50 protein-coding genes and 1 pseudogene (1 of these 51 running past the window's edge) are annotated in these 55,871 nt (G+C 70.7%); 29 read left to right on the forward strand and 22 right to left on the reverse strand.

From position 1 onward, the window contains the following. Positions 1 to 400: 400 nt before the first annotated feature. Genes ABZT49_RS11600 through ABZT49_RS11615 form a run of 4 tightly spaced genes read right to left on the reverse strand, consistent with a single transcriptional unit; the run spans position 401 to position 3,894 of the window. Positions 401 to 1,228, reverse strand: a complete 828-nt coding sequence (locus ABZT49_RS11600; protein WP_355286220.1) for an ABC transporter substrate-binding protein — start codon at positions 1,226 to 1,228, stop codon at positions 401 to 403. A 33-nt stretch (positions 1,229 to 1,261) separates the two neighbouring features. After that, positions 1,262 to 2,032 carry an amino acid ABC transporter ATP-binding protein gene (locus tag ABZT49_RS11605; RefSeq protein WP_355286221.1) on the reverse strand — a complete coding sequence of 257 codons (771 nt, stop codon included), beginning with the start codon at positions 2,030 to 2,032 and terminating at the stop codon, positions 1,262 to 1,264. Beyond that, positions 2,029 to 2,886, reverse strand: coding sequence for an amino acid ABC transporter permease (locus tag ABZT49_RS11610; RefSeq protein ID WP_355286222.1), 858 nt, complete (start codon positions 2,884 to 2,886; stop codon positions 2,029 to 2,031). Before ABZT49_RS11610 ends, ABZT49_RS11605 begins: the two co-directional genes overlap by 4 nt. Before the next feature lie 48 nt (positions 2,887 to 2,934). Beyond that, positions 2,935 to 3,894 (reverse strand): N-carbamoyl-D-amino-acid hydrolase, encoded by a 960-nt coding sequence (locus tag ABZT49_RS11615; protein ID WP_355286223.1) that lies wholly within the window; start codon positions 3,892 to 3,894, stop codon positions 2,935 to 2,937. 145 nt (positions 3,895 to 4,039) lie between these two features. On the opposite strand from ABZT49_RS11615, the gene ABZT49_RS11620 reads away from it, so the two are divergent. After that, on the forward strand, positions 4,040 to 4,924 hold the full coding sequence (locus ABZT49_RS11620) for a LysR family transcriptional regulator (protein ID WP_355286224.1): 885 nt from the start codon (positions 4,040 to 4,042) through the stop codon (positions 4,922 to 4,924). A gap of 355 nt (positions 4,925 to 5,279) precedes the next feature. Here the strand turns inward: ABZT49_RS11620 and ABZT49_RS11625 are convergent, their stop codons facing one another. Then, entirely contained in the window at positions 5,280 to 6,122 is an 843-nt protein-coding gene (locus ABZT49_RS11625; RefSeq protein WP_355286225.1) for a helix-turn-helix domain-containing protein, read from the reverse strand. A gap of 90 nt (positions 6,123 to 6,212) precedes the next feature. Between ABZT49_RS11625 and ABZT49_RS11630 the strand changes: the two genes are divergently transcribed. From ABZT49_RS11630 to ABZT49_RS11665, 8 genes are all read left to right on the forward strand, one after another. Then, positions 6,213 to 7,370 carry an acyl-CoA dehydrogenase family protein gene (locus tag ABZT49_RS11630; protein ID WP_355286226.1) on the forward strand — a complete coding sequence of 386 codons (1,158 nt, stop codon included), beginning with the start codon at positions 6,213 to 6,215 and terminating at the stop codon, positions 7,368 to 7,370. Then, the gene (locus ABZT49_RS11635; RefSeq protein ID WP_355286227.1) at positions 7,367 to 8,992 is read left to right on the forward strand and encodes an AMP-binding protein; all 1,626 of its coding nucleotides are present in this window, start codon (positions 7,367 to 7,369) and stop codon (positions 8,990 to 8,992) included. The genes ABZT49_RS11630 and ABZT49_RS11635 overlap by 4 nt, the downstream gene beginning before the upstream one ends. A gap of 205 nt (positions 8,993 to 9,197) precedes the next feature. Next, positions 9,198 to 10,448 carry an ABC transporter substrate-binding protein gene (locus ABZT49_RS11640; RefSeq protein WP_355286228.1) on the forward strand — a complete coding sequence of 417 codons (1,251 nt, stop codon included), beginning with the start codon at positions 9,198 to 9,200 and terminating at the stop codon, positions 10,446 to 10,448. Next, entirely contained in the window at positions 10,445 to 11,350 is a 906-nt protein-coding gene (locus ABZT49_RS11645) for a DUF1932 domain-containing protein (RefSeq protein ID WP_355286229.1), read from the forward strand. Before ABZT49_RS11640 ends, ABZT49_RS11645 begins: the two co-directional genes overlap by 4 nt. Further along, the gene (locus ABZT49_RS11650) at positions 11,343 to 12,467 is read left to right on the forward strand and encodes an Ldh family oxidoreductase (RefSeq protein WP_355286230.1); all 1,125 of its coding nucleotides are present in this window, start codon (positions 11,343 to 11,345) and stop codon (positions 12,465 to 12,467) included. Before ABZT49_RS11645 ends, ABZT49_RS11650 begins: the two co-directional genes overlap by 8 nt. A 3-nt stretch (positions 12,468 to 12,470) precedes the next feature. Further along, complete coding sequence (locus ABZT49_RS11655; RefSeq protein WP_355286231.1) at positions 12,471 to 13,376, forward strand: amidohydrolase family protein; 906 nt, start codon at positions 12,471 to 12,473, stop codon at positions 13,374 to 13,376. Positions 13,377 to 13,736: 360 nt separating this feature from the next. Then, positions 13,737 to 14,054, forward strand: a complete 318-nt coding sequence (locus ABZT49_RS11660; protein WP_355286232.1) for a HigA family addiction module antitoxin — start codon at positions 13,737 to 13,739, stop codon at positions 14,052 to 14,054. Positions 14,055 to 14,082: 28 nt separating this feature from the next. After that, the gene (locus ABZT49_RS11665) at positions 14,083 to 15,042 is read left to right on the forward strand and encodes a LysR substrate-binding domain-containing protein (protein WP_355286233.1); all 960 of its coding nucleotides are present in this window, start codon (positions 14,083 to 14,085) and stop codon (positions 15,040 to 15,042) included. On the opposite strand, the gene ABZT49_RS11670 is transcribed toward ABZT49_RS11665, so the two are convergent. Next, positions 15,029 to 15,637 carry a thiamine pyrophosphate-dependent enzyme gene (locus ABZT49_RS11670; RefSeq protein ID WP_355286234.1) on the reverse strand — a complete coding sequence of 203 codons (609 nt, stop codon included), beginning with the start codon at positions 15,635 to 15,637 and terminating at the stop codon, positions 15,029 to 15,031. The genes ABZT49_RS11665 and ABZT49_RS11670 overlap by 14 nt on opposite strands. Positions 15,638 to 15,654: 17 nt before the next feature. Then, positions 15,655 to 16,197 (reverse strand): thiamine pyrophosphate-binding protein, encoded by a 543-nt coding sequence (locus ABZT49_RS11675; RefSeq protein ID WP_355286235.1) that lies wholly within the window; start codon positions 16,195 to 16,197, stop codon positions 15,655 to 15,657. A gap of 234 nt (positions 16,198 to 16,431) precedes the next feature. On the opposite strand from ABZT49_RS11675, the gene ABZT49_RS11680 reads away from it, so the two are divergent. Together ABZT49_RS11680 and ABZT49_RS11685 are read left to right on the forward strand one after the other, a co-directional pair. Further along, positions 16,432 to 17,331, forward strand: a complete 900-nt coding sequence (locus ABZT49_RS11680; protein ID WP_355286236.1) for an NAD(P)-binding domain-containing protein — start codon at positions 16,432 to 16,434, stop codon at positions 17,329 to 17,331. A 69-nt stretch (positions 17,332 to 17,400) separates the two neighbouring features. Then, positions 17,401 to 18,633 (forward strand): ABC transporter substrate-binding protein, encoded by a 1,233-nt coding sequence (locus ABZT49_RS11685; protein WP_355286237.1) that lies wholly within the window; start codon positions 17,401 to 17,403, stop codon positions 18,631 to 18,633. A 34-nt stretch (positions 18,634 to 18,667) separates the two neighbouring features. On the opposite strand, the gene ABZT49_RS11690 is transcribed toward ABZT49_RS11685, so the two are convergent. From ABZT49_RS11690 to ABZT49_RS11715, 6 genes are all read right to left on the reverse strand, one after another. Further along, positions 18,668 to 19,042 carry a VOC family protein gene (locus ABZT49_RS11690; protein WP_355286238.1) on the reverse strand — a complete coding sequence of 125 codons (375 nt, stop codon included), beginning with the start codon at positions 19,040 to 19,042 and terminating at the stop codon, positions 18,668 to 18,670. Between the two features lie 308 nt (positions 19,043 to 19,350). Then, complete coding sequence (locus ABZT49_RS11695) at positions 19,351 to 19,803, reverse strand: type II 3-dehydroquinate dehydratase (RefSeq protein ID WP_355286239.1); 453 nt, start codon at positions 19,801 to 19,803, stop codon at positions 19,351 to 19,353. Positions 19,804 to 19,840: 37 nt separating this feature from the next. Beyond that, positions 19,841 to 20,599, reverse strand: coding sequence for an amino acid ABC transporter ATP-binding protein (locus ABZT49_RS11700; RefSeq protein WP_407943490.1), 759 nt, complete (start codon positions 20,597 to 20,599; stop codon positions 19,841 to 19,843). Between the two features lie 16 nt (positions 20,600 to 20,615). Then, the gene (locus ABZT49_RS11705) at positions 20,616 to 21,449 is read right to left on the reverse strand and encodes a transporter substrate-binding domain-containing protein (RefSeq protein ID WP_355286241.1); all 834 of its coding nucleotides are present in this window, start codon (positions 21,447 to 21,449) and stop codon (positions 20,616 to 20,618) included. 34 nt (positions 21,450 to 21,483) lie between these two features. Further along, on the reverse strand, positions 21,484 to 22,125 hold the full coding sequence (locus ABZT49_RS11710) for an amino acid ABC transporter permease (protein ID WP_355286242.1): 642 nt from the start codon (positions 22,123 to 22,125) through the stop codon (positions 21,484 to 21,486). A gap of 10 nt (positions 22,126 to 22,135) precedes the next feature. After that, positions 22,136 to 22,804, reverse strand: coding sequence for an amino acid ABC transporter permease (locus ABZT49_RS11715; RefSeq protein ID WP_355286243.1), 669 nt, complete (start codon positions 22,802 to 22,804; stop codon positions 22,136 to 22,138). Between the two features lie 166 nt (positions 22,805 to 22,970). Between ABZT49_RS11715 and ABZT49_RS11720 the strand changes: the two genes are divergently transcribed. Further along, positions 22,971 to 23,747, forward strand: coding sequence for a GntR family transcriptional regulator (locus tag ABZT49_RS11720; RefSeq protein ID WP_355286244.1), 777 nt, complete (start codon positions 22,971 to 22,973; stop codon positions 23,745 to 23,747). 164 nt (positions 23,748 to 23,911) lie between these two features. Here the strand turns inward: ABZT49_RS11720 and ABZT49_RS11725 are convergent, their stop codons facing one another. Continuing rightward, positions 23,912 to 24,889: an NAD(P)-dependent oxidoreductase gene (locus tag ABZT49_RS11725; RefSeq protein ID WP_355286245.1), complete on the reverse strand. Its 978-nt coding sequence runs from the start codon at positions 24,887 to 24,889 to the stop codon at positions 23,912 to 23,914. A 367-nt stretch (positions 24,890 to 25,256) separates the two neighbouring features. Here ABZT49_RS11725 and ABZT49_RS11730 point away from each other — a divergent pair, with 367 nt between their 5' ends. From ABZT49_RS11730 to ABZT49_RS11745, 4 genes are read left to right on the forward strand one after another with little or no spacing between them, the layout of a single operon-like run. Further along, positions 25,257 to 26,864, forward strand: coding sequence for an ABC transporter substrate-binding protein (locus ABZT49_RS11730; protein ID WP_355286246.1), 1,608 nt, complete (start codon positions 25,257 to 25,259; stop codon positions 26,862 to 26,864). A 31-nt stretch (positions 26,865 to 26,895) separates the two neighbouring features. After that, positions 26,896 to 28,305, forward strand: coding sequence for an amidase (locus tag ABZT49_RS11735; RefSeq protein ID WP_355286247.1), 1,410 nt, complete (start codon positions 26,896 to 26,898; stop codon positions 28,303 to 28,305). A 10-nt stretch (positions 28,306 to 28,315) separates the two neighbouring features. Beyond that, on the forward strand, positions 28,316 to 29,941 hold the full coding sequence (locus ABZT49_RS11740; protein ID WP_355286248.1) for an amidase: 1,626 nt from the start codon (positions 28,316 to 28,318) through the stop codon (positions 29,939 to 29,941). Next, positions 29,938 to 31,242, forward strand: a complete 1,305-nt coding sequence (locus tag ABZT49_RS11745) for an amidase (RefSeq protein WP_355286249.1) — start codon at positions 29,938 to 29,940, stop codon at positions 31,240 to 31,242. Before ABZT49_RS11740 ends, ABZT49_RS11745 begins: the two co-directional genes overlap by 4 nt. 7 nt (positions 31,243 to 31,249) lie before the next feature. Here ABZT49_RS11745 and ABZT49_RS11750 read toward each other — a convergent pair whose 3' ends face one another. Next, complete coding sequence (locus ABZT49_RS11750; RefSeq protein ID WP_355286250.1) at positions 31,250 to 31,939, reverse strand: isochorismatase family cysteine hydrolase; 690 nt, start codon at positions 31,937 to 31,939, stop codon at positions 31,250 to 31,252. Between the two features lie 58 nt (positions 31,940 to 31,997). Then, positions 31,998 to 32,708, reverse strand: coding sequence for a GntR family transcriptional regulator (locus ABZT49_RS11755; RefSeq protein ID WP_355286251.1), 711 nt, complete (start codon positions 32,706 to 32,708; stop codon positions 31,998 to 32,000). Between the two features lie 576 nt (positions 32,709 to 33,284). On the opposite strand from ABZT49_RS11755, the gene ABZT49_RS11760 reads away from it, so the two are divergent. From ABZT49_RS11760 to ABZT49_RS11785, 6 genes and pseudogenes are all read left to right on the forward strand, one after another. After that, on the forward strand, positions 33,285 to 34,391 hold the full coding sequence (locus ABZT49_RS11760; RefSeq protein WP_355286252.1) for a BMP family ABC transporter substrate-binding protein: 1,107 nt from the start codon (positions 33,285 to 33,287) through the stop codon (positions 34,389 to 34,391). Positions 34,392 to 34,685: 294 nt separating this feature from the next. After that, complete coding sequence (locus tag ABZT49_RS11765) at positions 34,686 to 35,825, forward strand: ABC transporter permease (RefSeq protein ID WP_355286253.1); 1,140 nt, start codon at positions 34,686 to 34,688, stop codon at positions 35,823 to 35,825. A 10-nt stretch (positions 35,826 to 35,835) separates the two neighbouring features. After that, positions 35,836 to 36,756, forward strand: a pseudogene (locus ABZT49_RS11770) (ABC transporter permease); the annotation flags it as partial. 19 nt (positions 36,757 to 36,775) lie between these two features. Continuing rightward, positions 36,776 to 37,804 (forward strand): formamidase, encoded by a 1,029-nt coding sequence (locus ABZT49_RS11775; protein ID WP_355286254.1) that lies wholly within the window; start codon positions 36,776 to 36,778, stop codon positions 37,802 to 37,804. Next, positions 37,801 to 38,505, forward strand: a complete 705-nt coding sequence (locus ABZT49_RS11780) for an isochorismatase family cysteine hydrolase (RefSeq protein ID WP_355286255.1) — start codon at positions 37,801 to 37,803, stop codon at positions 38,503 to 38,505. Before ABZT49_RS11775 ends, ABZT49_RS11780 begins: the two co-directional genes overlap by 4 nt. After that, complete coding sequence (locus ABZT49_RS11785) at positions 38,502 to 40,028, forward strand: ABC transporter ATP-binding protein (protein WP_355286256.1); 1,527 nt, start codon at positions 38,502 to 38,504, stop codon at positions 40,026 to 40,028. The genes ABZT49_RS11780 and ABZT49_RS11785 overlap by 4 nt, the downstream gene beginning before the upstream one ends. A 245-nt stretch (positions 40,029 to 40,273) precedes the next feature. Here the strand turns inward: ABZT49_RS11785 and ABZT49_RS11790 are convergent, their stop codons facing one another. Together ABZT49_RS11790 and ABZT49_RS11795 are read right to left on the reverse strand one after the other, a co-directional pair. Further along, complete coding sequence (locus ABZT49_RS11790; RefSeq protein ID WP_355286257.1) at positions 40,274 to 41,503, reverse strand: ABC transporter substrate-binding protein; 1,230 nt, start codon at positions 41,501 to 41,503, stop codon at positions 40,274 to 40,276. 275 nt (positions 41,504 to 41,778) lie between these two features. Continuing rightward, positions 41,779 to 43,062 (reverse strand): hydroxymethylglutaryl-CoA reductase, degradative, encoded by a 1,284-nt coding sequence (locus ABZT49_RS11795; RefSeq protein WP_355286258.1) that lies wholly within the window; start codon positions 43,060 to 43,062, stop codon positions 41,779 to 41,781. Positions 43,063 to 43,304: 242 nt separating this feature from the next. Between ABZT49_RS11795 and ABZT49_RS11800 the strand changes: the two genes are divergently transcribed. Next, positions 43,305 to 44,681 (forward strand): PLP-dependent aminotransferase family protein, encoded by a 1,377-nt coding sequence (locus ABZT49_RS11800; RefSeq protein ID WP_355286259.1) that lies wholly within the window; start codon positions 43,305 to 43,307, stop codon positions 44,679 to 44,681. A 297-nt stretch (positions 44,682 to 44,978) separates the two neighbouring features. Here the strand turns inward: ABZT49_RS11800 and ABZT49_RS11805 are convergent, their stop codons facing one another. From ABZT49_RS11805 to ABZT49_RS11820, 4 genes are all read right to left on the reverse strand, one after another. Next, on the reverse strand, positions 44,979 to 46,196 hold the full coding sequence (locus ABZT49_RS11805; protein ID WP_355286260.1) for a CoA transferase: 1,218 nt from the start codon (positions 46,194 to 46,196) through the stop codon (positions 44,979 to 44,981). Positions 46,197 to 46,347: 151 nt separating this feature from the next. Beyond that, complete coding sequence (locus tag ABZT49_RS11810) at positions 46,348 to 47,724, reverse strand: MFS transporter (RefSeq protein ID WP_355286261.1); 1,377 nt, start codon at positions 47,722 to 47,724, stop codon at positions 46,348 to 46,350. Positions 47,725 to 47,793: 69 nt separating this feature from the next. After that, positions 47,794 to 48,714 (reverse strand): hydroxymethylglutaryl-CoA lyase, encoded by a 921-nt coding sequence (locus ABZT49_RS11815; RefSeq protein WP_355286262.1) that lies wholly within the window; start codon positions 48,712 to 48,714, stop codon positions 47,794 to 47,796. Between the two features lie 258 nt (positions 48,715 to 48,972). Next, positions 48,973 to 50,214, reverse strand: a complete 1,242-nt coding sequence (locus tag ABZT49_RS11820) for a CoA transferase (RefSeq protein WP_355286263.1) — start codon at positions 50,212 to 50,214, stop codon at positions 48,973 to 48,975. A gap of 80 nt (positions 50,215 to 50,294) precedes the next feature. Between ABZT49_RS11820 and ABZT49_RS11825 the strand changes: the two genes are divergently transcribed. The 6 genes from ABZT49_RS11825 to ABZT49_RS11850 form a co-directional block, all read left to right on the forward strand. Next, complete coding sequence (locus ABZT49_RS11825; RefSeq protein ID WP_355286264.1) at positions 50,295 to 51,077, forward strand: GntR family transcriptional regulator; 783 nt, start codon at positions 50,295 to 50,297, stop codon at positions 51,075 to 51,077. Between the two features lie 400 nt (positions 51,078 to 51,477). Further along, positions 51,478 to 52,362 (forward strand): isocitrate lyase/PEP mutase family protein, encoded by an 885-nt coding sequence (locus ABZT49_RS11830; protein WP_355286265.1) that lies wholly within the window; start codon positions 51,478 to 51,480, stop codon positions 52,360 to 52,362. A gap of 5 nt (positions 52,363 to 52,367) precedes the next feature. After that, positions 52,368 to 53,765 (forward strand): 3-isopropylmalate dehydratase large subunit, encoded by a 1,398-nt coding sequence (gene leuC / locus ABZT49_RS11835; protein WP_355286266.1) that lies wholly within the window; start codon positions 52,368 to 52,370, stop codon positions 53,763 to 53,765. Next, complete coding sequence (gene leuD, locus ABZT49_RS11840; protein WP_355286267.1) at positions 53,766 to 54,377, forward strand: 3-isopropylmalate dehydratase small subunit; 612 nt, start codon at positions 53,766 to 53,768, stop codon at positions 54,375 to 54,377. Positions 54,378 to 54,423: 46 nt separating this feature from the next. Next, positions 54,424 to 55,407, forward strand: a complete 984-nt coding sequence (locus tag ABZT49_RS11845; RefSeq protein ID WP_355286268.1) for an ABC transporter substrate-binding protein — start codon at positions 54,424 to 54,426, stop codon at positions 55,405 to 55,407. Between the two features lie 10 nt (positions 55,408 to 55,417). Then, on the forward strand, positions 55,418 to 55,871 hold the 5' portion of the coding sequence (locus ABZT49_RS11850; RefSeq protein WP_355286269.1) for an ABC transporter ATP-binding protein. It continues 416 nt past the right edge of the window; the window shows 454 of its 870 coding nt (coding positions 1-454); the start codon lies at positions 55,418 to 55,420; its stop codon lies off the right edge, out of view.

The following is a 55,871-nucleotide window of genomic DNA, read 5'->3' on the forward strand; positions in this document are numbered from 1 at the left end:
GGTGAGCGGGATGCTGTCGAGGGCGGCGCGGTTCATGGGGGGTCTCGTGTGGGTGACTGGCTTCGCGGATTTCGGGAGCGCCAGCGTCGAGAGATTCGCGCTCTTCCCGTCACCCGTGCGGCAGCACTGTTCCGGGATAGAAGAGGCGCAGGATTTCTCCTCTCCCCGCGGGCGGGGAGAGGGCCGAGCCCTCGTTCAGAGGGCGCGGCAAGCGGAGGCGAAAGCCGGAGCGATGGTGAGGGGGTGGTGCCGAAAGAGCCTCACTCGGAGACACCCCCTCACCCTCGCCCTGCGGGCCCCCCGATCACCCGACAAGGGGTGATCGGGCCTCTCTCCCCGCACGCGGGGAGAGGAGCTTCGCGTCGTGTTCTGCAACGGACGTCCGATGATTATCGGCTGTTCACTTCGCCCCGTTGATTAGCGCCTTGTCGACGCCGTTCTCGGTGAGCTTCCACTTCTCCAGGAGCGCCTTGTAGGTCCCGTCGGCGATCAGCGCGTCGAGGGCGCCGGCCACGGCCTGCTGCAGGCCGGTCTCCTTCACGGGAATCGCGATGCCGGTGTACTGGAGCGCGATCGGGGTACCGAGGGGGAGATAGGTGTCGGGCTCTAGGCCCATCACGTAGGGCAGCGTCTCGTTGCCCTGCACGGCGGCGTCGATTCGGCCCTGCTTGAGCTGGGTGCGGGCATCGGCCGAGCCTTCGGTGCCGACGAACACCACCGGGTTGTCCTTGCAGTTCTGCTCGCTCCAGGCCGCGATCTCGCGTGGGAACGAGGTCCGTCGGCTCGCCCCGGCCTTCTTGCCACAGAGCGAGGCCATGCCGGTGAACTCAGGCGCGCGGGCCTTGCGAACGAAGAATTGCGGGCCGCTGCGCAGGTAGTCGACGAAGGTCGCGGTGTCGTGCCGGGTCGCGAGGTCGGTCATGCCGGACAGGATCGCGTCGACCCGGCCGGTCGCGAGCGCCGGCATCATCTGGTCGAAGCTGGTCTCCTGCCAGGCGAGCTTGACCCCGAGCTTCTTCGCCAGCGCGTCGCCGAGATCGACGTCGAAGCCGGTGAGCTGGCCGGTCTCGGGGTTCTTGAACTCCATCGGCGGATAGTTCGGCACGATCGCGACCTTGAGCGTGCCGCTCTTGACCACGTCGGGTGGCAGGGCGGCCTTCGGCGCGTCCTGCGCCGCGGCCACGGCGGTCGACAGGCTCATCACAACGGTCGCGATCAGGCGCTTCACCAAAACCTCCTCGTGCAGTCTCGAAAACGACTCTCAGCCGATCACCGCCGAGAGGAAGCTGCGGGTGCGGGCCTCGCGCGGCCCACCCAGGACCTCGGCCGGCGTGCCCGCCTCGACGATGCCGCCCTGGTCCATGTAGACGACGGTGTCGGCGACCTCGCGGGCGAAGCCCAGCTCGTGGGTGACGACCATCATGGTCATGCCGGAGTGCGCGAGCTCGCGCATCACCGCCAGCACCTCGCCGACGAGCTCGGGATCGAGGGCAGAGGTCGGCTCGTCGAACAGCATCAGCTGCGGCTTCATGGCGAGCGCCCGGGCGATGGCGACGCGCTGCTGCTGCCCGCCGGAGAGCTGGGCCGGATAGTTGCCCGCCTTCGCGGCGAGGCCGACCCGGGCGAGCAGAGCCACCGCCTCGTCCCGCACCTCCGCCGGCCGGCGGCCCTGGACCTGCACGGGGCCCTCGGTGACGTTCTCGAGCGCCGTCTTGTGCGGGAAGAGGTTGAAGCGCTGGAAAACCATGCCGGTCTTGAGGCGCTGGCGCGCCACCTCGCGCTCGCTCAAGGCGTGCAGCCGCCCGCCGGACTCGCGCATCCCCAACAATTCGCCGTCGAGCCAGATGCCGCCGGCATCGATCCGGGTGAGCTGGTTGACGCAGCGGAGCAACGTCGTCTTGCCCGAGCCCGAGGCGCCGATCAGGCACATCACCTCGCCGGCGCGCACGTCGAGCGAGACGTCGTCGAGCGCCTTGAAGGTCCCAAAACTCTTCGAGACGCGGCGGAACGTGACGAGGGGCCGGGCGCTCATCGGGTGATCCTCGCGGTGCCGCGGGCAAAGCGCCGCTCGAGCAGCATCTGCAGCGGCGTGAGGATCGAGACGATCAGCAGGTACCACAGGCCGGCGACGATCAGGAGCTCGATGACCCGGGAATTGGCGTAGTAGATGTTCTCGGCGGCGTGCAGCACCTCCGGATACTGGATCACGCTGGCGAGCGAGGTCGCCTTGACCAGGCCGATGAACTCGTTGCCGAGCGGCGGCAGCACTACCCGCATCGCCTGGGGCAGGATGATCCGGTAGAGCGCCTTGAGCCGGCCCATGCCGATCGCCTGCGCGGCCTCGTACTGCCCGGTATCGACCGAGAGCAGGCCGGCGCGCATCACCTCCGAGGTGTAGGCGCCCTGGTTGATGCCGAGGCCCAGGAGCGCGGCGAGGAACGGCGTTATCACCTCGACCGACTTTACCGACCACAGGCCCGGGATCCCGATCACCGGAAAGACCAGCGCCAGGTTGAACCACAGCAGCAATTGCAGGATCAGCGGCGTGCCGCGAAACAGCCAAGTGTAGCCGGCGGCTACCCCCTTCAGCACCGGGTTGGGCGAGAGCCGCATCACCGCGACGACGAGACCGAGCACGATGCCGAGGCTCATCGCCAGCACCGCCATCGTCAGGGTATTGACAATGCCGTGCAGGATCACCGGCACGGTGAGGAAGCGGCCGACGTAAGCCCACTCGATCTGGCCTTGCGCGAAGGCGCGCCCGACCAGCGCCAGGACGACGAGGATCAGGCCGGCGGCGAGCCAGCGGCCCCAATGGGTCCGCCGCGCGGTCGGCAGGCCGGTGAGATCGGGAAAACCCTCGGCGAGGGCGCGTCCGCTGCTCATGAGTCCCTCGTCATTGCTCACCCGCCCCGGGGAAAGGCCGTGCCAGGATCATGCCGCTTCGGGCGCCGGCGCCGGCTCGATCACGCCGGCCCGCTCGGTGATCGGCCCGTACTGAGCCGGCTGGCGGTGCTGGCCGAAATTGAACATCTTATCCTTGCCCTGACGGCAGCGGTCGAGGTCGCACGCGGCCACCACCACCTCGTCGCCGAGGGTCTGCGCCTGGGCGACGATGCGCCCGTCGGGATCGACGATGCAGGAGCCGCCGATCAGGCCCGAGCCGTCCTCGTCCCCGGCCTTCGCCACCGCGACCGCCCAGGTGGCGTTCATGTAGGCGTTAGCCTGGGCGACCAGCATCGAGTGGAAGGTGCGCAACGAGGCGTCCTCGCTCGTGCCGCCGTTGGGATCGTAGGCCGCCGAGTTGTAGCCGACGCAGATCAGCTCGACGCCCTGCAGGCCCAGCACCCGCCAGGCCTCGGGCCAGCGCCGGTCGTTGCAGATCATCATGCCGACGATCGCGCCTTGCCAGGCCTCGCCCGCCCGGAAGGCCGGGAAGCCGGTATTGCCGTAGGAGAAGTAGCGCTTCTCGAGCTGCTGGAACCGGGCGCCCGGCCGCGGCTCGACCGAGCCCGGCAGGTGGACCTTGCGGTAGCGCCCGAGGATCGATCCGTCCGGCTGCACCAGGATCGTGCTGTTGAAGCGCTCGCCCGACGACGTCAGCTCGGCGTAGCCAATGTTGAAGCCGACACCGAGTTCCCTCGCGCGATCGAAGAGCGGCTGGACCGCCGGGTTCGGCATCGCGCGTTCGAAATAATGGTCCAGCTCGTCGCCCTCCAGCAGCCAGCGCGGGAAGAACGTCGTGAAGGCGAGTTCGGGAAAGACCACCAGCGTCGCGCCGCGTCCCGCCGCCTCTTCGAGCAGGCGGATCAGCCGGTCGAGGGTGTGGGCGCGGGAATCGGCGCGCTGGGTCGGGCCCATCTGGGCCGCCGCGACGGTGACGATACGGGACATCATGACCTCTGAGTGGGCATCATGCTTGAATTATAGGCATTACGCTATATCGGCCCACCTCCATGCCCCAATCATGCACATCCCTTACGCCTCCACAATCCAGCGTCCTATGATAAATTAAGCCGAACTATAATGTGGAGTGATGATGAACCTGCGGCAGCTGGAGATCCTGCGGGCGGTGGTCCGGCACCGCACCACCCTGGCGGCAGCCGAGGAGCTGGCGGTGTCGCAGCCGGCGGTGAGCAACGCCCTCAAGGCGATGGAGGCGCAAGCCGGCTTCCCGCTGTTCGACCGCATCAACAACCGGCTGTTTCCGACCGCCGAGGCGATGACGCTCTACCGGGAGAGCGAGGCGATCTTCGCGCTCCACGCCAAGCTGGAGAACCGCCTGCGCGACCTGCGGGAGAACCGGCACGGCCACCTCGCCATCATGGCGACGCCGCCGCTGGCCTACGGCCTGCTGCCCCGGGCACTCGCGGCCTTCGTGCGGCAGCGGCCGCAGACACGGCTGTTCTTCGACGTGCGCCGCTACGAGGGCGTGATCGAGGGCGTGTCGGGCCGGGTGGCGGAGCTCGGCTTCGCGCTCGGCCTGTCGAACCATGTCGGCATCGCCCACGAGGTGGTGCACCGGGGCGAGATGGTCTGCGTCATGGCCCCCGACCATCCCTTGAGCCTGAAGCCGAGCGTCACCCCGGCGGACCTCGCCCGCCACCCGTTCATCGGGCTGGAACGCGGCACCCGCCTCGGCGAAGCCCTGCGCGACGCCTTCGCACGGGCCGGCGTGCCGTTCGACGCGACCGTGGAGGTGCGCTACTGCAACACCGCCTGCGTGCTGGCCGGCGCCGGCGTCGGCGTCGCGGTGGTCGACCCGTTCTCGCCCGCGCAGGGCGGCGCCCATCCGGTGGTGGTGCGCCCGTTCGAGCCGCGCACGCCGGTCGAGGCCTTCATGCTGTGGTCGGAGGCCGAGCCGCTGTCGCGCCTGGCGCGGGCCTTCCTGGCGGAGGTACGGGCGGCGCGGGCCGTGCCGTGATGGTGGTGGGAGCGGTGCGGACGGGTGGTCATGGGCCGCTCCCCCTTTGCCGGACGACCGCGAGTCAGTCTGACTAAACCGTCGATTTTATCCCACCCGCGACCTCATCCTGAGGTGCGAACGCAGTGAGCCTCGAAGGAGGCCTCCAGAAGTCTCCGCGATCTCTGGAGACCTCCTTCGAGGTCAGCCGATCGTCGATCGACTGACACCTCAGGATGAGGTTGTGGGTGGGAGAGGAAAAGTGTTTAGCAGTGCTGCCCGCTTACAAGTTAGATCGGCTCTTGGTGATGTGGGAAACGGGAGCGCCTGACGACGAACTGGCAAGCCGTCCTCGTCCCGCACGGATATCCCCGCCCTACCCCACCGCCCCGATCGGGATCGCGAAGCCGAGCCGGCGCGCGGCATCGTCCACCGCCTCCAGGATGGCCCGCTCGTCGCGGGCGATCAGGCTCGACAAGCCGCCGATCCCGAGGCCGCTGAGGCCCTGGCTCCCGGGGGAGGCCGGGACCGGAAGGCAGAGGATGCCGGCTCCGTGCGTCACCTGGCCGAGCGAGAGCGCGTAGCCGCGGGCCCGGATCGCGGCGACCGCATCGAGCAGTTCGGCATCGTCCGGCACGACAGGGGCATCGTTCCAGAGGTTGGCCAAAGCCGTGGCCCCGACGCCGGCCGCGCCGCGGGCCGCGACCCGCTCCCGCGTCTGCGCGGCGACGTGGAGGATGGCCGCGTCCGGCATCCGCGAGAGCAGCAGTTGGCCCATGCCTGAGCGCACCAGCGGCAGGCGGTCGCCGACCCGGATCTCCAGGCGCATCGGGTGCCGGCTCGGAATCACGTCGACGTAGCGCACGCAGAGGTCCGAGGGCACGCCGAGCAGGATCGTGTGCCCGGTGGCGGCGGCGACCGCGTCCATCAGGGCGCGCAGATCCGCCTCGGGGCCGGCGGGATCGACCCAGCGGCCGAGCGCCGACACCCGGCTGCTCGGCTTGACGCTGCGTCCGTCCGCCCCGAGCACCAGGTAGCCGTGATTCACCAGGCTCTGGACCAGGGTCGAGGTGCTCGATTGCGGGTAGTCGAGCCGGTCGGCCAGCTCCGACACCGTCACCGGACGCTGCACCGCGTCGCAATATTCCAGGATCTCCAGCGTTCGCATCGACGACTTGACGGTGACGCCAGCGGCCTTGGCGGTTCGGGTGCGGGGCAAGCGACTCTCCTATATCATCTATATGATATTATTAATCCGATTGACGATCAACAGCCGGCGAACTAGCGTCGTGGTCGGGAAGGAAACCTCATGGATACGGCACAGGGCTTCTGGCCCGCAGGTGCGGACGACGACCTCGTTCGCCGGCTGCGGGCGTTCGTCGCCGAGACCATCGTCCCGGCCGCCCACGAGATCGACGAGCGGGACCTCTACCCGACCGAGATCGTCCGGAATCTGGCCTCGCTCGGCTGCAACACGATCTGCCTGCCCACCCGCTACGGCGGCGGCGGCGCGCCCCACACGGCGGCGGCGGCGGTGTGCGAGGAGGTCGGCTACGGCAGCGCCGCGGTCGCGATCTCGCTCATCACCATCTTCCAGGCGCAGACGATCATCCGCCTGTTCGGCTCGGACAGCCTGAAGGACCGCTACCTGCCGCGTTTCGCGCAAGGGATGATCGCCTCCTACGCGCTGACCGAGGCCTCGCACGGCAGCGACATCCGCACGCTCGACACCAAGGCGCGCCGCGAGGGCGATGCCTGGATCCTCGACGGCGAGAAGTCCTTCATCACCTCGGGGTCGCAGGCCGAGTTCTTCGTCATTCTGGCCGAGACCGAGCGGGGGGTGTCGGCCTTCGCGGTGCCGCGCGAGAGCGCGGGCCTCTCGTCCTATATCGGGCGCAACTCGGCGACCTTCGGCCTGCGCAACGGTCCCCACGTCAACATCCGGCTCGACGGCGTGCGCCTGCCGCTCGACCACCTGATCGGCGAGGACGGCAAGGGCGTGCGCCAGGCCGTCACCACCCTCGACTACTCGCGGACTCTCGCTGCCGCGATCAGCATCGGCATCGCCCGCGCGGCCTTCGACGCGGCGCTCGCCCATACGCGGAGCCGGGTCGCCTTCGACCGGACGGTGATCGAGTTCCAGGGCATCCAGTGGTACTTCGCCGATATGCTGGCCCGCATCGACGCGGCCCGCCTGCTCGTCACCCGCGCGGCCGAGGCGCTCGACGCGCCCGACCATGGCGACGTCCTGCGCTATGCCAGCGCCGCCAAGCTCGTCGCGGCCGAGGTCGCGACCGAGGTGGCCTCCAAGGCCGTGCAGGTCTGCGGCGCCTACGGCACGATGGTCAACGCGCCGTTCAACCGGTTTTTTCGCGATGCCAAGACCTACGAGATCGGCGGCGGCTCGACGGAAGTGCTCCGGAACACGCTCGCCAAGTACATCGTCAAGCAGGCGGCCGCGTCGTGATCGCGGATCTCCTCGCCGCCCAGGCCGCGCGCCGGCCCGACGCGCCCTTCGCGGTCACGGCCGGGGGCCGGCACAGCTACGCGGAGGTCTGGAGCCTCGCGCGCCGCTTCGCCGCGCGCCTCGCGGGGGTCGGCATCCGGCCGGGCGACCACGTCGCGCTGATCGCCGGCAACTCGGTCGGCTACCTCGTCGCCTGGTTCGGCATCCAGGCGGCCGGGGCGGTTGCGGTCTGCCTCAACAACCAGGTGATGGGCGAGCGGATCGACTACCTGGTCGGCCAGTCGGACGCGACGCTCGTCGTCGCGGACGAGGCCTGGCTCGGCGCCCGGGCCGACGACCTGCGCGAGGGGCGCGCCGCCCTGCCCCGGCTGCGGATCCCGGCGGATGCGGATCTCGGCGCCGCCCTCGCCGACGCGCCCGAGGCCGAGCCGGCGGCCCGCGCGGCTGACGACCTCTGCACCATCCTCTACACATCCGGCACGACCGGGCTGCCGAAGGGCGTGATGTGCGCGCAAGCCGGCTACCTCGCCACCGGGCGCGAGACCGCCCGTATCCTCGATCTCTCCGAGGACGACCGGATCTTCGTCTACCTGCCGCTGTTCCACACCAACCCGCAGATGTACGCGCTGATGGGCGCCCTCACCGCCGGGGCGTCGCTGGCGATCGCGCCGCGCTTCTCGGCCAGCGCCTTCTTCGCGGAGGCGCGGCGGCTCGGGGCGACGGGCTGCACCTTCGTCGGGACCGTGCTCGCCATCCTGGCCGCCCGCTACGAGGCCCCGGAGCGCGACCACTCGTTACGCTTCGCGATCGGCGGCGGCACCACTCGGGCGCTCGCCGGGACGATCGAGGAGCGGTTCGGCATCAAGGTGCACGAACTCTACGGCATGACCGAGGTCGGCGGCTGGGTCTCGGGCTCGAACGCCGCCGATCACCGCCTCGGCTCGGCGGGCCGGGTGCGGCCCGACATGGAGGTGGCGATCGTCGATGCCGCCGACGAGCCGGTGCAACCCGGTGAGCGCGGCGAAATCGTGGTGCGTCCGCGGCGGCCGAACCTGATGCTGCTGGGCTACTACAACAAGCCCGAGGCGTTCGGCGCCGCCTGCCGCAATCTCTGGTTCCATACCGGCGATGTCGGCAGTTTCGATGCCGACGGCTTCCTGTATTTCCACGGCCGCACCAAGGAGATCATCCGCCGCGGCGGCGAGATGGTCGCTCCGCAGGAGCTTGAGACCGAGTTGCGCAAGCTGCCGGGCATCCTCGACTGCGCGGTCGTCGCCGTCCCGGACCCGATCATGGGCGACGAGATCAAGGCGGCGATCATCGCAGAGGACGGGTTCGACCTGGGCTGCCTGCGCCGCGACCTCGCCCGGGTGCTGCCGGCCTTCATGCTGCCGCGCTACGCCGAGCGGGTGGCCCACATCCCCCGGACCGAAACCGAGAAGATCATCCGGCGGGAGCTCGAGTATCTCGACCACCGGGTCGTGGATCTGAAGTCGAGCGCGGCAGGATCGGACACGTCATCCCAACCGCAACCTCGTCCCGAGAGCGTGCCCGAGCTCGCGACCGATCCTGCCACCCTCCTGGTCATCCCGGGGCCGCGCAGCGGAACCCGGGATCCATAACCGCCGACCGCTCAGGACGAGGCGGTACGCCAGCCGCCTCGGTCGTCACCGTCGGCGGTTATGGGTCCCGGGTTCTCGACTTCGTCGAGCCCCGGGATGACGCCGGGACTATGAGTCCTGAAGATCAAATAGAACAGATGTTGTTCCGACTAAAAAACAGTAAAAAACAAAATACTTCAAAACACCGATCGAGGGAGGATCACCCATGACCTTGACCAGGAGACGCTTCGCCGCGCTCGCCGGCGCGGCCTGCCTCGCCGGCGGCCAGTCCCGCGCGCAGGAATCCCGTGCTCAAGATTCCGGGGCCCAAGGCCGCGACGAGGTGGTCAGGCTCGGGGTCCTCACCGACATGACCGGGATCTTCGCCGATCTCACCGGCAACGGCTCGGTGGAGGCCGCCCGGATGGCGGTGGAGCGCTTCGGCGGCAGCGTCGGCGGCCGGCGGATCGAGGTGGTCTCGGCCGATCACCAGAACAAGGCCGACGTCGCCTCGGCGATCCTGCGCAAGTGGTACGACCAGGACGGCGTCGACGCGGTGTTCGACTTCGCGAACTCGGCCTGCGCTCTCGCGGCGGTGCCGATCACCCGCGAGCGCAACAAGGTGATGATCCCCTCGGGCGTCGGCACGACCGACCTCACCGGGCCGCAATGCTCGCCCAACACGATCCACTGGACCTGGGATTCCTACGGCAACGCCAACGCCCTGGTGAAGGGCGTGCTGGCGCAGGGCGGGAAACGGTGGTTCTTCATCACCGTCGACTACGCCTTCGGCACCAGCCTGGAGACCACCATCGCGGCCCTGGTCAAGGCGCAGGGCGGCACGGTGGCGGGCGCCGTCCGCCACCCGCTCGGCGCGCCCGATTTCAGCTCCTACCTCCTCACCGCGCAGGCCTCGGGCGCCGACGTCATCGTGCTGGCCAATGGCGGCGTCGACCTCTCGAACGCCGTCAAGCAGGCGCGGGAATTCGACATCACCACCAGCCGGTACAGAATCGTCGCGCCGCAATTCAACCTGGCGGTGGCGCACGCGGCAGGGCTGGCGAACACCCAAGGGATGCTCGCGGTCGGCAGCATGAACTGGACCGACACCGACACCACCCGGGCCTTCGCCACGGCGCTGGCGAAGCGCAACAACGGCATCCACCCGGACGCGCTCCAGGCCGGGGTGTATTCCTCGGTCCTGTTCTACCTCCAGGCGGTCCGGGAGGTCGGCTCGGCGAAGGACGGCCGCGCCCTCGTCGACTACCTGAAGTCGATCCCGATCGACGACCCGCTCCTCGGCAAGGGCCGCGTGCGGGCGGATGGCCGCTTCATCCACCCGGTGCAGCTCTACCGGATCAAGACCCCGGCCGAATCGACCGGGCCCTGGGACCTGTTCCAGACGCTCAGCTCGATCCCCGGCGACGAGGCGTTCCGCCCGCTCGACCAGGGCGGCTGCCCGCTGGTGCGGGCATGAGCGCCCCGCGCGAGACAGGAATCAGCGCGCTACGCAACGTTGCGGTGGTCGGGCTGGGCGAGGTCGGCACCGTCTTCGCCCGGGCGCTCACGGCGCGGGGCGTCGCGCTGGCGGTCGCCTCGCGAGACGGCCCGCGGGCCATGCGCGCGGCCGAGTCCCTCGGCCTGCCGCTGGTGCCGCCGGCGCAGGCCGTCTCGAGCGCCGACATCGTCCTGTTGACCGTCACCGGCGAGGCCCTGCCCGCGGTGGCCGCCGGGATCCTGCCGCACCTCGCGCCGGGCGCGCTCGTCGCCGACTGCACCGCCGCGGCGCCGCTCCAGGTCCGCGAGGTCGCCGGGCGCGTCGGCCCGGGCTTCGTCGACGTCGCCATCATGGGGGCGGTGAGCCTGCACGGGGCGGCGACGCCGCTCCTCGCCGCGGGGCCGCAAGCCCAGCGGCTGGCCGACCTCCTCAATCCCCTCGGCTTCCGGATCGAGGCCCGGCCGGCGGCGCGGGTCGGCGACGCCTCTGCGCTGAAGCTCCTGCGCAGCGTCTTCACCAAGGGCCTCGACGCCGTGGTCGTCGAGGCGATGCTGGGCGCCGAGCGACTCGGGCTGCGGGCCGACCTCGTCGGCCTGCTCGCCGATTACGACCGCGCGCCGCTCGCCGACCACATCGCCATGTACCTGCGCACCCATCCGACCCATGCCGGGCGCCGGATGGTCGAGATGGAGGAGGCGGCCGCCCAGCTCGACGCCCTCGGCGTGCCGGGCCTGACCACCCGCGCGGCGATCGCGCGCTACCGGCGCACCGTCGCGCTCGCGGGCGCCACGCCCCTGCCGGACGAAGGCCTCGACGCCGAATCCGGCATCGCGTGGCTCGCCCGCGCCGAGGCGGCCGACACGGAGGATGCGGATGCCTGATCAAGGACCGGGCGGCGAGCGCCCGACGCTCGTCACCGCAGAGGCCCTGCGCCACCAGATCGACCTGATCCTCGCGGCCTGGGACATGGCGCCCGACGACCGCGAGGCGGTCGCCGCGATGCTGGTCGAGACCGACCTGCGCGGGATCGAGTCGCACGGGGCCTCGATGCTGCCGCTCTACGACCGGATGCGGCGGGCCGGCGGCCTCAACCTGCGGCCGCGCCCCCACCTCGTGCGCGACGATGCGGCGACCGCCCTCCTCGACGCCGATGCGGGGCTCGGCCACCCGGCCGCGATCCGGGCCGTGACGCTAGCGGTCGACAAGGCGGAGCGGATGGGCGTCGGCGCCGTCGCGGTGCGCAACTCGCACCATTTCGGGGCCGCCGGCCTCTACGCCGAGATGGCGGCGCGGCGCGGCTGCATCGCCCTCGTCACCTCGTCGGCCCGCACCGTCGCGGTCATCCCGGAGGGCGGCGCGGCGCCGGTGCTCGGCACCAATCCGATCGCCTTCGCGGCGCCGGCGGCGGGGCGCGACCCGTTCCTCCTCGACATGTCGACCTCGGCGGTCGCGGCGAACAAGGTCAAGGTCTATTCCTACCACGACACGCCGCTCCCGGTCGGCTGGGTGGTGGACGGCGCAGGCCAACCCGTCACCGACCCGCATCGCGGCCTCGCGCTCTGCTTCGACGGCGAGGTCGGCGGGCTGATGCCCCTCGGCGGCGGGCGCGAGACCGGCAGCCACAAGGGCTACGGGCTCGCCGTGATGGCGCAGCTCCTCGGCAGCACGCTCGCCGGCGGCTCGTTCTCGCCGTTTCGCGCCCGCGAGGCCGGGCCGGGGGCGCCCGACAATATCGGCCACTTCTTCCTCGCCCTCAAACCCTCGGCGTTCCGCGATGGCGACGCCTTTCCGGACGAGGCGGCGGCGATCCTGGCGGCTCTGGAGGCGACACCGCCCGCCGATCCGGACCGGCCGGTCCTCGTCGCCGGGACGCCCGAGTTCCGGACCCGGGCCGCGCGGATTGCCGGCGGCATCCCGCTCAACGCCGCCTTCCTCGATGCCGTGCGCGGGGTCGCGGCCGGGGCGGGCGTTCCCTTCCTGCTCGCCGGAGGCGCGTGAGCCATGTTCCACTACGACGGCACCATCCGCGACTGCCTCGGGCCCCTTCCCGCGACCCGCCCGCGCCGGATCGCGGTCCCGGCCGGCGCCTGGGACACCCATGCCCACGTGATCGGATCCGCCCCCGATCATCCCCTCGTCCCGGACCGCCACTTCACCGCGCCGCCGGCCCCGGCCGAGGCCTTCCTCGCCATGCTCGACACCGTCGGGCTGACCTACGGCGTGCTGGTTCAGGTCAGCGTCCACGGCACCGACAACCGCCTGCTGGCGCAGGCCCTGCGCGCCCATCCCGACCGGCTGCGCGGCGTCGCGGTGATCGGCCCGGAGACGAGCGACCGGGAGATCGCTGACTTGAAGGATGCGGGCGTCACCGGAATCCGCCTGCTCGAGATCGTCGGCGGCGGCGTCGGCCTCGCGCAGCTGGAGCGGGTGGCCGACCGCTGCGCCGAGGTCGGCTGGCACATCCAGGTCGCCGCCAAGGGACCGTTCTACCCCGAGCTGGTCCCGCGGCTCTCCGCCCTGAAGGTGCCGTTCATGATCGATCACGCCGGCTGGTGCGCGGCGCCGGAGGGCGTGGACGCCCCCGCCTTCCAGGCGGTCTTGCGCCTCGTGCGCGAGACCGGCTGCCACGTGAAGCTGTCGGGCGCGTTCCGGCTGTCGGGAAAAACCTACCCGTTCGCCGACACGGCGCCGTTCATGCGCGCGCTCCTCGAGGCAGGGCCGCATCAGGTGGTGTTCGGCAGCGACTGGCCGCATGTCGGGCTCTACGACCCGGAGGCCCGGCCGGATGTCGGCATGCTCCTCGACCTCATCGCCGATTACGCGCCCGACCCGGCCGACCAGCACCGCATCCTGGTCGAGAATCCGGCCCGCTTCTACGGGCTTCCGCCAGGGGCTCGGGCGGGCTGATCGCGAGAACCGATACGAGGCGAGCCACTGACGCCTCATCGTAAGCCACGCCCTTTTCCGGACGACTGCAACGAAGTGAAAGGAAATCCGGGATCCAGCGCAAAAAGTCGCGAAGCGTCTGCTTGTCTGCGACGGTGCAGCATTCAGAGTCGCTTCGCGACACTTCTTATGCTGAATCCCGGAATTCCTTCCGCTGACGCTTCAGTCGCCCGGGAAAGGGTGAGATTCATGAGAACCCGCTGCGTGCGCGCCGCGACCAGCTATTGTTTACTGTCCGGCCCGGTTTCGCGCGGATAACTGTGCACGGCATGCAAGACCCGATGGTATTCGGCATGATCGCCGCACGAGAGGGGGGACGGCATGGCCATCGAGTTCGACACCGACGCGGTGCTCCCGCCGATGCATCCGGGAGAAGTCCTGCGCGGGGAGTTCCTGGAGCCGCTTAAGCTGTCGGCAGGCGCAGTCGCGCGGGCCTGCGTTGTGCCGCGCACGCGCATTGAACATGTCGCGGTGAGGGAGGTCGGGATCTCGACCGATACCGCCCTGCGGCTCGCGCGCTATCTCGGGATGCCGGCGGAATTCTGGCTCAACCTGCAGCGCGCCGACGAACTCGAGACGCTCGAGTGGGAGGTCGGCGCGGAGATCGCCCGGATCACGCCGCTGGACCGGGCGGCGTGAGCGCCGACCGGTCGACGGAACCCGACCCTTGGACCTTCGCACCCTCAGGACGTTCCACGCCATCGCCGAGCTCGGCAGCCTGAGCAAGGCGGCGGACCTCCTGCGCATCGGGCAGCCGGCGCTCAGCCGGCAGATGAAGCTGCTGGAGCACGAGCTGAAGGCCGAGCTGTTTGTCCGCAACGGGCGCGGCATGGTGCTGACGGGCGCGGGGCAATTGCTCCTGGAGCGCAGCCTCAGCCTCGTGCGCCAGATCGAGCAGGTGCGCGACGACCTGCAGTCGCTCGACCGGATGCCCTCGGGCAGCGTCGTGCTCGGGGTGGTGCCGACGGTGAGCGCGGTCCTGTCGGCGCGGGTCGCGCGCCGCGCCGTCGCCGAATTGCCGAACGTCGCGCTCCGGATCGTCGAGAGCTACGGTGGGCACCTCGTCGAATGGCTGCATCGCGGCCGGGTCGACCTGTCGATCATCTACGGCCCGGCGGTCGACCTGCATCTCGACGTCGAGACCCTCGGGCGCGACGAACTGGTGGCGGTCGGCCCGAAGGGCTCGGGGCTGGCCGAGCGCGCGCCCGTCGACCTCGCCTGGCTCATCGGCCAGAAGCTCGCGCTGCCGAGCCACTCGCATGGCTTGCGCCGCCTCGTCGAGAAGGCGGCGGCGCGCCGGAAGCTGGCGGTCGACGTGGTGGTCGAGGCCGATTCCTTCCGGGTCCTGACCAACATCGTCGAGGAGGGGATCGGCTACACCATCCTGCCGCCCTCGGCGATCCATGCCGAATTGCAGCAGGGCCGCCTCGAGAGCGCGACCTTCGCGGCGCCGGGCATCGCCCGCGAGGTCGTGCTAGCCTCGGCCACGGCGAAACCGGCCTCGATCGCCAGCGCCGCCGTGGCCGGTCTCGTGCGGACGGAGATCGCCGCGCTCGTGCGCGAGGGGCGCTGGCGCCTCGCGACCGCGTTCCAGGCCGGGCCCCGGGAGCGCCCTACGAGACCATAAAACCGAGATGCCCGCGCATCCGGTGCTTGAGGTAGACGCCGTCCCGCGGCGGCAGCGCTCGCTCCACGTGCCCGGAGGCGATCCGCACCCGCAGGAAGCGGGGCCCGCCGGAGGTGGCGAGAAGCTTCGGCCGGTAGGCCGCGAGCCCGGCCTCGTCGGCGATCTCGACAGCGTCCTCGATCCCGCTCGCCTGCGCGACCCGGTCGAGCCGGACGCCGAGGCCCGCATGGCTCCGCTGCATGCCGGTCTCGCCGTAATGGCCGTTGTCGAGGACGACGATCGTGAGGTTGCCCGGCGCCGCCACCGCGACCGTCATCAGGCCGCCCGCCCCCATGATCTGCTCGCCGTCGCCGGTCACGACCGCGACCGGCCGCGCCGGCTGCGCGAGCGCGAGCCCGAGGCCGACGAGGGCAGCCCCGCCCATCGCGCCCCAGAGGTAGAAGTTGCCGTCGTGGTCGCCCGCGTCGAAGACGTCGTAGGACGGCGAGCCGAGGCCGGTCACGACCAGGAGGTCGCGGCGCTCGGCGAGGAGGACCTTGACGGCCCGGCGGCGATCGAGCGTCCCGGAATCGTCCGACTTGCTCGTGTCCGACATGCGGTGATCTCCCCGGCTCATTTGCCCTCGACCCACTTCTTGCGCCCCAGCATGCGCTGGGAGATCAGAACGGCGACCTGCCGGTCGCCGTCGAAGGCGAGGTTCGCCGCGGCCTCCACCACCTCGCCCGCCTCCTCCGGCCGGTCGAGGCGCAGGAGCGTGACGCCCATCGTCTCGAGGGCCGCGGGCGTGCCGAGCCCCATCGGGATCTGCCACGGGTTGAACTCGGCCCACTCGCCGCGCATCGTCACCAGGGTCAGGAACGGGAACCGGCAGGTCGCGGGCAGCGACAGCATGTTGATGCAGTTGCCGACCCCGCTCGACTGCATCAGCAACACCGCGCGGTCCCCGCCGAGCCAGGCGCCGGCCGCGAGCGCGATCCCCTCCTCCTCGGTCGTCAGGACGGTGGTGCGCACCGCGGCGTCGTCGTGCAGCGCGCGGATCAACCGGGCATGCCCGGCATCCGGCACGTAGGAGGCCTGCGTCACCCCGGCTTCGCGCAAGGCGCGGTAGATCGCGAGCGGCCACTCCGCCGCGGCATCTTGTGAGGAAACGGTCATCGTCATCTCCGGCCGGCCCCCTCGCCGGGCCCCCGGCGGGGCGCGTCGCCCCGTCCCGGGCGACGGGCGGCTTTGCGTTCACCGGCTGAGATGTGCGCGCGGCAGCGCATCCCGCGCACTTTCATTCTCGGCATATCCGGTCTCACGGAATTCGAATTCGCTTAAGAACGCCGGAGCTTAAGATCACCTCCAAGACGCCCGCGACGAACGGGCCGGCAGAACGGGAGGACAGGCATGGAGATGGTGGGGTTCATCGGGCTCGGCCGCATGGGCCGGCCCATGGCGTCCAACCTCTGCCGCAAGGGCGTCCGGCTCGTCGTCAACGACGTGAACCCGGCCGCCATGCAGGAGCTCGAGAGCCTGCAGGCCCGCGCCGCGGCGAGCGCCGCCGAGGTGGCGGGACAGGCCGGGATCATCGTCACGATGCTGCCGAACTCGGCGGTGGTGCGCGAGGTGGTGGCCGGGCCCGGCGGCGTGCTGGCGCATGCAGCACCCGGCTCGCTCGTCATGGACATGAGCACGGTCTCGCCCGAGACCACGGACGAGCTCGCCGCGCTCGCGAAGAGCCGCGGCATCGGCTTCGTCGACGCGCCCGTCGGCCGCCTTGCGAGCCACGCCGATCGCGGCGAATCGCTGTTCATGGTCGGCGCCTCGGAGGCGGACTTCGCCCGGGTCAAGCCGCTTCTGGAGGGCATGGGCTCGACGATCTACCATTGCGGCCCGGTCGGCACGGGCACGCGCACGAAGCTCGTCAACAACTACCTCGCGGTGACCTCCTGCCAGCTCAACGCCGAAGCCTTGGGGCTGTCGCAGCGCCTCGGCCTCGACCTGGAGCGCACGCTGGAGGTTCTCTACGGCACCACGGCGGTCAACGGGCAGCTGAAGATCGCCTGGCCGAGCAAGGTGCTCGCCGGCGACATCGAGCCGGGCTTCACCATCGATCTTGCCCACAAGGACCTGACGCTCGTCAGCGAGGCCGCCCACGCCGCGCGGGTGCCGATGCCGATCCTGGCCGCCGCCCGCGAGGCGTTCTCGACCGCCCGCGCCCGCGGTTTCGGCTCGAAGGATTTCTCCGCGATGGTCGACGCCCTGTGCGACCTCGCCGGGATCGAGAAGCCGCGCCTGCGGCGCTGAGACGACGCCACACGAGCAAGGGACGCCGGCGGCCTCGACGCCGCACGGTCGATCCGGGAGGAGGACGCCATGGCACTCTCGCGGCGGGCCCTGATGGGCGGCGCCACCGCGCTCGCGGCCGCCTGGAGCGGCGGCGCCCGCGCACAAGGGACAGGTCTGCCGAGGATCAAGATCGGCGTGCTGTCGGATTTCTCCGGCATCTACACCGACCTGCTCGGGCCCGGCGGCGTCGCCTGCGTGCAGCAGGCGGTGGCGGATTTCGGCCCCGAGCAGCACGGCTTCTCCGTCGAGGTCGTGTTCGCCGATCACCAGAACAAGCCGGATGTCGGCTCAGGCATCGCCCGGCGCTGGTACGATTCCGAGGGCGTCGACATGGTGATCGGCCTGCCCAATTCCTCGGTCGCCCTGGCGCTCGCCTTCGTGACGGCCGAGCGCAACAAGGCCTGCATCGGCACCGCGGTCACCTCGATGGACTTCACCGGCGCGCAATGCACGCCGAACACCATCAACTGGACCTACGACGCCTACATGCTGGCGAAGGCGCTCGGCACCGAGACCGTGAAGGCCGGCGGGCGCAAATGGTACTTCATCACCACCGACAACGCCTTCGGCAACGCGATCCAGGGCGAGACCGCGGGCTTCGTGCAGCAGGCCGGCGGCACGGTTCTGGGCAATTCCCGCTACCCGATCGGCGCGACCGACTACTCGTCCTTCCTGATCGCCGCGCAGGGCAGCGGCGCCGACGTGCTGGGTCTCGCGCTCGGCGGCACCGACATGGTCAACTGCCTCAAGCAGGCGAGCGAGTTCGGCCTGCGCGACCGCATGCGGGTCGCCGCGCCGGTGATGTTCCTCAACGACATCAACGCGCTCGGCCTAACCCTGACGCAGGGGCTCCTGCACACCAACAGCTTCTACTGGGACGCCAATGACCGCACGCGCGCCTTCACGCAGCGCGTGCTGCCGCGGATGCAGGGCGCCTATCCGGGCATGGTCCATGCCGGCTGCTATGCCGGGACGCTCCACTACCTGAAGGCGGTCGCCGCCCTCGGGGCTACCGCCGCCAAGGCGAGCGGCGCTGCGACCATCGCCCGGATGAAGGCGATGCCGGCCGACGATGACGCCTTCGGCCGGACATTGGTCCGTCAGGACGGCCGCGCCCTGGTGCCGGCCTTCCTTCTCCAGGTAAAGACGCCCGCGGAGAGCCGGGCGCGCTGGGATTACTGCAAGGTGGTGACCGAGATCGCCGGCCCCGACGCGGCCAAGCCCCTGGCGCAGGGGGGGTGCCCGCTCGTGCGGACGTGAGGCCCGGCCGCACCGGCGATGGCGCGTCCTTGCTCTACCGCGTCGCCCGGGTCCGGGCGGTGAGCTTGTTGCCGTCCGGATCGCGCAGATAGGCGACGACGGATCCGTTCGGGCGCTCGGTGGGCGGGGTCTCGATCGCGGTCCCGCCATGGGCGGTGCCGGCCGCGTGCCAGGCGCGAACCTGGTCGGGGCTCGCCGCCGCGATCCCGATGGTCCCGCCATTGGCCGCGGTCGCCGGCTTGCCGTCGATCGGCGTCGTGATCATCAGGCGGCCGCCGTCGTGGGCGTAGATCAGCCGGCCCCTCTCATCCGTCTTGCCGGGCGAAGCCCCCAGCGCGGCGAAGGTCGCGTCGTAGAAGCGCCGGGACAGCGCGAGATCGTTGCTGCCGATCATGACATGCGTGAACATGCTGTCTCTCCGGGCGTGGACCGCGCGGGAGAACCTACGGCACGCTTCCGTCGCCGCAAGGCGCCGGCGATCTCAGGCCTTTTTGATGTGTGCGGACGGCGCTGCCAGGCTCTTCTCTATCCCACCCACGACCTCATCCTGAGGTGTCTGGCGATCGAAGATCGCGAGTGAAACGAGCCTCGAAGGAGGCTTCCAGGGATCGCGGGACTGCTGGAGCCCTCCTTCGAGGTCAGTCGATCTTCGATCGACCGACACCTCAGGATGAGGTCGCGGGCGGGATAGAATCAACCGATTGGTCAGGCAGTCGCTCAGACCCTGCGCTCGTCGAGGAGCAGGCGCATCGCGTCGAGCGCCAGCCCGTAGCCGCTCGGGCCGAGGCCGGCGATGACGGCGGTGGCGGTCCGCGAGACGAGCGAGCGGTGATAGATCTCCTCGCGCCGGTGGATGTTGGAGATGTGCAGCTCGATCTTCGGGCCGTCGAACATCTTGAGCGAGTCGAGGAGCGCGATCGAGGTGAAGCTGTAGCCGGCCGGGTTGATGATGATGCCCGCCGCCCGCCTGCGGGCCTCGTGCACGCTCTCGATGAGGGTGCCTTCGAGGTTGGTCTGGCGGAAGTCGATACCGAGGCCGTGCGTCGCGGCCCGCGCGCGACAGGCCGTCTCGATCTCGGCGAGCGTCGTGCGGCCGTAGATCTCGGGCTCGCGCTCGCCCAGCAGGTTGAGGTTCGGCCCGTTCAGGACGAAGATGATCGGCTCGCTCATGACACTTCTCTTCTCATCGCACCGGCCCTGTCGCGGGTCAGTGATGCGCCAGGATCTCGCCGAGGAACGTGCGGGCCCGCGGATGCTGCGGGGTGCGGAAGAAGGTCTCGGGATCGGTCTCTTCGAGGATCGCGCCGTCGGCCATGAAGATCACCCGGTCGGCGACCTGCCGGGCGAACCCCATCTCGTGGGTGACGCACACCATCGTCATGCCGTCGCGGGCGAGCCCGATCATGGTGTCGAGCACCTCCTTGACCATCTCCGGGTCGAGGGCCGAGGTCGGCTCGTCGAACAGCATGACCTTGGGCTCCATGCACAAGGCCCGGGCGATCGCGACGCGCTGCTGCTGGCCGCCCGAGAGCTGGGCCGGGTATTTCAGCGCCTGCTCGCCGATGCGGACCCGCTCGAGGTAGCGGCGCGCGATCGCCTCGGCCTCCGCCTTCTTCGTGCCGCGCACCCGCATCGGCGCCAGCGTGCAATTCTCCAGCACCGTCATGTGCGGGAAGAGGTTGAAGCTCTGGAACACCATGCCGACCTCGCGGCGCACCGCGTCGACGGCCCGGGCCGAATCGTCGAGAGCGATGCCGTCGACCACGATCCGGCCCTTCTGAATCGTCTCGAGGTGGTTGATGCAGCGGATGAGCGTCGACTTGCCCGAGCCGGAGGGGCCGCACAGGACGATCTTCTCGCCCCGGCGGACCTCCAGGGTCACGCCCTTGAGGGCGTGGAAGTCACCGTACCACTTGTCCACGCCGTGCATCGCGATGAGGGGGCCGGTCGCCGGGTTCGGTGACATGCTCATGTCCTGGCGCTCACGCGGCGGTGAAGGGAACGCCCTCGATGCTGTCCGGCATCGGCGGCTGCTCGGCCTTCATCCACTTGTCGGTGATCTTCTTCAGCTCGCCGTTCGCCTTGATCTTGTCGATGAAGGTGTTGATGAACGCGTTCATCTCCTTCTCGCCGAGGCGGGTGCAGGCGCCGTTATAGATGCTCGTGAAGGTGAGCTTCTGCTCGAACACACCCGGCTTCGCCTCGTCGAGGCGGCGGATGTAGAAGATGTTGCCGCCGACCGCCTGCGCCTGGCCGGAGATGACGGCCTGGATCGAGGCGGCATCGCCGTCGAGCCGCAGGATGTTGGTGCCGGGCGGCGCGTTGCGGGTCACCTCGGTGTCCTGGGCCGCGGCGCGGGCCACCGCGATGGTGAGCTTGCCCATGTCGGCATTGGTCTTCACCGCGACGGTCTTGGGCGCGAGCAGCACGATCTGGTTGGCGACGTAGGGCTTGGAGAACTGCACCGCCTTGGCGCGGTCGGGGAACATCGCCATCGTGGCGAACAGCACGTCGCAGCGGCCCGAGGTCAGGGCCGGGATGCGGTTCGCCACTTCGAGCGGCATGAACTGGACCGGCACGCCGAGTTCCTTGCCGAAGAGCTCGCCGATATCGGCGTCGATGCCCTCCTGCTTGCCCGCGCTGCTGACATAGCCCCAGGGCGGGTTGTCGCCCTGGATCCCGATGATGACGCGGCCCCGTTTCTTGATCTGGTCGGGCGTGACGGCGAGCGCCCGGCCGGTCATCAGGGCCGGCAGGGCGAGGGCGGCGCCCGCTCCGGCCATGAGGCTGCGGCGGCTGATGCTGTGGCGTTCCATGGTGTCCTCCCCTTCTTGATTCCGAGATCCGGCTTCAGCGCGTCGGCGCGGCGAGGCGCCGCTCCATCCAGGAGCCGTAGAGCGACAAGGGCCAGCAGAGCGCGAAATACATCGCCCCGACGATGCCGAAGACGAGCAGCGGCTTGAAGATCTGGTTCGAGACCATGTTGCCGGCCCGCGCCAGCTCGGTGAAGCCGACGATCGAGGCGAGCGACGTGCCCTTGATGAGCTGGACCAGGAACCCGATCGTCGCCGGCAGCGAGACGCGGAAGGCCTGGGGCAGGATCACGTCCCGCATGCGCGAGACGTAGCCGAGGCTGAGCGCCCGGGCCGCCTCCGACTGGCCGCGCGGCACGGCCTCGATTCCGCCGCGCCAGATGTCGCCGAGATAGGCGCTGGCATGCAGCGTGAAGCCCAGGGCAACCGCCTCCCAGGGGGCGAGGTCGAGCCCGACGAGGGCGAGGCCGAAATAGACCACGAAGAGCTGCATCAGCAGCGGCGTGCCCTGGAATACGCTGACATAGGCCGCCGTCGCGCGTTCCAGCATCGGCTTGCCGGAGGTGCGGGCGAGCGCCACGGCGAGGCCCGCGATGCCGCCGCCGACGAATCCGATCGCCGAGAGCGCGATCGTCCACTTCATGCCTTCGAGGAGGAACAGGAATTCGGGCCAGCCCATCGTCGCGCCCCTACTTGACGGGATAGCTGAAGTACCGGCGCGAGACGAGCCCGAAGGCGCGCATCATCAGCCAGGAGATCAGGAAGTACAGGACCGTGATCGTGCCGTAGACCTCGAAGCTGCGAAAGCTCTCGTTCTCGATCAGCTTGGCGACCGAGGTCAGCTCGTAGGCGGCGATCGCCGAGGCGATGCTGGTGGTCAGCGTCAGCATGACGAACTGGCCGGTCAGCGACGGGTAGACCGCCCGGAGCGCCGGGCGCAGGACGATGAAGCGGAAGACGTCGCGCTTGTGCAGCCCGAGGGCGTAGCCGGCCTCGACCTGGCCCTTGTGGATCGACTGCACGCCGCCGCGGATGATCTCGATCGCGTAGGCGCCGCCGTTCAGCCCGAGGGCGATGATCGCGGTCGGCGTCGGCGCGAGGCGGATGCCGATCAGCGGCAGGGCGAAGAACACGAAGTAGATCTGAACCAGGAACGGCGTGTTCCGGATCAGCTCGACGAAGGCGATCACCGCCCAGCGCAGCGGGCGCAGGGGCGACTCGCGCAGCACGACGCCGACGACGCCGATCACCAGGGCGATCGCCATTCCCGACACCGCGAGGAGCAGCGTGCCGGCGCAGCCCTTCAGGAGGTCGGGCAGGCCCGCGACGACCGGCCCGAAATCGAGCGTGTAATTCACCTGGTCGCTTCCCCCGGTGCGGCGCGCCCGTGGGCCCCGCCGCGTCCCGGAGCATCCTGGCCGCTTCCAGCCGGCGCTCCTATGATCGAAGGATTATGCGATCATCCAACGATAGGCAATCCCTCATACGTTGCGCCGCACGTCGTCCGGTGCCAAAGAGAGCGCCATGGGTGCTCCCTCAGACATCGCGGCCGGGGTCGCCGGCGAGACGGTCGGCGACGTCGTTCATGCCCGGATCCGGTCCGACATCCTGTTCGGCCAGCTCGCCCCGGGCGAGCGGCTGCGGCTCGACGAGGCGAGCCGGCGCTACGGCGTCAGCATCGGCACGATGCGCGAACTCCTGAACCGCCTCGCCTCCGAGGGGCTGGTCGTGGCGGAGGCGCAGCGCGGCTTCGAGGTCGCGCCGGCCTCGGCGACCGAGTTCCGGGAGATCGCCGCCCTGCGCCTGCTCCTCGAAGGGCACGCGCTGGCCCTCTCCTTCGCGGCGGGCGACCTCGACTGGGAGGCGCGGGTCGTGGCCGCCCACCACAAGCTCGCGGTCACCGAGCACCGCATGCTGACGGCGACCGACGCCGATCCGACCCTGGTCCGGCAATGCGACCGCGCCTTCCACCAGGCGCTGACCTCGGCCTGCGGCTCGCGCGTGCTGATGGAGACCCTCGGTTCCATCCACGACCGCTACCTGCGCTACCTCTCCCTCGCGGCCATCTTCCGCGGCGACCGCTCGATCCGGGAACACGCCGACCTGCTCGCCTGCGCGCTGGCGCGCGACGCCGAGCGGGCGGCTCGGATTCTGAAGGTCCACATCGACAGCTGCCTGGACTACGCGCTCGCCGACGGGCCGCCGGCCTGGGCGTCCGGGCCCGACGCAGCCGATCCCGCATCGCCGGCCCGGGACGTCTCCGCGCGCCCGAAGCCCGCCCGGACGACGCGGCGCCGCTGACCGGGATGAGAGCGCCTCGCGATCGCGAAGCGCTCTAGGTCATTGATTGTGCCGCATTTTCTTCGACGAACCGGTGTCCACTTCGTCGGAAAATGCTCCAGGTCATTGATTGTGCCGCATCGTCTTCGACGAACCGGTATTCACTTCGTCGGAAAATGCTCTCGTCACGGCCGGCGCGACCAGTGTTCCGCATTGACCGCACCCGCGGGCATCTCCCCCGCCAGGATGGCGCGCACCTGCGCCACCGTGTCGAAGGCCTGCGCCTCGATCGCCGGCGGCGTGAGGCCGCCGATATGCGGGGTGGCGATCACGCCGCCCAGGCGCGCGAGGTCGGGCGAGGGCATCTGGTCGGGCGCCCGCCCGACATCCATCGCCGCCCCGGCGATCCGGCCCTCTCGAAGCGCCGCGGCGAGGGCCGCCTCGTCGACGAGGTTGCCGCGCGAGAGGTTGATGAACACCGCGTGCGGCCGCATCCGCGCGAGCGCCCGGGCATCGATCAGATTCTCGGTCGCCTCGGTGGCGACCGCCAGGCACACGACGATGTCGGCCTCCGCCATCAGCGCCTCGAACGCGACCTGCCGGCCCTGGCCTGCCGGGACCGTGACATGGGGGTCGCAGATCAGCACCTCCATGCCGAGATGGCCGGCGATCGTCCCGAGGTTCCGGCCGATCGCCCCGTAGCCGATGATGCCGAGGCGGCTGCCGGCGAGCTGGCGCCCCATCCGCACCTCCGGCGCGCGACCGGCCTGGTAGTCGCGCGTCGCCCGCGAGATGCCCCGCGACAGGTCGACCATGAAGCCGAGGGCGAGTTCCGTGACCGAGGCGACGAAGCCGGGCGCGGCATGGGTCACCAGCACGCCGGCCCGGCTCGCCGCCGGAACGTCGATGGTGCGGATGTCGACGGCGCAGCGCAGGAACGCTCGCAGGTGCGGTAGCCGGGCGAAGATCTCAGCTTGGCCGGGGGTGAGCCGGTCGGAGACGACGAGGTCGACCTCCGCGGCGGCCGCGACGAGGGCGGCCGCGTCGAGCGGGTCGTCGCCCTCGTGGAGCACCACCTCGGCGAGGTCGCGCAAGGCGGCGAGGGCCCGGGGGCCGTAATACTGCGCGCGCATGTGCGGCGTGTGCGTCAGCAACAGCTTCATGTCGGCCTCTCCCGTAGCTGGACTGATCTAGGGCGGTCCCGAGGGAATCGCTCATCCCACGCTCGACCTCATCCTGAGGTGCGAACGGAGTGAGCCTCGAAGGAGACCGCCAGAAGTCTGTGAGGGAACTGGAGGCCTCCTTCGCGGCCGCTACGCGGCACCTCAGGATGAGGTCGCGAGTGAGATGGCAGACGCACCAGGACGGTGCGGCAGTGCCCATCCGGATAATATTCCTCCTCCGCATCCCTCCTGGCACGTGTGTTGCTCAAACGACCTCTCAAGAGACGACAAACCGGCGGGGCGAGTCCGGCCGGACGGGGGGACACGCCCAGGCGGGAATCGTCGTGGCGCCGGGCGAGGACACGGGATGCACAAGCGCGAATTTCTCAAGCTCGGCGCTGCCGCCGGCCTGTCGCTGGGCTTTGGCGCAGAGGCCCGCGCCCAGTCGCGGCCCGGGGTGCTGCGGGTCGCGATGACGGCAGGCGACATCCCGCTCACCACTGGCCAGCCGAGCCAGGGCGCCGAGGGCGTGCGCTTCATGGGCATCACGCTCTATGACGGCCTGACCCGCTGGGACCTCTCCCGCAGCGACCGGGCCGCCACCATCGTGCCGGGGCTGGCCGAGAGCTGGACGGTCGATCCGCAGGACAAGCGGATCTGGACCTTCAGGCTGCGCCCCGGCGTGCGCTTCCACGACGGCTCGGCCTTCACCGCCGACGCGGTGGTGTGGAACCTCGACAAGCTGCTCGACCGGTCATCGCCGCAATTCGACCTGCCGCAGGCGACGCAGGGCAGCCTCTATACCGGCGGCATCGCGCGCTGGCGCAAGATCGACGACGCGACCGTCGAGATCACCACGAAGGTGATCGACGCGGTCCTGCCCTACTCGCTGGCGAGCGTGTTCATGTCGAGCCCGGCGCGCTGGGAGGAGATGGACCGGGACTGGAACAAGGTGGCCCAGAAGCCCTCCGGCACCGGGCCGTGGAAGCTCGACAGCGTGCGGGCGCGGGAGCGGGCCGAACTCGTGCGCAACCCGGACCACTGGGACCGGACGCGGATCCCGAAATCCGATCGCCTGGTGCTGATCCCGATGCCGGACGTCAATTCGCGGGTCGCCGCGCTCCTGTCGGGCCAGGTCGATCTCGTCGAGGCGCCGCCGCCGGACGCGATCCCGCGCCTGCGCCAGTCGAAGATGAACATCGTCACCAACGTCTACCCGCATATCTGGCCCTACATGCTCAGCTTCGAGGAGGGCTCGCCCTTCCTCGACGTGCGGGTGCGTCGTGCGGCCAACATGGCGATCGACCGCGAGGGGCTGGTGAGCCTGCTCGGCGGTCTCGCGGCCCCGGCCAGGGGCATGATCGATCCGGGCCATCCCTGGTTCGGCAAGCCGAATCTCGACCTGAGCTACAACCCCGACCGTGCCCGGGCGCTGCTCGCCGAGGCGGGGTTCAGCCGGGACAAGCCGGTCAAGGCCCGGATCATCATCTCGCCGGCCGGCTCCGGGCAGATGCAGCCGCTGCCGATGAACGAGTTCATCAAGGAGAATTTGCAGGACGTCGGCATCGCGGTCGAGTTCGAGGTGATGGACTGGGAGACCCTGCGCACCCGCCGCCGCCTCGGCGCCGCCGCGCCGGAGAACAAGGGCCGGCACGGCATCAACAACTCCTTCGCCTACTGGGACCCGGATATCGGCCTGATCGGCCCGGCGAGCCGGTTCATGAAGGATTCGGGCTTCAACTGGGGCGACTACTACAACCCGAGGGCCGAGGAGCTGGCGAAGGCGGCCAAGCAGGAATTCGACCCTGCGGCGCAGAACGCGCTCCTCGGGCAACTCCACGAGGTGGTGGTGGAGGACGCGATGTGGATCTTCGTCGTCCACGACCTCAACCCGCGGGCGCTCGCGCCGAACGTGAAGGGCTTCGTCCAGGCTCAGAGCTGGCTGCAGGACCTCACCCCGGTGGTGGTCGCGTGACCGCCCTCCCCTCCTCCCGGCAGGCCACCGCATGACCGACGAACCTCTCTGGAGCCTCACCGTCGCCGAGGCGTCGCGGCGCGTCGGCCTGGGCGCGCTGTCTCCGGTCGATCTCGTCGAGGCCTTCCTCGAGCGGATCGCCGCGGTCGATGCCCGCATGCCGAGCTACGTCCTGGTCGATGCCGAAGGCGCCCGCGCGGCGGCCGGCATCGCGGCCGCGGAGCTGGCGGCGGGCCGGCGACGCGGGCCGCTGCACGGCCTGCCCTTCGCGGTGAAGGACAATTACGACGTCGCCGGCCTGCCGACGGTGGCCAATTCCCGCCTGCGCCTCGGCCACGTCGCGACCCGCGACGCCGGCCCGGTGGCGCGGCTGAAGGCGGCAGGCGCGATCTGCCTCGGCAAGCTCTCGACCTGGGAATACGGCACCGGCAACGGCGGCGAGTACGGCGACACGGTCTTTCCCACCACCCGCAACCCCTGGGACCTCGCGCGCTTCGCCGGCGGCTCCTCGATCGGCGCGGGCGCGGCGGTGGCGGCCGGCACCGCCCTCTTCGCGCTGGGCTCGGACACAACCGGCTCGGTGCGCCTGCCGGCGGCGGCCTGCGGGGTCGTCGGCGTCAAGGCGACGCCGGGACGGGTCAGCCGCCACGGCCTCCTGCCGAATTGCTGGTCGCTCGACATTCCCGGCCCCTTCACCTGGACGGTGGAGGATGCCGCGATCGTGCTCGCCGCCATCGCCGGCCACGACCCGGCCGACCCGGTGACCGAGGAGATGCCGGTGCCGGACTATCCCCGGTTCCTGGCCGGCGGCGTGGCGGGTCTCCGCATCGCCGCCGTGACCGATCCGGGCCCCGGCTTCCCAGGCCCCGACGCCGCGATGGCGGCGGCCCTTCACGCCGGCCTCGACGTGCTGCGAGGCCTGGGCGCGACGATCGTCGAGACCCGCCTGCCGGTGCCGGCGGAGGAATGCTTCAAACTCTCGCGCTTCATCGGCCCGCCGGAATCTGCCTCGATCCACGAGGCGGAGTACCGGACGGATGCCGCCCTCATGGGAACGGCGCTTCGCGACAAGATGCATGGCGGCACGCTGCAGCGGGCGGCCGACTACATCGCCGCCCAGCGCCAGCGCCGGGTGGTGGCCGACGGGATCGACGGCCTCCTCGCGGGCTTCGACGCGCTCGTGACCTTCGGCACCTTCCGGGTCGCGCCGCGGCTCGACCGGCAGGACGAGATGGTCGCCTTCACGGTCGAGACCGCGATGACGCCGTTCAACCTGTCGGGCCATCCGAGCCTCGTCCAGTGCACCGGCTTCACGCCCGAGGGGCTGCCTCTGGCCTGGCAGGTGGTCGGCCACCGGTTCGACGAGGCGACGATCCTGCGGGTCGCCGCCGCCTACGAGGCGGCCACGCCATGGCGCAAGGAGAGGGCCCCGGTCCGATGAGAGAGTCCCGATGAGCGAGCTCCACACCCTCTCCGTTGCCGAGGCCGGCCGGCTGATCGGCGCTCGGAAAATCTCGCCGGTCGAGCTCGTCGAGGCGATGCTCGCCCGCATCGCGGCGATCGACGGGCGCCTCAACAGCTACATCCTGGTGCTCGCCGAGCGGGCGCTCGGCACGGCGCGGACGGCCGAGGCCGAGATCATGGCCGGCGGCTGGCGCGGGCCGCTGCACGGCATCCCGTTCGGCATCAAGGACAATTACCACGTCGCCGGGCTTCCCACGACCGGCGGCTCGCGCCTGATGCAGGACGGCCCATCCCAAACGGAGACCGCGACCATCGTGGCGCGGCTCGAGCGGGCCGGCGCGATCCTGATGGGCAAGCTCAACACCTGGGAGTACGGCACCGGCGACGGGCAGGTCTATCACGACTTGCCGTATCCGGTGGCACGCAACCCCTGGAACCTCGCCCGATTCACCGGCGGCTCCTCGACCGGGGCGGGAGCGGCGGTCGCCGGCGGCACCGCTTTGTTCGCGCTCGGCTCCGACACCGGCGGGTCGATCCGCCTGCCGGCCGCCGCCTGCGGGCTGCAGGGGCTCAAGCCCACCTTCGGGCGCAACAGCCGCGCCGCCTGCCTGCCGAATTGCTGGTCGCTGGACCATACCGGCGCCCTGACCTGGAATGTGGAGGACCAGGCGATCGTGCTCGGCGCCACCGCCGGGTTCGATCCCCGCGACCCGTCGAGCGCGACCGCCCACGTGCCCGACTACCGCCAAGGCCTGCACGAGGGCGTGCGCGGCCTGGTGATCGGGATCGTCCGCGACCTCGACGGGGTCGACCCGGCGATCCGCGATGGGATCGAGGATGCGGGACGGCGGCTCGCGGAAGCGGGCGCGATCCTGCGCGAGGTGTCGCTGCCGGCGCCGCTTTCGACCTACCAGGCGGTCGCCTGGACCATCAACTGGGCCGAGTCGTTCTCGATCCACGAACAGGATTTCCTCGCCCGGCGCGGGCGGATGGGGCGGGCGCTGCGGACCAAGATGGGGGCCGGCTTCTGCGTCCGGGCGGTCGATTACCTCGCGGCGCTCCGCGAGCGGCGGCGGCTGGCGCTCGCCACCGACGCGCTGGTGCGCTCGGTCGATGCCCTGCTGCTGCCCGGCGCCTTTCACGTCGCCCCGAGCCTGCGCGAGCCGGACACCGTGCCGGCCTTCACCCGCGACACCGCCTGCTCGGTGTTCAACCTCAGCGGCCACCCGGCCCTGTCGCTCTGCACCGGCTTCGACGCCGGCGGCCTGCCGCTCAACGCCCAGATCGTCGGCCGCCACTTCGACGAGGCGACGGTGCTGCGGGTGGCGCAGGCCTACGAGGCGGCCACGCCCTGGCGCGCCCGCAAACCCGACCCCGCCCCGCACGCCCCGGAGCCGATCATGCCCGACACGACCCCGCCGCCCGTCTCGCCGGAGCACCTCGCCGAGGCGGAGCGCTACGCGATCCGCTACGGCCTCGACGGTCTCGCGCCCGCGGAGGTGGCGGAGCTCGCCCTCCTCCTCGACAAGACGGCGGCGGCCGGCCTCGCGATCCCGCGCCAGCCCTCGAAGGAGGACGAGCCCGCCCACGTGTTCCGGGTGCCCCTGCGATGAGCGAGCCCTGCTTCCTCACCGCCGCCGCGGCGTCGCGCGCCATCGCCGAGGGGCGGCTGACGAGCGAGGCCCTGGTGCGCTCCTGCCTGGAGCGGATCGAGGCCCGCGATCCCGCCGTGAAGGCCTGGCTGCATCTCGACCCCCGCGCCGCCCTCAACGCCGCGCGCGAGGCCGACAAGCGACCGCGGTCGAGCCCGCTGCACGGGCTGCCCTTCGGCGTGAAAGACATGATCGACACCGCCGACATGCCGACGACCCACAATTCGGCGAACTGGCAGGGCTACCGCCCGGCGAAGGACGCGGCCTGCATCGGCGTGGTGCGGGCGCTCGGCGCGGTGATCCTCGGCAAGACCGACACGGTCGAGTTCGCCGCCGCCGGCCGCCGGGCGGCGACGCGCCATCCGATGAACCCGGCCCACAGCCCGGGCGGCTCCTCCTCGGGCTCGGCGGCGGCGGTCGCTGATCACCAGGTGCCGCTGGCCTTCGGCACCCAGACCGGCGGCTCGCTGATCCGCCCGGCCTCGTTCAACGGCCTCTACGCGCTCAAGCCGACCTGGGGGACGGTGAGCCGCGAGGGGGCGAAGATCTACGCCAACTCCCTCGACACGATCGGCTGGTACGGCCGCTCGGTCGCCGACCTCGCCCTCGTCGCCGAGGCCTATCGGCTCGACGGGATCGGGGAGGCACCCGTCCCCGAGCCGCGGGCGCTCCGGATCGGCCTGTGCCGCACGCCGTCCTGGTCGCGGATCGAGCCTGGCGGCGAGACGGCCTTCGCGACCGCCGCCGAGCGGCTGACCCGGGCCGGCGTCGCCGTCGAGGAGATCGTCCTGCCGGACGCCTTCGGCGGGCTGTTCGAGGCGCAGGAGACGATCATGTTCGGCGAGGGCCGGGCCGCCTTCCTCGACGAGTTCCTGATCCAGGGATCGCGCCTCGGTCAGGACTTCGTCGACCGGGCCGAGAACGCCAAGGGCATCACGCCGGCACAGATGGTCGCCGCCCACGACCTCGCGGCCGCGTGCCGGCGCGCCCTGCCGGAGCTGTTTTCCGGCTTCGACGCAGTGCTGGCGCCGGCGAGCCCCGGGGAGGCGCCGGTGGGGTTGCAGAATACCGGCGACCACGTCTTCAACGCGCTATGGACGTTGCTGCACGGGCCCTGCGTGAGCATTCCCTGCACCCGGGGGCCCGCCGGGCTGCCGGTCGGCATCCAGCTCGTCGGCCCCCGCTACGCCGACGCGCGGCTCCTCGCGGTCGCCGCCGCCCTCAGCTCCGTGATCGACGCGGAATCGGCCCCGCCACGGTGAGCCGGATTCAGCCCCCGCTTTCCGCGGGGGCGAGGACCGGGAGCACGGCCTCGCTTGCCGCCACCCAACCGAAGATGCCGCCCTGCGCGACGATCATCGCGAGGCCGGCCGCGTGGAAGGCCGGGATGTAGGAGCCGCAGGCATCCGACACGACGAGGCAGCGATAGCCGCGGTCGTTGGCCTCGCGCACCGTGGTGTGGACGCAGACCTCGGTGGTGACCCCGCAGACGATCAGGCTGGCGATGCCGCGCTCGGCCAGCACCGTCCCGAGATCGGTGGCGTAGAACGCGCCCTTGCCGGGCTTGTCGATCACGACCTCGCCCGGGGCGGGCGCGAGGTCCGGGACGATGCCGTGGCCGGCCTCGCCGCGGATCAGGATCCGCCCCATCGGACCGGGCGCGCCGATCCGGACGCTCGGCGCGCCGCGCTCAACCTTGGCGGGCGGCGCGTCGGAGAGGTCCGGGGCGTGGCCCTCCCGGGTATGGACGACGAGGAGCCCCGCCGCCCGCGCCGCCGCGAGCAGCGCCCGGCAGGGCGTCACCGCGGCGGCGAGCAGCGACACGTCGTTGCCAAGGCTCTCGCCGAAGCCGCCCGGCTCCAGGAAGTCCCGCTGCATGTCGATGATGACGAGCGCCGTCGCGTCGAGGTCGAGCGTCAGCGGGCCGGGCTCGGCGGGGATGGTGACGGTTCGCGGCATGGCATTCCCTCGGGCGTCGCCCCGCCATCATGTATGCATGCGGGCGAAAAGGCCTGCCTCATCTGCGCACGTCGCTGCGCGAGTTTCGGGCAGGTCGCGGAGCCTCCGGCGGCGCCTCGCTCCGCGCGGCCCCGGCGAGGTCGACGAACACGTCCTCGACCACGCTCATGTGGACCAGCATCGCCGTGTTGGCGCCGGCGGCGTCGCGGGCGAGTACCGCGCGGACCACGAGGTCGTGCTCGGCGTGGGAGCGGGCGAGCCGCCCCGGCGCCTGGAACTGCGCCCGCCGGTACGGCATCAGCCGCCGCCGCAGGGCGCGGGCGATGTCCTCGATCGTCCGGTTGTGGGCGCCGGCATAGAGGAGGCCGTGGAACTCGAGATTCGCCTCGACGTAAGCCTCGCGGTCGTGGGCGGCGGCGAGCCCGGCCATCGCCTCGTGATGCGCCCGCAAGGACGCCCGCTCGCCCCGGGTCATGCACAGGCTCGCCAGGCGCGCGCAGCTCGCCTCGATCTCCCCCATGGCGACGAACAGGGTGTCGAGCTCCTCGGTCGTCACTGTCCGGACGGTGGCGCCGAGCCGCGGCCGGATGTCGATCAGTCCGGTCCCGCTGAGCAGCCGCAGCGCGTCGCGCACCGGCGTGCGCGACACCCCGAAGCGCCGGGCGAGCACCTGCTCGTCGAGGTGAAGCCCCGGCGGCAGGGCGCCCGCCAGGATCTCGTCGGCAATCCGCTCGGAGAGGAGTTCGGCGCGGGTTTTTGCATGGGCCACGGGGGCAAGCGCTCTCCTCAAGGGAATACCCCCAGGGCTGGACGGAACTCCCGGGCGCACGCGCGTGGCCCGGCGGCGGGATGCAGAGGCCTCACCCGTCGTCTTGTGCATACATGCAGGCTTCGGGCAAGGCTATCGCGTCCGACGTGATGGTTTTGCCACTCAAGACATGTTTGCCCACCCGGCTACTGAACCCCTCAGGGTCATTCCGGGTCCGCGCAGCGGAGCCCGGAATCCAGACACGCAGGTGGTAGAGGACGAAGCGGAATGAGAGCCGCTTTGTTCTGAACACTCCGAGGTTCTGGATTCCGGGCTCCGCTGCGCGGACCCGGAATGACGCGGAGGATGGCAATTCCTCGGAGCACATCCAACAAGCTCCGTTGAGCCTGCGTCGGCTCCCGACCCTGGCGCGCGATTGTGCATACACAGGCGCGCGATTGGGCGACGGCGCCCCGAATCCCTGCCCGCCCCTACGCGCTGCAGCCCGGACGCTGCCGAAATTCGATGCTTCGCCGCAGGTATACACCGCTCTATTCTTCGCAATGCACGGATTCCTCCCCGGCGGAGCGCGCAGCTGTGACGAAGACTGATCTCACCCGACGGCATTGTCTCGGCGGCGCGGCCGCCCTCGGCCTCGCCGGCCTGCTGCCCGGGCGGGCGCGGGCCGCCGGCCCGCTGACGGTCGGCTTCATCTATGTCGGGCCGAAGGACGATTACGGCTACAACCAGGCCCACGCCGTCGCCGCCAAGGCCCTCAAGGGGATGGCCGGCCTCAAGGTGATCGAGGAGGAGCGGGTCCCCGAGACCAATGCCGTCGAGAAGACCATGGAGAGCATGATCAACCTCGACGGGGCGGGCCTGCTGTTCCCGACCTCCTTCGGCTACTTCAACCCCTTCGTGGTCGCCGAGGCGAAGAAGAACCCGAAGGTGCAGTTCCGGCATTGCGGCGGCCTGTGGACCGAGAAGGACCCGAAGAATGCCGGCTCCTATTTCGGATACATCGCGCAAGGCCAGTACCTGAACGGCATCGTCGCCGGCCACACCACCAAGTCGAAGAAGATCGGCTTCGTGGCGGCAAAGCCGATCCCGCAGGTGCTCAACAACGTCAACGCCTTCCTGCTCGGCGCGCAGAGCGTCGATCCTTCGATCACCTGCCAGGTGATCTTCACCGGCGAGTGGTCGCTGGCGGTGAAGGAGGCGGAGGCGACCAATGCCCTCGTCGATGGCGGCGCCGACGTGATCACCTGCCATGTCGACAGCCCGAAGGTAACGGTCGAGACCGCCGCCCGCCGCGGCGCCTTCGTGTGCGGCTACCACGTCGACCAGTCGCCGCTGGCGCCCCAAAAATACCTCACCGGGGCCGAGTGGGACTGGCTGCCGATCTACAAGGGCTTCGTCGCCGACGTGCAGGCCGGCCGCTCGCCCCCGAACTTTTTGCGCGGCGGCCTCGCCGACGGCTTCGTCAAGATGAGCCCCTACGGGCCGGCGGTGAGCGACGGCGCACGCCGCAATGCCGACGCCGTGAAGGCCGAGATGCTGAAGGGCGGCTACGCGATCATCAAGGGCCCGCTCAAGGACAATACCGGCAATGAGGTGCTCGCCGCCGGCAAGGACCTGCCCGAGAAGGCGATCGAGCTGGAGGGGACCAACTACCTCGTCGCCGGAGTAAGGGGGTCGGTGTGATGCGGTTTCCGTCAGATCCGTCCGAGTAAAGGTCAAGCGCTCCTCCCCTCTCCCGTGTGGGAGAGGGGTCGGGGGTGAGGGTGGCTCGGGTTCAGAACTGACCGCTGAGCGTCGAGCGGCGCAGCCTTACGGTCTGAGTTTCACACTGAAGCGCGCCACCCTCACCCCTACCCCTCTCCCACACGGGAGAGGGGATCCCGCGTTTCACTGGACTCGCGTGAGATCAGGCGGAGGTCGCACGCCGCCTCACCCACCACTTCCCACCCGTCTCTCCCCCTCGCCGGAGATCCCGCCATGGTCGCCGATACCGCCCCCTCGTCCCTGACGGCCGCCGGCGCGCGGCCCTCGCCCGTGATCCGGATCCTGGCCTGGCTAGCCCGGCGCGCGGAGGCGGTGGCGATCCCGCTCGGCGCCGTCCTGGCCGGCCTCGCCCTGTTCAGCCTGTTCCTCCTTGCGCTCGGCAAGTCGCCGTCGGCGCTGGTCGATCTCGTCTGGCGCGGCGGGTTCGGCTCGGCCTTCGCCCTGCAGAACAGCCTGCAGCGTGCCGCGCCCCTGCTCTTCGCCGCGCTCTGCGTCGCGCTGCCGGCCCGGCTCGGGCTGGTGGTGATCGGGGGCGAGGGGGCGATCGTGCTCGGCGGCCTCGCGGCGGCCATCGCGGCGCCGCCGCTCGCCGGGTGGCCGGCCCCCCTGGTCGTCACCGCGATGGCGCTCGCCGCGATGCTCGTGGGCGCCCTCTGGATCGGCGCGGTCGGCGCGCTCAAGGCCTATCGCGGCGTCGATGCGACGATCGCGAGCCTGCTCATGTCCTACATCGCGATCGCGCTTGCCAACCACCTGATCGAGGGGCCGTTGCGCGATCCGACGAGCCTCAACAAGCCCTCGACCCTGCCGGTCGGCGAGGCCAACATGCTCGGGGTCATGCCCGGGATCGGGGTCCATTGGGGTCTCGGCGTCGGAATCGTGGCCTGCCTCGCCGCCTGGCTGCTGATCGAGCGCACGACCCTCGGCTTCGCCGCACGCATCGCCGGCGGCAACGTGCGGGCGGCGCAGATCCAAGGGCTGCCGGTCCGCCGCCTGATCGTCGGCTTCACGGCGCTCGGCGGCGCCTGTGCGGCGCTCGCGGGGTTCTTCGAGGTCGCCGCCGTGCAGGGCAATGCCAACGCGACGCTCGCCGCCGGCTACGGCTTCACCGGGATCCTGATCGCGTTCCTCGCCCGCCACAACCCGCTGGCGATTCCCCCGGTGGCGCTGGCGCTGGGTGGCCTCGAGGCGTCGAGCGGGCTGATCCAGCGCCGGATGCAATTGCCCGACGCGACGATCCTGGTGCTCGAGGGCCTGCTCTTCCTCTGCCTCCTCGTCGGCGAGACGGCCTACGGGCGCTTCAAGGCCTTCAGCCCGCATCTCTGGTCATCGAAGAAGACCCAAGCTGCATGAGCCAAGTGGCATGAACCAGGATCTCGGCCTGTGGACGGTGCCGCTCGCGGTGCTCGGCGGCGCCATCCGCGTCTCGACCCCGTTCCTGTTCGTCAGCCTCGGCGAGACGATCACCGAGCGCGCCGGGCGGATCAATCTCGGCCTGGAGGGCACCCTGGTCTTCGGCGCCATGGCGGCCTACGCCACCGCCTACCTCACCGACTCGCCCTGGGCCGGCGTCGCGGCGGCGGGCCTCGCGGGGGCGGGGTTCGGCCTGCTGCACGGGCTGATCTGCTCGCTGCCGCGGGTCAACGACGTCGCGGTCGGCATCGCCCTGATGCTGTTCGGCGCCGGCCTCGCCTTCTTCCTCGGCAAGCCGTTCATCCAGCCCTCGGCCCCGCCGCTGCCGGCGATCCCGTTCGGGTTCTGGTCGGATCTGCCGCAGGTCCAGGCGGCGTTGCGGGTCAACGTGCTGTTCCTGGTCGGCGCGCTTCTGAGCGTCGTCCTGTGGTGGGCCTTCCGCAACACCAAGGCCGGCCTGGTGATCCGGGTCGCCGGCGACAGCGCCGAGGCGGCCCGGGCCATGGGCTACCCCGTCACGAAGGTCCGGGTGCTCGCCACCATGGCGGGGGGCGTGCTCGCCGGGATCGGCGGCGCCTACCTGTCCCTGTCCTATCCGGGCTCGTGGAACGAGGGCATCTCGTCGGGCCAGGGGCTGATGGCGGTCGCGCTCGTCATCTTCGCCCGCTGGAACCCGCTCGCCTGCTTCGGCGCGGCGCTCCTGTTCGGCGGCGCCGGGGCGCTCGGCCCCGCGCTTCAATCGGTCGGCGTCTCCTCGGGCTACTACCTGTTCTACGCCGCGCCCTACGTCCTCACACTCGCGCTCCTCGTCGCCACCTCGTCGCCCGACCGGGCGCTGGCGGGGGCCCCGGGCGAGCTGGGCCTCTCGCGATATTTCATAGGAGTTCCGCATGAACGGCCTCGGCGGATTGAACAAGGCGCCCAACGGCGTCGTCATCGGCCTCGTGCAGCTGCAACTGCCCGTCGTCGCCACCCCGGCGGGTCTCGCGGCCCAGACCGCCCGCATCGTCGCGATGGTGGGCAAGGCGCGGGCGAACCTGGCCGGGATGGACCTCGTGGTCTTCCCCGAATACGCCCTGCACGGCCTATCGATGGACACCAATCCCGACATCATGTGCCGCCTCGACGGGCCGGAGGTCGCGGCGTTCAAACAGGCCTGCCTCGACAACCGGATCTGGGGCTGCTTCTCCATCATGGAGTTCAACCCGCACGGCAACCCGTACAATGTCGGCCTGATCATCGACGATACGGGCGAGCTGAAGCTCTCCTATCGCAAGATGCACCCCTGGGTGCCGGTCGAGCCGTGGGAGCCGGGCGATCGCGGCATCCCGGTGATCGAGGGGCCGAAGGGCGCGAAGATCGCCCTCATCATCTGCCACGACGGCATGTTCCCCGAGATGGCGCGCGAATGCGCCTACAAGGGCGCCGAGATCATGCTCCGTACCGCCGGCTACACCGCGCCGATCCGCGAGGCCTGGCGCTTCACCAACCAGTCCAACGCCTTCTGCAACCTGATGGTGACCGCCAACGTCTGCATGAGCGGCACGGACGGCACCTTTGACTCGATGGGCGAGGGCATGGTGGTCAATTTCGACGGCACGATCATCGCCCACGGCACCTCGGGGAGGCCCGACGAGATCATCACCGCCGAGGTGCGGCCCGACCTCGTCCGTGAGGCCCGCCTGCACTGGGGGGTGGAGAACAACATCTACCAGCTCGGCCACCGCGGCTACGCCGCCGTGAAGGGGGGCGCCGGCGACTGCCCCTACACCTACATGCACGACCTCGCGGCCGGGACATACCGGCTGCCGTGGGAGGCGGAGGTCAAGGTCATCGACGGGACCTCGTGCGGGATCCCGGCGCCGACGCGGAGCTACAGCCCCGGGCCGGGGACCGATGTGAAGGAGGCCGCGGAGTGAGCGGCGCCCCCGATCCCACCCCCGGCACCGTCGCCGCCGAGCCCTACCCCTGGCCCTTCGACGGCAGCCTCTCGCCGCAGACGACGGCCCTCGTCATCATCGACATGCAGACCGATTTCTGCGGCAAGGGCGGCTACGTCGACGCGATGGGGTACGACCTCAGCCTCACTCGCGCGCCGATCGAGCCGATTGGTCGGCTGCTCGCGGCCGCACGGGCGAAGGGCTACCCCGTCATCCACACCCGCGAGGGGCACCGGCCAGACCTCGCCGACCTGCCCGAGAACAAGCGCTGGCGCTCGCAGCGCATCGGCGCCGGCATCGGCGATCCCGGCCCCTGCGGGCGGGTGCTGGTGCGGGGCGAGCCCGGCTGGGAGATCATCCCGGAACTGGCGCCGCTGCCGGGTGAGCCGGTGATCGACAAGCCCGGCAAGGGCTCGTTCTGCGCCACCGACCTCGAACTGATCCTCAACCGGCGCGGCATCCGCAACCTGATCCTCACCGGGATCACCACCGATGTCTGCGTCCACACCACCATGCGCGAGGCCAACGACCGCGGCTTCGAATGCGTTATCGTCTCGGACGCGACCGCCGCGACCGATCCGGGCAACCACGACGCCGCGCTCAAGATGGTGACGATGCAGGGCGGGGTGTTCGGCGCCGTCGCGTCCTCGGCGGCGATCCTGGAGGGGATGGGCGCATGAGTGCCGCCCTCTCGCTCGAGACGGTCGGCATGACGAAGCGCTTCGGCGCCTTCGCGGCCCTCGACGACGTGTCGATCAAGATCGAGGGCGGCGGCTTCCATGCGCTGCTCGGCGAGAACGGCGCCGGGAAGTCGACCCTGGTGAAGTGCGTGATGGGATTCTACGCGCCCACCGCCGGCAGCATTCTGGTCGACAACCGCGAGGTCGCGATCGCGGGGCCGAAGGCGGCGCAAGCGCACGGCCTCGGCATGGTCTACCAGCACTTCACCCTGGTGCTCTCCCTCACCGGGGCCGAGAATCTGGTGATCGCCCGGGCCGACGTGCCGCGCCTCATCGACTGGGCCGGTGAGCGCGCGGCGCTCGCCGCCTTCATGGCCGGGATGCCGTTCCGCCTCGACCTCGACCGGCCGGTGGCCCAGCTCTCGGCAGGCGAGAAGCAGAAGCTCGAGATCGTCAAGCAGCTCTATCTCAAGGCACGCTTCCTGATCCTCGACGAGCCGACCTCGGTGCTCACGCCCAGCGAGGCCGAGGAGGTGCTGGGCCTGCTGCGCGGCATGGCGGATGCCGGGGCGCTGACGGTGCTGATGATCAGCCACAAGTTCCGCGAGGTCGAGACCTTCGCCCGCTCGTTCAGCGTGCTGCGGCGCGGACAGCTCGCCGGCGGCGGCACGGTCGGCGCGGTCTCGCGCGACGACATGGCGGCGATGATGATGGGCGAGCGGCGGGTCCGGACGCTCGCGGCCCGCGCCGGCGCGCCCGATCCGGCTCGCACCATGCTGCAGCTCGAAGGCCTCACCGCCACCGACCCGTCGGGCCTGCGCCGCATCGCGATCGAGTCCCTGCGCATCCAGGCGCGGGAGATCGTCGGGATCGCCGGCGTCTCCGGCAACGGCCAGAAGGAGCTCGCCGACGTGCTCGGCGGCCAGATCCGCGCCATGGCGGGCCGGGTCACGGTGGCGGGCGCGCCTTACGCCGGCACGCGGGCCGAGAGCCGGGCCCGCCGGGTCCGGTTCATCCCCGAGGAGCCCTTGCGCAACGCCTGCGCGCCCCTGATGTCGGTCGCTGAGAATATCGGCTTTCGCACCTTCGACCGGCGCCGGGAGGATGCCGCGGGGCGTCCGGCGATCTGGCTCGACCGGGGCGCCATGCGCCGGCGCGCCCATGACCTCATCGCCCGGTTCGGAGTGAAGACAGCGTCAGCCGAGGCGCCGATCGCCACGCTGTCGGGCGGCAACGTGCAGCGCGCGGTGCTCGCCCGCGAGCTGACCGACCCGGTCGATCTCCTGATCGTGGTCAATCCCTGCTTCGGCCTCGATTTCGCGGCAGTGTCGGATATCCGCTCGCGCATCGTGGCGGCGCGCAACGGCGGCGCCGCGGTTCTGCTGATCAGCGAGGACCTCGACGAGATCCTCGAACTGTCCGACCGCATCCTGGTGATGTCGGAGGGCCGCCTCGTCTACGAGACCCCGGCGGCCGAGGCCGAGACCGCGGTGATCGGCCGGCACATGGCCGGGCATCATTGAGGGTCTGATCGACCATTTGTGTCAGGTAGTCCGGGGCGCTCACAGACAACTTTCAACGTCATCCCGGGGCTCGACGAAGTCGAGAACCCGGGATCCATAGACGCTGAGCGTGCAAGGCTGAGTTGAACGCGCTCCGCTTCATCCTGCATCGTCAGCGGTTATGGATCCCGGGTTCCGCTACGCGGCCCCGGGATGACGATGGAGGGTGCCAGTGAGGTCACCCCAATCAAACAGGCTCACGACGATCACGGCGCCTTGACCAGCGGGCAGCGCCCCTCGGCCAGGGGCCGGAACGCCTCGGCGGCGGGAATCGTCTGCACACGCTTGTAGTAGTCGAACGGGCCCTTCGACTCGGCCGGAGTCTTTACCTGGAACAGGTACATCGGGTGGATGTGGCGGCCGTCCTCGCGCACCCGGCCCTCGCCGAAGAGCGGGTCGTTGGTCGGCTGCGCCTTCATCTTGGCGACGACAATGCGCCCGTCGGTGCTGTCGGCGGCGGCGGCGGCGCGCAGGTAGGCGAGCGCGCCGGCATAGACGCCGGCCTGGTTGGCGGTCGGCCGGCGGCCCTTCATCGCTTGAGCGAAGCGGTCGGCGAAGGCGCGGGTGCCGTCGTCGGTGTCCCAGTAGAACCCCTCCGTCAGGTAGAGCCCCTGCGCGTCCTTGAGGCCGATCGCGTGGACGTCGGAGAGCTGCATCAGCAGCGCCGCGAGGTCCTGGCCGCCGCCGGTGATGCCGAACTCGGCCGCCTGCTTGACCGAGTTGACCGTGTCGCCGACCGCGTTGGCGAGCGCGATCACCTGGGCGCGGCTCGCCTGCGCCTGAAGCAGGAACGAGGAGAAATCCGCCGCCGCCGTCGGATGGCGCACGCCGCCGACCACGGTACCGCCCTCCTGCTTGACCACGCGCGCGGCATCCGCCTCGAGCGCGTGGCCGAACGCGTAGTCGGCGGTGAGGAAGAACCACTTGGTCTTGCCGGCGCGCACCAGCGCGAGCGCGGTGCCGTGGGCGAGCGCCCAGGTGTCGTAGGTCCAGTGCACGGTGTTGGCCGAGCATTTCGGGCCGGTCAGGTCCGAGGTGCCGGGGCCCGAGGCGATGAAGGCCGCCTTCGAATCGCGCACCACCTCCTGCACGGCGAGCGCCACCGAGGAGAACGGCACGTCGAGGATGGCGTCGACCTGGCCTTCCGCGATCCAGCGGCGGGCGGTGGCCGAGCCGATATCGGGCTTGTTCTGGTGGTCGGACTGGATCACCTCGACCCTGATTTTCGGCTGCTCCTTGCGAAAATCCTCCACCGCGAGGCGGGCGGCGACCACCGAGCCCTCGCCGGTGGAATCGGCGGCGAAGCCGCTGAGATCGGTGAGCACCCCGAGCTTCACCACGCTCACCTCGGCGCGGGCGGTGCCGGCGGCGAAGAGGAAGGCGGCGCCGGCGAGCAGGCGGGCGGCGAGGTGGGCGGTGCGGGTGGCTCTCGGCATGGTTTTCCTCCCATTTTGTGGTTGTTTGATCGTCGGGTCGACGTCCGTTCGAATCTCGCGACGAGACTGACGCCCTCCGGGTCATTCCGGGGCCGCGAAAGCGGAGCCCGGAATCCAGAGCCGCCGGTGTCCACGAATGAAGCGGAAGGCATTCCGCTAAATCCTGTTTGCTCCGCGATTCTGGATCCCGGGTTCTCGCCTGCGGCGAGCCCCGGGATGACCCTGTGAAGCGGAAAACTGAGCGGGCCTATTCAGCCCTGCTCTGTGACGTCGGATTACCCCCGCCGAATCCCGGCCAAGACCTCCTGCGCCACGTCGAGGCGCACGCGATGATCCGCTACCAGCACGCGGGCCACCGCCTCGATCTCGTCCCCGACCGCACCGGCCATCATGGCGATGTTCTGGGCGTGCAGCGCCATGTGGCCCTTCTGGATGCCGGTGGTGGCGAGCGCCCTAAGGGCGGAGAAATTCTGGGCGAGCCCGACCGCCGCGATGATCCGTGCCAGGCGCTCGGCCGTGGTCGCGCCGAGGATCTTGAGGCAGGCCTGCGCCGTCGGGTGGAGCTTGGTCGCCCCGCCGACGAGGCCGACCGCCAGCGGCAACTCGATCGAGGCGCTGAGGTCGCCCGACGCCGTGACCTCGTAGCGGGTGAGGCTGGTGTAGCGGCCCGAGCGCGCGGCGTAGGCGTGGGCCCCGGCCTCGATCGCCCGGGTGTCGTTGCCGGTGGCGAGCACCACCGCGTCGATCCCGTTCATGATCCCCTTGTTGTGGGTCGCGGCGCGGTAGGGATCGGCCTCGGCGAGGTGGTAGGCGCTGATGATGCCGTCGCGCACCTCCGGGCCGCCGATCGCGTCGGTGCGCCAGACGGCATGGGCGCGAGCGAGCCGCCGGTCGGCGAGATTCGACAGGATGCGCAGGTAGACGCGCCCCCCGCTCCAGCCGGCGATGTGCGGGGCGACCGCCTCCGCCATGGTGTTGACGGCGTTCGCCCCCATCGCGTCGCGGGTGTCGACGATCAGGTGGGTCACCACCATCGGGCCGCCCAACGTGTCGAGCACCCGCACCTCGACGTCGCGCAGGCCCCCGCCGAGGCGCACCAGCACCGGATCGCAGGCGTCGCAGAGTGCGCGCAGCGCCTCGCGCTGCTCCAGGATGCGCAGGCGCGCCGCGTAGGGGTCGCTGACGCCGACGACCTGCACCTGCGCGATCATCAGGTTGCCGGAGACCGAGGTGGTGAAGCCGTCCTCGTAGACCTGGCGCGCGGCGTTGCAGACCGCGGCCACCACCGAGGATTCCTCGGTCGCCATCGGGATCAGCACGTCCTCGCCGTCGATCCGCATGTTGGTGGCGATGCCGACCGGGACGTTCATCGTGCCGACGACGTTCTCGATCAGCCGGTCGGCGAGGTCGGGGCTGAGGTTGCCGAACTCGGCGAGGTGCGCGACCTCGGATTCCGACAGGTCGGCGAAGGCGGCGACGAGGTCGAGGCGCTCGCGCGGGGTCTTCTTGTGGAAGCCGGCGATGCGCGAGGTGCGGTTCGCACCGGTCGTGTTCGTCATGGGGTGTCTCGTCGATCAGCGCCGCGATCGGGCGGTCCGTCCGCGCCGGACGAGGGCGGCCGCGAGACCGTCGGCCCTTCATGCGATGGCCCCTCGTGGCCGTGGCCGGGGCGTCGCTCTCCCTCGTCCGGGCTTGTGAGAACCTACCCGCTGCAGCCACCGTACCCATCCGTCCCCTGCGGGCAAGGAACGCTTTGCACCTTATCCGGAGTGACCGTACCCTTCTCCGCATGGATACGATCGTGGCACACGAGCCCCGGACCCGGGTCGAGCAGGTCGTCGCCGGGCTGACCGAGCGGATCGAGAACGGGCTCCTGCGCCCGGGCGAACGCCTGCCCTCGATCCGGGCGGCGGCCTCAAGCTTCGCGGTGTCGAAGAACACGGTCGTCCACGCCTACGAGCGCCTCGTCGCCTCGGGGCGGGTCGAGAGCCGGCCGGGCTCGGGCTTCTACGTCTCGGGCCGCCGCCCGGCGCCGGTCGCGACTCCGGCCCCCGTTCCGCTCCGGGCGGTCGACAGCGTCTGGCTGCTGCGCGAGCAGCTGGACCGGCACTACGACGTGCGCGTCGGCGACGGGCGCCCGCCGCCGGCCTGGATGGAGAGCGCTGAGGTCGGCCGCTCGTTGCGGCCCTCCCTCGCCGCGGCGAGCGAGAGCTACGGCAGCCCCGACGGCTACCTGCCCCTGCGCCGCAGCCTGGCGCTCCGTCTGGCCGACCGCGCGATCCACGCCGAGCCGGAGGACGTGCTGCTGACGGCCGGCGCCAACCACGCCCTCGACCTGATCATCCGCCAGTTCGTGGCGCCCGGCGACCCGGTGCTGGTCGATTCGCCCGGCTACTACCCGCTCTTCGGCAAGCTGCGGCTCGCCAAGGCCCGGATCGTCGGGGTGCGGCGCAACCCGGACGGGCCGGACGTCGCCCACCTGGAGGCGATGGCGCGGGCGAGCGGCGCGCGGCTGTTCTTCACCCACTCGCTCGCCCACAACCCGACCGGCTGCTCGCTCACCCTGCCGGTCGCCCACCGGCTGCTCCAGCGCGCCGGCGCCCTCGATCTGCGGATCGTCGAGAACGATCCCTTCGCCGACGTGCTGCCGGCAGCGCAGGCCCGGCTCGCCGCCCTCGACCAGCTCGACCGGGTGATCTACGTCGGCACCTTCGCGAAGACCCTCTCGGCCAGCCTGCGCTGCGGCTACATCGCGGCGCGCCGCGACGTGCGGGAGTCCCTGCGCGACCTCAAGATGGTGACGAGCGTCAACAGCTCGGGCTTCGTCGAGCGGGTCGTCCACGAGCTGATCGAGAGCGGCCGCTACCGCCGCCACCTGCGCCGCCTCGGCGGCCGAATCGACGCGGCGACGCTCCAGGGCCGGGCGGTCCTGCACGGCCTCGGGCTTCCGGTCTTCGGCGAGCCGCGCGGCGGATACTATCTCTGGTGCGGCCTGCCGGACGCTTGCAACCTCGATGCCCTGTCGCGCCGGGCGGCGTCGCGCAGCATCCTGATCGCGCCGGGCGGCTTGTTTCTCCCGGAGGGCGCGGCCGGTCCGCCGATGATGCGGGTCAACGTCGCGCATCTCGGTGATCCGCGCTTCGCGCGGTTCATGCGGGAGGAGATGGGGGGTTCGTAGGTGCGCGGCGGGCCCAGGGTGCGAGCATCCTTGAGCGTCCACAGGCTAAGGAAGACGAAGCCCGCAAAATCACCTTCACGCCGAAGACGGAATGATATGGCCCCCTTTTCCGGACGACTGAAGCGTTAGCGGAAAGAGATCCGGGATCCAGGAGAGATGTGCTGCGAAGCGGCTCTCTGTTTGCAGCGTTGCAGACAAGCAGACGCTTCGCGACTTTTCATGCTGGATCCCGGATCTCCTTCCGCTGACGCTTCAGTCGTCCGGGAAAGGGGCGGGGGAGCATACGTCACGCCTCGCTCACGCCACCGTCTCCCGCACCACGCCCCGGGCGATCAGGTCGTCGATCTCCGCGGGCGCGTAGCCGTGCGCGGCGAGGATCGCGCGGCTGTGCTCGCCCAGGAGCGGCGCCGGCCCGTGCACGCGCCCGGGCGTACCGGAGAATTTCACCGGGGTGCCGAGCGTCCGGATGCGGCCGGCCCGGCCATGCTCGACCTCGACCACCATGTCGCGGGCGAGCGTCTGCGGATCGGCGTGCATCTGCGCCACGTCGAGGACAGGACCGGCGGGCACGCCGCCGGCCTCCAGACGGTCCAGCCACTCGGCCGAGGTCGCTGTCCGAAAATATTGGGTGAGCGCGGCGCCGAGCGCAGCGCGGTGCTCCATCCGGCCGCGATTCTGCGCGAAGCGCGGATCGTCGGCCAGGGCCTCGGCGCCGAGAACGCCGAGAAGGCGCAACCAGTTGGTCTGGTTGGCCGCCCCGACGGTGATCCAGCCGTCGGCGGTCTGAAACGCCTCGTAGGGCGCGTTGAGCGGATGGGCCGAGCCCATCGGGCCCGGCGCCACCCCGGTCGCCAGCGCGATGGCCGATTGCCAGTAGGTCTGGACGATGCCGGCCTCGAACAGCGAGGTGTCGACCCGCTGCCCCTCGCCGGTGCGCAGGCGGTGGGTGTAGGCCGCGAGCACGCCCATCGCCGCCAGGATGCCGGCGGTGATGTCGGTGACAGGGGCGCCGCTCTTCACCGGCGGGCGGCCCGGGCCCTCGCCGGTGATGCTCATCAGCCCGCTCATCCCCTGCGCCACGAGGTCGAACCCGGCACGGTCGGCGTAAGGGCCGGTGCGGCCGAAGCCGGAGAGCGAGCAGTAGATCAGCCCCGGATGCTCGGCCCGCAACGCCTCATAGCCGAAGCCTAGTTTTTCCATCGTCCCGGCGCGGTAATTCTCGATCAGCACGTCGGCTCCCGCGAGGAGCCGGCGCAGCACCGCCCTCCCCTCGGGCGCCTTGAGGTCGAGGGCGAGCCCGCTCTTGCCGCGGTTCATCATCATGTAGGCGGCGCTCTCGCCGGCGATCGCGGGCGGCACCATGCGGCGGGTGTCGTCGCCGCCCTCGCTCTTTTCCACCTTGATCACCTCGGCGCCCATGTCGCCGAGCATCATCCCGCAGACCGGGCCCGCCATGATGTGGGCGAGCTCGATGACCTTCAGTCCGGCGAGGGGACCCGAGCGCGTCTGCGTCATGGCTCTCACTCCGCGGCCGCCCGCGCTCCCGGTCGACAGAACCGCCTTCTGCCGGGCGGCCTCTTACCTCGAGACGGTATCGCACCGCCGGCGGACCTGGCAATCGGCCGCCGACGGGCGCGGGGGATCCCCCCGCGCCCGGGGCGGAGCGTCAGCGCTCGGCCGGCGCGGAGGCGAGGTCGGGGCCCGGCCCGTCCCCGGCCGGGCGCAACTCCTCCAGGCTGCGGTTGCGAGTCTCGATGCCGAACAGGCCGACGCAGAGGGCTTGCAGCAGCAGCGCGCCCACCAGCATCACCAGGACCGGCACGACTCCGCCGGAGGCGTAGAGCCAGACGACGACTTGCGGGATGAAGATGCCGGCGACCCGCCCCGCGGTGCTCGCCACGCCGGTGCCGCGCAGGCGGTACTCGGTCGGAAACAGCTCCGGGATGTAGGCCGCGATGCCGAGGGCCACCATCAGGTAGATGCAGGTGAACAGCCCGAAGCCGACGGCGGTCGCGACCTCGATCGAGGGCGCCAGGGTGTAGGCGACGCCGAGCAGCGCCGCGACGAGCGAGGTGACGGTCAGGCCGTTGCGCCGGCCGAGGCGCTCGGCGATCACCGCGCCGAGGCAGGCGCCGACCGGCCCGCCGAGGGACATGAAGGTGGTGTAGCCGAGCGACGAGCCGACGCTGAGCCCCTGCTTGACCAGGAAGGTCGGCACCCAGGCGACGAAGCCGTAGATCGACACGTTGATCATCACGTTGATGATCGTGGCGAGCAGCGTGCGGCGGATCACAGGCCGGCCGAACAGCACCTTGAGGCCGGGATCCGTGCGGGCCACCACGGCGTCGCGGCGCGGCGCCGGCAGATTCCCGCCATAGGTCGCCTCGATCCCCGTCAGCACCCGGTCGGCCTCCTCGGTGCGGCCGACGGATTCGAGCCAGCGCGGGCTCTCCGGCATGCTCTTGCGGGCGTACCAGACGGCGAGCGCCCCGAGGCCGGCAATGGCGAACATCGCGCGCCAGCCGAAGGTCGGGATCACCAGGTAGCCGACCAGCGTCGCGGCGAAGAGCGCGGTGTTGGTGATGATCGACAGGTAAGCCGCCCAGCGCCCGCGCTGCGCCGGCGGGATGAACTCGCCGATCGTCGCGTAGCCGATCACGATCTCGGCGCCCAACCCCACGCCCATGAAGAAGCGCAGGACGATCAGGGTCCACATGTCGGGCGCCAGCACGGCGGCGAGCGAGGCGAGCCCGAAGATCATCAGGTTCGCCTGGTAGGTGAACCGGCGCCCGAACCGGTCGCCGAGGATCCCGGCCGAGAAGCTGCCGATCACCATCCCGACGAAGGTCGCCGAGATGAAGGCGGCGTTGAAGCTCAAGTCCGACCAGCCGTCCTTGACGAGGGCGCCGAGGATGCCGCCCGCGAGATAGATGTCGAAGCTGTCGAAGAACATCCCGGCGCCGATCAGCCACAGGATCCGGCGGTGGAAGCCGGAGATCGGCAGGCGGTCGAGGCGGGCCCCGGCCGAATATGCTGGCACCATCGTCAAGGTTCCCTTCCCTCCCCCCGGCCGCTCTCGTCCCGGCGGCGTCGGGGGGTGTTCATGTGGGTGTCAGGCCGCCAGCACCGCCGGCCAGGGCGTGACGTGGGCGCCGTGGCCCGGCAGGCGCCGCCCCATCTCGCCCTCGAGCCACAGGGTCGCGTCGCGCAAGGTATCGAGCGAGATTCCGGTCGCGATGCGATCGCGCTCCAGCATCGAGACGAGGTCTTCCGTCGCGATGTTGCCGGTGGCGCCCGGCGCGAACGGGCAACCGCCGAGGCCCCCCAGGCTCGAATCCAGCACCGTGACGCCGGAGCGGAGCGCCGCGTCGGCATTGGCGAAGCCGGTGTTGCGGGTATTGTGGAAATGCGCCCGCATCGGCAGGCCGGGCACGGCCTCGGCGAGCGCCGCGAAGCGCTCCTCGACGAGGCGGGGCGTCGCGACCCCGATCGTGTCGGCGAGGGAGATCTCGTCGATGCCGCTGTCGGCGAGCGCCCGGGCGGTCGCGATCACGCGGTCGAGCGGCACCTCGCCCTCGAATGGGCAGCCGAAGGCGACCGCGATCGTGACCGACCGGAACAGGCCGGCCTCCTTCGCGGGCCTCGCGATTTCGGCCCAGGTCTCGACGAGGCCCCGCGCGGTCGTGCCCTGGTTGCGCGCCGCCATCGTGTCCGTGGCGGAAGCAACGAAGCTGATCTCGCGCAAGTTCGCCGCGAGCGCACGTTCGAAGCCGCGGGCGTTGAGCACAAGGCCGGAGACGCTGACCCCCGGCAGGTCGACGACGCGAGCCAGCACCGCCTCGGCATCGGCCATCTGCGGTACGCGCTTCGGGTTGACGAAGCTCGCGGCCTCGATCCGCCGCAGGCCGGCGCCGGCGAGACGGCGGATCATCTCGACCTTGGCATCGGTCGAGAGGTGGCGGCTGTCGTTCTGCAGCCCGTCGCGGGGGCCAACCTCGACGATGTCGACGGATGTCGGGCGGTGTGCGGTCATGTCAGTCCTCTCCGTGCATCGCTCGGCGCCCACTCGGCAGCGGACGCAAATCGTTGGACGCTCGATCGACATCTCTCCGTGTCATCCCGGGGCTCGACGAAGTCGAGAACCCGGGATCCATAACCGCTGAGGATGCCGAATCAGGCGGTGCGCGCTCAGCCTTGTCTTGCACCCTCAGCGGTTATGGATCCCGGGTTCCGCTGCGCGGCCCCGGGATGACGCGGAGGGTAGGAACATCGTCGGGAGACCGTTGAGGGCTCACGCCGCGTCCCGCGCCGATTCCCCGATCACCCGCCCCTCGACCAGCCGCGTCAGCTCCGCCTCGTCTAAAGCCAGGAGCCCGCGAAACACCTCGGCATTGTGCTGGCCGAGCTCCGGCCCGGCACTGACCACCCGGCCCGGATTGGCCGAGAGGCGCGGCGCCACGTTCTGCATCTTCAGGGTGCCGAACAGTGGATGCGCCACGTCGACGATGGTCTGGCGCGCCTTGAAATGCGCGTCCTCCAACATCTCGGGGGCGCGGTAGATGTCGCCGCGGGGCACGCCGGCCTCGTCGAGGATGCGGCCGAGCTCCTCGCGCTCGAAGCCGGCCGTCCAGGCGGCGATCAGGGCGTCGAGCTCGGCCTGGCGCTGGCCGCGCTCGGTATGGGTGGCGTAGCGCGGGTCGGTGGCGAGCTCCGGCCGGCCCATCGCGGCGGCCAGCCGCCGGAAGACACTGTCCTGATTGGCGGCGATCAAGACGTAGACGCCGCTCTTCGTCGGATAGACGTTCGAGGGCGCGATGTTGGGCAGGATCGCGCCGGTGCGCTCGCGGATGTAGCCGGTCTTGTCGTACTCGGTGACGAGGTTCTCCATCACGGCGAGCACCGCCTCGTAGATCGCGCTGTCGACGACCTGGCCGCGCCCGGTGCGGGTGCGGGCATGCAGCGCCATCAGCCCGCCGACGCAGGCGAAGGTGGCGGCCAGCGTGTCGCCGATCGAGATGCCGGCGCGGGAGGGCGGGTGCGAGGGATCGCCCGCGACGTAGCGCATGCCCCCCATCGCCTCGCCGATCGCGCCGTAGCCGGCCTTCTGGGAATAGGGCCCGGTCTGGCCGTAACCGGAAACGCGGATCATGATCAGCCGCGGGTTGATCGCCGACAATGCGTCGTAGCCGAGGCCCCACTTCTCCATCGTGCCGGGCCGGAAATTCTCGATCAGGATGTCGGATTGTGCGACGAGCTTCCTGATCAGGTCCTGGCCGGCCGCCTCGCGGGCGTTGATCTCGATCGACTTCTTGTTGCGGGCGATGACCGGCCACCACAGCGACTGGCCATGCGGCTTCTCGCGGCCCCATTCGCGCATCGGGTCGCCGACGCCCGGCTGCTCGATCTTGATCACCTCGGCGCCGAAATCGGCGAGGAGCTGGCCGCAGAACGGGCCGGCGAGCAGCTGGCCCATCTCAAGGACGCGCAGGTCCGACAGGGCTGGCGCAACGGCAGGGTCTATGGTCTGGATCATCGGGCGTTCCTCTTGTTCGTCAGAGCCTAATCGGGCAAATTTGTCTGGACAAGTGGCCGATCGCAGACTCGGAGGGAATCTTGTCCGGCAGGACGGTGGGGGCGCGGGAGCGCGGCCAGGATCGCAACGCTGAGGCGGGACCGCTCAACGAGCGGATCGCGCGGGCGCTGCAGGAGGAGATCCGGACCGGCCTGCACCCGGTCGGCTCGACCCTGCCGACCGAGACCGCCCTGTGCGCGCGCTTCGCGGCGAGCCGCTTCACGATCCGCGAGGCCCTGCGCAAGCTCGTCGAGAAGGGGCTGGTCGAGCGGCGCCAGGGCGCCGGTTCGACGGTCATCGCCACCACCGCGCAGCCGGGCTTCGCGCAGGTGTTCGACGATCTCGCGGACATGTTCGAGTACGCCCGCGACACGCATCTCGACGTGGCGTCGCTCGGGATGATCCAGATCGATCCGGAGGTCGCGGGCTTCGTGCAGGCGCCGGCCGGCTCGTCCTGGCTCCGGGCGGAGGGCGTGCGCTGGACGGCCGAGCGCGACGCGATGATCTGCTTCGTCAGCGTCTACGTGCACGCCCGGTTCGCCCCCCTTCTCACCGACCTGCGCGAGGTCGGCGGCGCGGTCTACGGCCTCGTCGAGGCGCGCTCGGGCGAGCTGATCGCCGAGGCCTTGCAGGAGATCTCGGCCCAGCCGATGCCGCCCGCGGTCGCCCGCGCCCTCAAGCGCCCCCGCGGCGCCCCGGCGATGCGCTTCGTGCGCCGCTACTACGACGTCAGCGGCGGCATCATGCTGGCCTCGGTGAACTGGCACCCGGGCGAGCAGTGCCGGTACACGACGCGGATCCGGCGGGGGGAGTGGCGGGCCTAGCTTCGCCCTGCACGAAGACGTTGCGCAAGCACCGGATCTGTCACCCTCCGGGTCATCCCGGGGCTCGCCGAAAGGCGAGAACCCGGGATCCATAATCGCTCAGGCCGGAGAACGAAGCGGACCGCGCTCTCCCTCATCCTGAACACTCGGCGGTTATGGATCCCGGGTTCCGCTGTCGCGGCCCCGGGATGACGCGGAGGGTGGTTTTGCGGGATCTGCCAAGCCGACCCGCGCCGCGCTGTCGGCACATCCCATGCCCTAACACCGCACCGAATCGCCATTGACAGTCCCGAAACACGGAGTAGCCTGTCCGGACAACTGCATCCAAGCAGAGCACGGCCACGCCGTGCGCCCCCACGACGGGGCAGAGGGCGAAACACGCCCGGTCAGGGAGGAACGGATGGGTCAGTCCCGCCAGCTGCGCGCGCTCCTCGCGCGCCCGGAGATGATCGTCGCGCCCGGCGCCTATGACGGCATCACCGCCAAGTTCATCGAGCAGGCCGGCTTTCCGGCGGTCTACATGACCGGCGCCGGCACTGCGGCCGCCCACGGCTACCCGGATTTCGGTCTCGTGACGATGAGCGAGATGGCGGCCAATGCCGGCACCCTCGCCCGCGCCGTCGAGATCCCGGTCATCGCCGACGCCGATACCGGCTACGGCAACGAGCTCAACGTCACCCGCACGGTGCACGAATACGAGATGCGCGGCGTCGCCGGCCTGCACATCGAGGACCAGGTCAGCCCCAAGCGCTGCGGCCACCTCGACGGCAAGGAGATCGTGCCGCGTGAGGAGTTCGTGGCGAAGATCCGCGCCGCGGTCGCAGCCCGGCGCGACCCTGACTTCGTCATCATCGCCAGAACCGATTCCCGGGCCGTGGCCGGCTTCGACGAGGCGGTGGCGCGCGCCAACCTCGCGCTCGCCGCCGGCGCCGACATGGCCTTCGTCGAGGCGACGCAGAGCCTGGAGGAGATGCAGGCGGTGCCGCGCCTGGTGACGGGGCCGTGCCTCCTCAACGTAGTGCGCGGCGGCAAGACGCCCGACATCGACATGCCGGCGGCGCAGAGCATGGGCTACCGGCTCGCGATCCTGCCGAGCCTCCTGTTTGGCGCGGCCATGGAGGCCTTCGACGCGGCGCTCGCCACCCTGAAGGAGACCAACGCGCCGCCGAGCTCGGCCGGCGCGCCGGCGATCCGCGAGCGCTTCCGCCGCCTCGGCGCCGACCGTTGGGACGGCCTGCGGACGCAGTTCCGCGACGAGCCCGCCCGCGCCGCCGCGGCCGAGTAGCCACCATGGGCCGCACCCTCCTCGACAAGCTGTGGGACGCGCACGTCGTCGCCGATCTCGGGGACGGCTGGTCGCTGCTCCACATCGACCGCCACCTGCTGCACGATCTCTCCGGCACCGCCGGGCTCGAGGCCCTCGCCGCCCGCGGCCTCCCCGTCCGCAACCCGGAACTCGCCTTCGCGACCGCCGACCACGCCGTCTCGAGCGCGCCCGGCCGGACCGGCGAGAGCTACGCGCCCGGAGCACCGCTCTGGGCGGGGCTGAAGGCGCGGGCGGCCGAGGCCGGCCTGCACTATTTCGAGCTCGGCGAGGTCGGCCAGGGCATCGTCCACGTGATGGGGCCGGAACTCGGCATCACCCTGCCGGGCGTCAGCCTGATCTGCGGCGACAGCCACACCTGCACCCATGGCGGCCTCGGCGCGCTCGCCTTCGGCGTCGGCTCCTCGGAACTGACCCACGCTCTGGCGACCCAGACCCTGCGCCAGCAGAAGCCGAAGCGTCTCCGGGTGCGGTTCGAGGGCGTGCCCAGCCACGGCATCGCCCCGAAGGACCTGATCCTGCACCTGATCGGCCGGTTCGGCGCCGCCGCCGGTACCGGCTTTGCCGTCGAATATGCCGGCTCGGCGATCCGGGCGCTCGGCATCGAGGGCCGGATGACGATCTGCAACCTGTCGATCGAGCTCGGCGCGAAGATCGGCATGGTGGCGCCCGACGACACGACCTTCGCCTATGTCGAGAATCGCCGGTTTGCCCCGAAGGGCGCGCTGTTCGAGCAGGCGGTGGCGGAGTGGCGGGGCCTCGCCAGCGACCCCGACGCGGTGTTCGACCGCGAGGAGGTGATCGACGTCGCCGCGGTGACGCCGACCGTCACCTGGGGCACCAGCCCAGAGCACGCGATCCCGATCGACGCGGCGATCCCCGATCCGCAGAGGGCGCCCGACCCCGAGCGGCGCGAGGCCTGGCGGGCGGCGCTCGCCTATATGGGCCTCGAACCCGGCCGGCCCCTCGCCGGCACGCCGGTCGATTGGGTGTTCATCGGCTCCTGCACCAATTCGCGGCTCTCGGACCTGCGCGAGGCCGCTGCGCTGGCCCGCGGGCGCCACGTCGCGCCGGGGGTCACCGCCTGGGTGGTGCCGGGCTCCGAGCGGGTCAAGCGCGACGCCGAGGCCGAGGGGCTCGACCGGGTGTTTCGCGAGGCGGGCTTCGCCTGGCGCGAGCCGGGCTGCAGCCTCTGCGTCGCGGCGAACGGCGAGCGCGTGCCGCCCGGGGCGCGTGCCGTCTCGACCTCGAACCGCAACTTCGTCGGCCGCCAGGGCCCGGGAGCGCGCACCCACCTCGCCAGCCCCGCCATGGCGGTCGCGGCGGCGGTGACGGGGGCCATCACCGATGTGAGGCGGATCTGAATGCAGCCCTTCCGCCAGATCTCCGGCCCGGCCGCGCCGTTCCTCGAGCCGAACGTCAACACCGACGTCATCATCCGCATCGAGCGGCTGACGGGCGTGCCCCGGGCTGAGCTCGGCGCCTACGCCTTCGAGGCCCTGCGCACCCCGTCCGACGGCCGGCCGGACCCGGATTTCGTCCTCGACCGGCCGCCCTTCCGCGGCGCGCCGATCCTGATCGCCGGGCGCAATTTCGGCTGCGGCTCGTCCCGCGAGGGCGCGGTCTGGGCGCTGATGGGACTGGGCCTGCGCGCGGTGATCGCCGAGAGCTTCGGCGACATCTTCTTCAACAACTGCTTCCAGAACGGCCTGCTGCCGGTCGTGCTGCCGAAGGAGGTCGTCGACCGGCTCGCCGCGGAAGCCGGAAGCGGCGCTCCGGTCGCCATCGACCTCGTCGCCCGCGAGGTCCGCGCGCCCTCCGGCGCGGTCATCCCCTTTGCCGTCGACCCGCAGCGCCGGCAGGCCCTGCTGGAGGGGCTGGACGAGATCGGCGCCACGCTCCGGCGCGACCCCGAGATCGCCGCGTGGCAGGCGCGCGACCGCGCCGCGCGGCCGTGGATCTGGGCCACCGGGTAGGCACCCACCGAACAAGAACCGAGCCGGCGAGACAGGGAGAGAACCGATGATCAGACGAGCGTTGCGCGCCGGAACCCTGGGAGTCCTTCTGGCGGGGGCGGCCCTCGCCGGGAATGCGGCCCGCGCCGAGACCATCACGGTGACCCACTGGGGCTCGGCCTTCTACGGCGCGCCCTACGCGGTCGCCCTGGAGAAGGGCTTCTTCAAGAAGCGCGGCCTCGACATCACCGGCTTCCTCACCTCGGCCGGCGGCGGCACCTCGGTGCGCAACACGCTCGCCGGCGAGGTGCCCTACGGCGAGGTCGCGCTGCCGGCCGCCATCCTGGCGATCCAGTCCGGCCAGCCGATCAAGATCATCAGCGGCGGCGTCGAGAGCGTCGAGGACATCCTCTGGATCACGCAGCCCGACGGCAAGGTCGGCTCGCTCGCCGACATGAAGGGCAAGAAGATTGCCTACACGGCGCCCGGCTCCGTCACCAACATGATCATCCTCAACTGCCTGCAGAAGGCCGGGCTGGAGCAGAAGGACCTGCAGCTCGTGGCGGCGGGCGATCTCGGCGCCAACCTCTCGGCGGTGCTCAACCGCGCGGTCGACGCGGCGATGTCGGGCGAGCCGCTGTGGTCGGGCAACCAGGGCAAGGTCAAGGCGGCATTCTGGGCCAAGGACTGCATGAACCCGGCGCTGACCCAGACCGTCGGCATCACCACGACCGAGTTCGCCAAGACCGGCGGCGACAAGCTGCGCGCGCTGATCGAGGCGCGGCGCGAGGGTGTCGCCTACCTCAAGGCCCATCCGGACGAGGCCGCCGACATCGTCGCCAAGGCCTATAGCGGCGACCCGAAGACGTTTCGCGAGGTGTTTAAGCACTTCGTCGGATTCGAGTATTTCGGCGACGGCCGCCTGCACTACGACAACATGAACCGCATGCTCGACGGCATGAAGCTCGTCGGCCGCCTCAAAGGTCCGGTCGACTGGAAGCAGGTCGTCGACACCTCCTTCCTGCCGAAAGACCTCCAGGCCACGCAGTAAGGGAGCCGAGATGGGTGCCACCATGGCCTCCGTAGCCTTCGCCGAGCCGGGCGGCGCGATGCCCGCGACCGCGCGCGAGACTCATCGCGAGACCCATGCCGAGTTGCGGGGCGTCACCCGGGTCTACGGTCGGCTCGCCGCACTCGGGCCCCTCGACCTCGACCTCGTCAAGGGCGAGTTCTTCTCGGTCGTCGGCCCGTCCGGCTGCGGCAAGTCCACCTTGCTCGACGTGCTGTCCGGCCTCGGGCGGCCGAATGCCGGCACCGTGTCGTTCGAGGGTGCGCCGGTCGCGGGCGTGCCCGACGGCGTCGGCATCGTGTTCCAGGAGGACGCCTCGTTTCCCTGGCTGACCGTTGCCGACAACGTCGCCTTCGGGTTGCGCCGGGCCGGCACCGACGCGGCCGAGATCGCCCGCCGGGTCGATTACGCCCTCGGCTTCATGGGACTCTCCGACTTCGCCGGAG

The organism is Methylobacterium sp. EM32 (genome assembly GCF_040593685.1).
GTDB lineage: Bacteria > Pseudomonadota > Alphaproteobacteria > Rhizobiales > Beijerinckiaceae > Methylobacterium.

Excerpts from the sequence above, each read along its gene's own strand:
- ABZT49_RS11785 (WP_355286256.1), top strand. The coding sequence starts at position 38,502 with ATGAGTGCCGCCCTCTCGCTCGAGACGGTCGGCATGACGAAGCGCTTC.
- ABZT49_RS11655 (WP_355286231.1), top strand. The coding sequence starts at position 12,471 with ATGTTCCACTACGACGGCACCATCCGCGACTGCCTCGGGCCCCTTCCC.
- ABZT49_RS11795 (WP_355286258.1), bottom strand. The coding sequence starts at position 43,062 with ATGACGAACACGACCGGTGCGAACCGCACCTCGCGCATCGCCGGCTTC.
- ABZT49_RS11670 (WP_355286234.1), bottom strand. The coding sequence starts at position 15,637 with ATGTCGGACACGAGCAAGTCGGACGATTCCGGGACGCTCGATCGCCGC.
- ABZT49_RS11650 (WP_355286230.1), top strand. The coding sequence starts at position 11,343 with ATGCCTGATCAAGGACCGGGCGGCGAGCGCCCGACGCTCGTCACCGCA.
- ABZT49_RS11725 (WP_355286245.1), bottom strand. The coding sequence starts at position 24,889 with ATGAAGCTGTTGCTGACGCACACGCCGCACATGCGCGCGCAGTATTAC.
- ABZT49_RS11660 (WP_355286232.1), top strand. The coding sequence starts at position 13,737 with ATGGCCATCGAGTTCGACACCGACGCGGTGCTCCCGCCGATGCATCCG.
- ABZT49_RS11690 (WP_355286238.1), bottom strand. The coding sequence starts at position 19,042 with ATGTTCACGCATGTCATGATCGGCAGCAACGATCTCGCGCTGTCCCGG.
- ABZT49_RS11630 (WP_355286226.1), top strand. The coding sequence starts at position 6,213 with ATGGATACGGCACAGGGCTTCTGGCCCGCAGGTGCGGACGACGACCTC.
- leuC (WP_355286266.1), top strand. The coding sequence starts at position 52,368 with ATGGGCCGCACCCTCCTCGACAAGCTGTGGGACGCGCACGTCGTCGCC.
- ABZT49_RS11685 (WP_355286237.1), top strand. The coding sequence starts at position 17,401 with ATGGCACTCTCGCGGCGGGCCCTGATGGGCGGCGCCACCGCGCTCGCG.
- leuD (WP_355286267.1), top strand. The coding sequence starts at position 53,766 with ATGCAGCCCTTCCGCCAGATCTCCGGCCCGGCCGCGCCGTTCCTCGAG.
- ABZT49_RS11735 (WP_355286247.1), top strand. The coding sequence starts at position 26,896 with ATGACCGACGAACCTCTCTGGAGCCTCACCGTCGCCGAGGCGTCGCGG.
- ABZT49_RS11750 (WP_355286250.1), bottom strand. The coding sequence starts at position 31,939 with ATGCCGCGAACCGTCACCATCCCCGCCGAGCCCGGCCCGCTGACGCTC.
- ABZT49_RS11640 (WP_355286228.1), top strand. The coding sequence starts at position 9,198 with ATGACCTTGACCAGGAGACGCTTCGCCGCGCTCGCCGGCGCGGCCTGC.
- ABZT49_RS11695 (WP_355286239.1), bottom strand. The coding sequence starts at position 19,803 with ATGAGCGAGCCGATCATCTTCGTCCTGAACGGGCCGAACCTCAACCTG.
- ABZT49_RS11745 (WP_355286249.1), top strand. The coding sequence starts at position 29,938 with ATGAGCGAGCCCTGCTTCCTCACCGCCGCCGCGGCGTCGCGCGCCATC.
- ABZT49_RS11830 (WP_355286265.1), top strand. The coding sequence starts at position 51,478 with ATGGGTCAGTCCCGCCAGCTGCGCGCGCTCCTCGCGCGCCCGGAGATG.
- ABZT49_RS11620 (WP_355286224.1), top strand. The coding sequence starts at position 4,040 with ATGAACCTGCGGCAGCTGGAGATCCTGCGGGCGGTGGTCCGGCACCGC.
- ABZT49_RS11730 (WP_355286246.1), top strand. The coding sequence starts at position 25,257 with ATGCACAAGCGCGAATTTCTCAAGCTCGGCGCTGCCGCCGGCCTGTCG.
- ABZT49_RS11615 (WP_355286223.1), bottom strand. The coding sequence starts at position 3,894 with ATGTCCCGTATCGTCACCGTCGCGGCGGCCCAGATGGGCCCGACCCAG.
- ABZT49_RS11705 (WP_355286241.1), bottom strand. The coding sequence starts at position 21,449 with ATGGAACGCCACAGCATCAGCCGCCGCAGCCTCATGGCCGGAGCGGGC.
- ABZT49_RS11710 (WP_355286242.1), bottom strand. The coding sequence starts at position 22,125 with ATGGGCTGGCCCGAATTCCTGTTCCTCCTCGAAGGCATGAAGTGGACG.
- ABZT49_RS11720 (WP_355286244.1), top strand. The coding sequence starts at position 22,971 with ATGGGTGCTCCCTCAGACATCGCGGCCGGGGTCGCCGGCGAGACGGTC.
- ABZT49_RS11605 (WP_355286221.1), bottom strand. The coding sequence starts at position 2,032 with ATGAGCGCCCGGCCCCTCGTCACGTTCCGCCGCGTCTCGAAGAGTTTT.
- ABZT49_RS11740 (WP_355286248.1), top strand. The coding sequence starts at position 28,316 with ATGAGCGAGCTCCACACCCTCTCCGTTGCCGAGGCCGGCCGGCTGATC.
- ABZT49_RS11810 (WP_355286261.1), bottom strand. The coding sequence starts at position 47,724 with ATGGTGCCAGCATATTCGGCCGGGGCCCGCCTCGACCGCCTGCCGATC.
- ABZT49_RS11805 (WP_355286260.1), bottom strand. The coding sequence starts at position 46,196 with ATGACGCAGACGCGCTCGGGTCCCCTCGCCGGACTGAAGGTCATCGAG.
- ABZT49_RS11790 (WP_355286257.1), bottom strand. The coding sequence starts at position 41,503 with ATGCCGAGAGCCACCCGCACCGCCCACCTCGCCGCCCGCCTGCTCGCC.
- ABZT49_RS11845 (WP_355286268.1), top strand. The coding sequence starts at position 54,424 with ATGATCAGACGAGCGTTGCGCGCCGGAACCCTGGGAGTCCTTCTGGCG.
- ABZT49_RS11815 (WP_355286262.1), bottom strand. The coding sequence starts at position 48,714 with ATGACCGCACACCGCCCGACATCCGTCGACATCGTCGAGGTTGGCCCC.
- ABZT49_RS11675 (WP_355286235.1), bottom strand. The coding sequence starts at position 16,197 with ATGACCGTTTCCTCACAAGATGCCGCGGCGGAGTGGCCGCTCGCGATC.
- ABZT49_RS11775 (WP_355286254.1), top strand. The coding sequence starts at position 36,776 with ATGAACGGCCTCGGCGGATTGAACAAGGCGCCCAACGGCGTCGTCATC.
- ABZT49_RS11820 (WP_355286263.1), bottom strand. The coding sequence starts at position 50,214 with ATGATCCAGACCATAGACCCTGCCGTTGCGCCAGCCCTGTCGGACCTG.
- ABZT49_RS11680 (WP_355286236.1), top strand. The coding sequence starts at position 16,432 with ATGGAGATGGTGGGGTTCATCGGGCTCGGCCGCATGGGCCGGCCCATG.
- ABZT49_RS11610 (WP_355286222.1), bottom strand. The coding sequence starts at position 2,886 with ATGAGCAGCGGACGCGCCCTCGCCGAGGGTTTTCCCGATCTCACCGGC.
- ABZT49_RS11765 (WP_355286253.1), top strand. The coding sequence starts at position 34,686 with ATGGTCGCCGATACCGCCCCCTCGTCCCTGACGGCCGCCGGCGCGCGG.
- ABZT49_RS11700 (WP_407943490.1), bottom strand. The coding sequence starts at position 20,599 with ATGTCACCGAACCCGGCGACCGGCCCCCTCATCGCGATGCACGGCGTG.
- ABZT49_RS11645 (WP_355286229.1), top strand. The coding sequence starts at position 10,445 with ATGAGCGCCCCGCGCGAGACAGGAATCAGCGCGCTACGCAACGTTGCG.